This window comes from Thioalkalivibrio sp. ALR17-21, assembly GCF_000420185.1.
Lineage (GTDB): Bacteria > Pseudomonadota > Gammaproteobacteria > Ectothiorhodospirales > Ectothiorhodospiraceae > Thioalkalivibrio > Thioalkalivibrio halophilus.
The window spans coordinates 166,857-211,061 of sequence record NZ_ATUL01000001.1 but is presented as its reverse complement, the minus strand read 5'-3'; the positions used below and the strand labels follow the sequence as shown (position 1 = coordinate 211,061).

The following is a 44,205-nucleotide window of genomic DNA, read 5'->3' as shown; positions in this document are numbered from 1 at the left end:
GAGCCAGAGCCAGAGCCAGAGCCAGAGCCAGAGCCAGAGCCAGAGCCGGAGCCAGAGCCAGAGCCGGAGCCAGAGCCAGAGCCGGAGCCCGAGCCCGAGTCCGAGCCCGAGTCCGAGTCCGAGTCCGAGTCGGTACCCGGCGCCGCAGCGCCCCCGCCGGCGGAAGACGAGATTGATCCGGAGTTCGGCGAGGTCTTCATCGAGGAGGCCCATGACATTCTCGAGCAGGCGTTCCATACCCTGGCGGCCTGGCGCGAGGCCGGCGGCCGGCCCGGACCGGACCAGGAAGCCTTCCAGCGCGAGGTGCACACCCTGAAGGGAAGCGCCCGGATGGCGGGCTTCACGGTGGTGGGCGCGATTGCCCACGCTCTGGAAACCACCCTGGGGATCGAGACCGAAGCGGGCCAGGACCCCCGTCCGTCGTTCTTCGACGCGGCGGAGAAGGCCCTGGTGGAAGTTCAGGGTCTGGTCGAACGCGGCGTCGGACCGTGGCAGACGGATGAAAACGAAAGCCGGGAACTGGCGGTCCTGAGGCGCTGGACGCTGGAAGAAGAAGCCGATGGTGACGGCGCGGAGCAGACCGGGGAGGAGACCGCCGAAGGCGAGCCGAGCGAGGCGCCGGCGGACGGGGAGGCCGCAACCCGGGCCGCAGATGCCGAAACGGGTAGCCGCAAGCTGCAGGACCAGGTGCGGATGGACGCGGAGGTCCTCGACAGCCTGGTGAACAATGCCGGCGAACTGGCGACGTTCCATCGGCGTTTCGAGCAAACGGTCGGACGGGTCGAGAATCAGATCGAGGAACTGGACCGGACCATCACGCGGGTGCGCGAACAGCTGCGCAAGCTCGAGATCGAAACCGAGGCGCAGGTGCTGTTCCGGGTGGAACAGGAAACCGGCGAGGAGCAGGTGGATTTCGATCCGCTGGAGATGGATCGCTACTCCGGGATTCAGCAACTTTCGCGCGCGCTGGCGGAGAGTGTGAGCGACCTCGACAGCCTGAAGCAGGAGGTGGACGACGAGCTCCGGACCGCCGGCGGCGTGCTGGTGCAGGAAAAACGCGTGGGTACCGAGCTGCAGGACCAGTTGATGCGGCAGCGCATGGTCCGGTTCGCGCGCATGGCGCCACGCCTGCGGCGCGTGGTGCGCGCGGCGGCCGACGACCTGCAGCGCGAGGTCCGGGTGGATTTCGTCGGCCAGGATTCCGAGCTCGACCGTGCCCTGCTGGAGCGCCTGGTGGCCCCGCTGGAACACTTGCTGCGCAATGCGGTGGCGCACGGCATCGAAACGCCCGACGAACGGGAAGAACGTGGAAAGCCGCGGGAAGGCCACATCACGGTAAGCCTGGAGCAGGCCGGCAGCGAGATCCGGATGGAGGTTGCCGATGATGGTGGCGGCATCGATGCCGAGGTCGTGCGGGCCAAGGCCATCGACCGCGGAGTCATCACGCCGGAGGCGGAACTGAGCGACAATCAGGCCCTGCAGCTGATCCTGCAATCCGGATTCTCGACCGCGGCCTCGGTGAACCATGTGGCCGGGCGCGGTGTGGGCATGGATGTGGTCAACGCGGAGGTCAAGCAGCTCGGCGGAACGCTGGACATCGATTCCATCCCGGGTTCCGGATCGCGGTTTACTTTGCGGCTCCCGTTCACGCTGGCGATCAGCCAGTCGTTATTGGTGCAGGTTGGGGAGGAGACCTTTGCGGTTCCGATGGCCTCGGTCGAGGGCGTGGTGCGCGCGCGGCGCGAGGAGATCGACGACTCCGGCGCGGCACCGACCTACAGCTATGTGGGCCAGGAATACGCCCTGCATTCACTGGGCGAGATCCTTTGCATCGAGACCCAGGCCGGGGTTCACCCGTTGCCGGAGGAGCCTTTCCCGCTGCTGCTGGTACGTGCGGACGAGCAGAAGGTCGCGCTGCGCGTGGATGGCCTGGCGGGCAGCCAGGAGGTGGTGGTCAAGTCGGTCGGTCCGGTGCTGAGCCGGATCCCCGGTGTGGCCGGGGCCACGCTGCAGGGTGACGGCTCGGTGATGCTGATCCTGGATCTGAGCATGCTTATGCGGTTCGCAACCGTGGCGACCGCCGCCGAGGCCGAGGCCGTCGAGCCCGAAAGCGCCGCGACACGCATCATGGTGGTCGACGACTCGATCACCATTCGCAAGGTGACCGCGCGTCTGTTGACCCGCAGGGGCTACGAGGTAGTGACCGCGCGCGACGGCCTCGATGCGGTGACGCTCCTGGACGAGCGCCGGCCGCATCTGATCCTGCTGGACGTGGAGATGCCGCGGATGGACGGTTTCGAGTTCGCCGCTCATGTGCGCGAACATCCCGAGTTCCGCGACGTACCGATCATCATGATCACCTCGCGCAGCGGATCGAAGCACCGCGAGCGGGCCATGCGCCTGGGCGTGAACGGCTATCTCGGGAAGCCTTACCTCGAAAACGACCTGCTCAGCGAGATCGAGCATCAGCTGGAAGGGGCCCCGGCATGACCCGGGTCACCGGTCGCGGAGGAGAACGATGAGCGAAAGCGAAGATCGCGTCGAGGCGGTGATCGTCCAGCTGGAAGCAGGCTCGATCCTGCTGCCGCGCAGTGCGCTCCTGGAGGTCACCACGCGACCCGGTTCCAGCCTTGAGGAAGACGAGGTGTCGGCCGAACTGCCGTGGCTGGCGGCGCCCCTGACCTGGAAGGAGCTGCAGATCCCGGTGATCAACGTCAACCACCTGCTGGATCCGGCGCGTGACACCGGCGAGGATCATCGCCGGTTCACCCGTCTTCTCGTCCTGCAGGGCGCGGACGAGCCGGAGTCGCTCCCGTACTACGCGCTGGAGGTCAGGGGGACACCGCACCCGGTGCGTGTCACGCCGCAGAACATCTTCGCTCTGGAAGGGGTGGAGACCACACCCTGGTCGTGGCGGGTCAAGGCATCGGGCGTGACCACGCACCTGTTGCGGCTGGATACGATCGAAGCCCGTCTGCGGGAGCTGCCGCAAGGTGGCGCGCGAGAGCGGGCGGCCGGTTCAGCGACTACAGCGGATACGCCTGCGGGCTGAAGGGCCGCGCCAACCGTCCGCGTCAGCCGGCTCGAGATCGCCGAAGCGCCACTGAACCAGGGTCAGCATCGCCATGGCCGCGGTTTCGGTCCGCAGGGTGCGCGGCCCGGTGCGGACCGGAAGGAACCCCCTGTCCCGCGCGAGGGCGCGCTCCGCATCCGTCAGCCCCCCTTCCGGACCCACCAGGAGGCTGGCGCTGTCGGGCCCGGAGGCGTCGTTTGATGCAACGGCCCGGGAGAGCGGCACCCCGGCCTCATCGGCCAGCAGGGCAAGGTCGCCACCCCCGGATTCCGGGGCCTCGCCGGGCCGTATCTCGTCGGGCTTGCAGAGCGCTTCCAGCACCGGCAGTTCGTTCCGTCCGCACTGCTCCGCAGCCGCCGCAATGACGCCCTGCCAGTGACTCTGGCGCCGGTCCAGGCCCTTGTGACCACCAGCCGAACGGCTGCGCTCGCACAGAACCGGCCGGATACGCGAAACGCCCAGTTCCACGGCCTTCTGCAGCGCAAGATCCATGTGATCGCCACGCGCGATGCCCTGGAGAAGGGTGATCGGGAAGCGCGGGGTGGTCGGTTCGGCGGCGCGTTCCCCCAGATGAAAAACGCCCGCCCGGCGACCGGCGGTCTCCAGGCGGGCGTCGAATTCATTGCCGCGGCCGTCAAACAGACGGCACGCGGCGCCGTCCTTCAGCCGGAGAACCCGGGTGGCGTAATGCAGTCGATCCTCCGGGGCCGGCAAACGCAGCCCCGCCGCCAGATCGGCGTTCTCGATCAGCAGACGGGGGCAGCGCATGGTCAGCGACGGCTGTCGAGGTCCAGGTCCTTCCAGATCTGTTCGGTCGGGCCGGCCTGGTTCATCGAATAGAAGTGGATGCCGGGGGCGCCCTTTTCCAGCAGATCGTCGGTCAGGCGGGTGGCCTGCTCGATGCCGAACTTGCGGATCGAGTCCTTGTCGTCGCCATACGCCTCCATCCGCTTGCGGATGTAGCGCGGGATTTCGGCACCGCACATCTCGGAGAAGCGCACGATCTGGGTGTAGTTGGTGATCGGCATGATTCCCGGAATGATCGGGATGGTGATCCCCATCGCTTGCACCCGTTCCATGAACGCGACATAGGCGTCCACGTTGTAGAAATACTGGGTGATGGCGGTGTCGGCGCCGGCATCCACCTTGGTCTTGAAGTTGTCCAGATCCTTCTCGGCGCTGGGGGCCTGCGGATGGAACTCCGGATAGGCCGCCACCTCGATCTTGAACTGGTTACCGAATTCGGCACGCACGAACTCCACCAGCTCCGATGCGTAGCGGAAATCGCCACCGGAATGCCTGGTACCGGACGGCAGGTCGCCACGCAGGGCCACGATGCGGTCCACACCAATGTCCCGATAGGCGTTCAGCAGGTCGCGCAGTTCGTCCTTGGTGGACGAAATGCAGGAGACGTGCGGGGCCGCCGGGATGCCGTCGTTGTTGATGATGTCCTTGACCGTCTCGAGAGTGCGGTCGCGGGTCGAACCGCCGGCGCCGAAGGTCACCGAGTAGAACTCGGGCTTGAGGGCGCCCAGACGTTTGCGGGCCTTGGCCAGACGTTCGGCGCCGGCCTCGTCCTTGGGCGGGAAGAATTCAACGCTGAAGACGCGTTCCTGATTGCTCATTGCTTGTCCTCCAGACAAAAAGAAGGCGGACCGCACGAGTATGCGGCCCGCCCGGGCTGTCACACAGTCAGTTGACTAATGTGAGGCTGGCCGATCAGTAGCGGTAGTGTTCCGGCTTGAACGGACCATCCACCGACATGCCCAGGTACTTGGCCTGGTCGTCGGTCAGGCGCGTCAGGTTCGCGCCCAGCTTCTTCAGGTGCAGGTTCGCGACCTTCTCGTCCAGATGCTTCGGCAGGATGTAGACCTGCTTGTCGTACTCCGAGCCCTTGTTCCAGAGCTCGATCTGCGCCAGCGTCTGGTTGGTGAACGAGTTGGACATCACGAAGGACGGGTGGCCCGTGCCGCAGCCCAGGTTCACCAGACGGCCTTCGGCCAGCATCAGGATGCGGTTGCCGTTCGGCAGGATGATGTGGTCAACCTGCGGCTTGATGTTGTCCCACTCGTACTTGCGCATCGAGGCGACGTCGATCTCGGAGTCGAAGTGGCCGATGTTGCAGACGATGGCCTGATCCTTCATCCGGGTCATGTGATCTTCGGTGATCACGTCCTTGTTGCCCGTGGCGGTGATGAAGATGTCGGCCTTGTCGGCGGCTTCGTCCATGGTCACGACGCGGAAGCCTTCCATCGCGGCCTGCAGGGCGCAGATCGGGTCGATTTCGGTGACCCACACGGTGGAGCCGAGACCACGCAGCGACTGGGCGGCACCCTTGCCGACGTCACCGTAGCCGGCGACCACGGAGATCTTGCCCGCGATCATCACGTCGGTGGCGCGCTTGATGGAGTCCACGGTGGACTCGCGGCAGCCGTACAGGTTGTCGAACTTGGACTTGGTGACCGAGTCGTTGACGTTGATGGCGGGGAAGGCCAGCTCGCCGGTCTTCGCCATCTGGTACAGACGGTGCACGCCGGTGGTGGTCTCTTCGGTCACGCCGTGGATCTTGGACAGCATGTCCGAGTACCAGGTGGGCTGCTCGGCCAGGCGTTCCTTGATCTTGGCGAACAGGGCCACTTCCTCTTCGTGCTCGGGGTTTTCCAGCACGGAGGGGTCTTTCTCGGCCTTGGCGCCGATGTGCAGCAGCAGGGTCGCGTCGCCACCGTCGTCCAGGATCATGTTGGCACCGCCGTCGAATTCGAAGATGCGGTGGCAGTAGTCCCAGTACTCTTCCAGGGTCTCACCCTTCACGGCGAAGACCGGCGTGCCGTTGTCGGCGATGGCCGCGGCAGCGTGGTCCTGCGTGGAGTAGATGTTGCAGGAGGCCCAGCGGACCTCGGCACCCAGCGCTTCCAGGGTCTGGATCAGCACGGCGGTCTGGATGGTCATGTGCAGGGAGCCGGCGATCTTGGCGCCCTTCAGCGGCTGGGAGGCCGCGTACTCTTCGCGAGTCTGGATCAGACCGGGCATTTCGGTCTCGGCGATCGCGATTTCCTTGCGGCCGAACTCGGCCTGGTTGATGTCCTTGACGACGTAATCGCCGGTTTTCTTGGCATCCATCACAGCATTCATGGTGTTACTTCTCCGTTGGTCTGGATGAGCGCCGTGTACTTCAGGGAACATCCGGCTGAGCCTGACGGTGGAACCGCTGCAGCGCTCCTCAGCCGGATGGGTGTTTCGCTTACGTAATATGGACTCTCTTAGAGTCCGGCGGCCTTCTTGAGTTCCTCGGCCTTGTCGGTGCGCTCCCAGGGGAGGTCGACGTCTTCGCGGCCGAAGTGCCCGTAGGCGGCGGTCGCCTTGTAGATCGGACGCAGCAGATCCATCATCTGGACCAGGCCCCACGGACGCAGGTCGAAGATGTCACGGACCAGCGTCTCGATGCGACGGTCGTCGATCTTGCCGGTGCCGAAGGTGTCGATGGTGATCGAGGTCGGGTCGGCCACGCCGATGGCGTAGGAGACCTGGATCTCGCACTTGTCGGCCAGGCCGGCGGCGACGACGTTCTTGGCCACGTAGCGGCCGGCGTAAGCAGCGGAGCGGTCCACCTTGGACGGGTCCTTGCCGGAGAACGCACCGCCACCGTGGCGGGCCATGCCGCCGTAGGTGTCGACGATGATCTTGCGACCGGTCAGACCGGCGTCGCCCACCGGGCCGCCGATTTCGAACTTGCCGGTCGGGTTGATGTGGATCTGGTCATCGGAGACCTGGCTGAGCCACTCGGCCGGCAGGACCTTCTTGAAGATCTCTTCATAGATGGCTTCCTGCAGGTCCTTCTGGGAGATCTCCGGGCTGTGCTGGGTGGACAGCACGACCGCGTCCAGGCCGGCCGGCTTGCCGTCTTCATAGCGCAGGGAGACCTGGCTCTTGGCGTCCGGGCGCAGCCACGGCAGTTTGCCGCTCTTCATCAGCTCGGACTGGATGCGCACCATCTTGTGGGCGTAGAAGATCGGGGCGGGCATCAGGGTATCGGTTTCGCGCGCGGCGTAGCCGAACATCAGGCCCTGGTCACCGGCGCCCTGGGTGGCGCGGTCGGAGACGTCGCGGTCCACGCCCATGGCGATGTCCTGGGACTGCTCGCCCAGCACGTTCAGCACGGCGCAGGTGTTGCCGTCGAAGCCCTTGTGGGAATCGTCGTAGCCGATCTCGCAGACGGTCTCGCGCACCAGGCGCTCGTAATCGATCTGCGCGCCGGTGGTGATCTCGCCCAGCAGCATCACCATGCCGGTCTTGGTGGCGGTTTCACACGCGATGCGGGCGTGCGGATCCTGCTCGATGATGGCGTCGACGATGGTGTCGGAGACCAGGTCGGCCATCTTGTCGGGGTGACCCGCAGAGACCGATTCCGAGGTGAAGATGTAGTTGGACATTAAGCGTTCCTTTTCTGTCGTTTCGATTTAGTTTTGCGCAAAACGACCGCTAGTGTAACGCGACTCGCCGGGAATTTCTAAGCCCCCCCGGGTGAAGCCTTCGTGAAGGCCTCCCGCCCCATGCCGTGTGACGGCCGCCGAAGCGCGCGAGGGCGCGACTTGCCCCGCTGCTTGAAAGTGGCCAAAATGCTCCGCCGTTGCTGGGGTTGTGCGGCCTCGTCCGTCCCATGTCCGGTCCGCCCGGCGCGCCTTGATGCTGCAGCGCCGGAGCCGTCAGACCGGCTCCCGCCCCGGCCAGAATCTTTCATCACTTGAGCAGGAGACCCGCATGCCCACCCGTAGAGAGCTTGCCAATGCCATCCGCGCCCTTTCCATGGACGCGGTCCAGAAGGCCAATTCCGGTCACCCGGGGGCCCCGATGGGGATGGCGGACATCGCCGAGGTGCTGTGGAACGACTACATGCAGCACAACCCGGCGAACCCGGACTGGGCCGACCGCGACCGTTTCGTGATGTCCAACGGGCACGGCTCGATGCTGGTGTACTCGCTGCTGCATCTGACCGGCTACGACCTGCCGATGGACGAGCTCAAGCAGTTCCGTCAGCTGCATTCGCAGACCCCCGGCCATCCGGAGTACGGCTACACCGCCGGGGTCGAGACCACCACCGGCCCGCTGGGCCAGGGTGTCTCCAATGCCGTGGGTATGGCGCTGGCCGAGAAGATGATGGCCGCGCATTTCAACCAGCCCGGGCACGAGATTGTCGACCACAATACCTATGTGTTCCTCGGTGACGGCTGCCTGATGGAAGGCGTCTCGCACGAGGCCTGCGCGCTGGCCGGCACCCTGGGCCTGGGCAAGCTGGTCGCGTTCTGGGATGACAACGGCATCTCCATCGACGGCGAGGTCGAGGGCTGGTTCACTGACGACACGCCGGGCCGCTTCGAGGCCTACGGCTGGCACGTGGTGCGCGATGTGGACGGCCATGATGCCGATGCGGTCAAGGCCGCGATCGAACAGGGTCGCAAGGAAACCGGCAAGCCCACCCTGATCTGCTGCCGCACCGTGATCGGCTTCGGCTCGCCGAACAAGTGCGGCAAGGAAGAGTGCCACGGCGCCGCGCTGGGCGACGACGAAGTCGCGCTGACCCGCAAGGAACTGGGCTGGGAACACGGCCCGTTCGAGATCCCGGACGACATCTACGCCGGCTGGAACGCGAAGGACAAGGGTGCCAGGGCCGAAGCCGAATGGAACGAGCGTTTCGCCGCCTACAAGCAGGCGCATCCGGAGCTGGCGGCCGAGTTCGAGCGTCGCATGGCCGGTGATCTGCCCGCCGACTGGAGCGAGAAGGCCAATGCCTTCATCAAGCAGACCGTAGAGAAGGCCGAGAAGGTCGCCTCGCGCAAGGCGTCGCAGGCCACCATCGGTGGCTACGCCCCGGCCCTGCCGGAACTGCTGGGCGGCTCCGCCGACCTGGCCGGCTCCAACCTGACCATGTACAGCGGCTCGAAGGGCGTCAGCAAGGAAGACGCCGCGGGCAACTACGTGTACTACGGCGTGCGCGAGTTCGGCATGGCCGCGATCATGAACGGGATCGCGCTGCACGGCGGGTTCATCCCGTACGGCGGGACCTTCCTGATCTTCTCGGACTATGCGCGTAACGGCATCCGCATGTCCGCGCTGATGAAGCAGCGCGTGATGTACGTGCTGACGCATGATTCCATCGGCCTTGGCGAGGACGGCCCGACCCACCAGCCGATCGAGCAGACCCCGAGCCTGCGCCTGATCCCCAACCTGAACGTGTGGCGCCCCTGTGACGCGGTCGAGACGGCTGTCGCCTGGAAGGCCGGCATCGAGCGCACCGACGGCCCGTCCGCGTTCATCCTGTCGCGCCAGGGCCTGCCGCACATGGAGCGCGACGGCGAACAGCTCGCCAACATCGCGCGCGGTGGCTACGTGCTGAAGGACTGCGACGGCACCCCGGATCTGATCTTCATCGCGACCGGTTCCGAGGTCGAGCTGGCCGTGCAGGCGGCCGAGACGCTGGCCGGCGAGGGCAAGAAGGCGCGCGTCGTGTCCATGCCCTGCGTGGAACTGTTCGAACAGCAGGATCCGGCCTACCGCGAATCCGTGCTGCCGTCCGCCGTGCGCAAGCGCGTGGCCGTGGAGGCCGGCGCCACCGCGGGCTGGTACAAGTTCACCGGCATGGACGGCGCGGTGTTCGGCATGGACTGCTTCGGCGAATCCGCCCCGGGCGGTGCGCTGTTCGATTACTTCGGCTTCAAGCCGGAGAATGTCGCGCAGATCGCCCGCGACGTGCTGAACGGCTGAGCCCCGACGATTTTCAATAAGAGCTGAAAGAGGAGACTCCCATGGCTATCAAGGTTGGTATCAACGGTTTCGGCCGCATCGGGCGCATGGCCTTCCGCGCCATCGCCCAGGACTTCCCCAACCTGCAGGTGGTCGGCATCAATGACCTGCTGGATCCGGAATACCTGGCCTACATGCTGCGCTACGATTCGGTCCACGGCCGCTTCGAAGGCGACATCAGCGTCGAGGGCAATGACCTGGTCGTGAACGGCAACCGCATCCGCCTGACCGCGGAGAAGGATCCGTCCGCCCTGAAGTGGGGCGACATCGGCGCCGACGTGGTGATCGAGTCCACCGGCCTGTTCCTGACCGCCGACACCGCGCAGAAGCACCTGGACGCCGGGGCGAAGAAGGTCGTGATGTCCGCCCCGTCCAAGGACGACACCCCGATGTTCGTCTACGGCGTCAACCACGGCGACTACAGCGGCCAGAACATGGTTTCCGCCGCTTCCTGCACCACCAACGCCCTGGCGCCGGTGGCCAAGGTCCTGCACGACAACTGGGGCATCAAGCGCGGCCTGATGACCACCGTGCACGCCGCCACCGCCACGCAGAAGACCGTCGACGGCCCGTCCATGAAGGACTGGCGCGGCGGCCGCGGCATCCTGGAGAACATCATCCCGTCCTCCACCGGTGCCGCCAAGGCCGTGGGCAAGGTTCTGACCGAGCTGAACGGCAAGCTGACCGGCATGGCCTTCCGCGTGCCGACCTCCGACGTCTCGGTGGTGGACCTGACCGCCGAGCTCAACGGCGAAGCCGACTACAAGGCCGTCTGCGAGGCCATGAAGAAGGCCTCCGAGGGCGAGCTGAAGGGCGTGCTGGGCTACACCGAAGACCTGGTGGTCTCCACCGACTTCCGCGGCTACACCGCCCCGTCGGTGTTCGATGCCGGCGCCGGCATCCAGCTGGACCCGACGTTCGTGAAGGTCGTGGCCTGGTACGACAACGAGTACGGCTACACCTGCAACATGCTCCGCATGGTGGAGCACGTCGCCAGGTAAGACCTGAGGGGAGTCCGCCGGGGCGCGCGCCGCTCCCGGCGGCATCCCGCCAGAGTCTTGGGCGCAGCCTCCCCGCCAGGGGGGCTGCACCGAAGACTTTATTCGTTCCAACCTTTTCCGCGAGGTATTCCATGTCCGTCACCAAGATGACCGATCTCGATCTGCAGGGTCGCCGCGTGCTCGTGCGCCAGGACCTGAACGTCCCCGTCAAGGACGGCAAGGTCACGTCCGATGCGCGTATCCGCGCGAGTCTCGAGACCGTGCAGAAGGCCCTGGAAGGCGGCGCCGGCGTGATGCTGATGTCGCACCTGGGCCGGCCCACCGAGGGCGAATTCTCCGAGGAGGATTCCCTGGCCCCGGTCGCCGAGCACATGGGGCAGCTTCTCGGCCGCGAAGTGCGTCTGGTGCGGGATTATCTCGACGGGGTGGAGATCCAGCCCGGCGAGGTGGTGATGCTGGAAAACGTCCGTTTCAACAAGGGCGAAAAGAAGGATGACGAGGCGCTGGCGAAGAAGTACGCCGCACTGTGCGACGTCTACGTGATGGACGCCTTCGGTACTGCTCACCGCGCCCAGGCCTCCACCCACGGGGCCGGCAAGTTCGCGCCGCAGGCCTGCGCCGGTCCGCTGCTGGCCCGCGAACTGGAAGCCCTGAGCAAGGCGCTGGACAACCCGAAGCGCCCGCTCGTCGCAATCGTCGGCGGGTCCAAGGTCTCGACCAAGCTGACCGTGCTGGAATCCCTGTCCAAGGTCGTGGACCAGCTGATCGTGGGTGGCGGCATCGCCAACACCTTCATCGCGGCCCAGGGCCATGATGTCGGCAACTCGCTGTACGAGGCCGATCTGGTCGACGAATCGAAGCGGCTGATGGAAGCCGCGCGCGCCAAGGGCGGCGAGATCCCGGTGCCGACCGACGTCACCGTGGGCAAGGAGTTTTCCGACAGCACGCCGGCGGAGACCAAAGCGGTGGACGCGATCGGCGCCGACGACATGATCTTCGATGTGGGTCCGGACACCGCCTCCACCTACGCACAAGCCCTGCGTAATGCCGGCACCATCGTGTGGAACGGCCCGGTGGGCGTGTTCGAGTTCGATCAGTTCGCCGCGGGCACCCGGGCCCTGGGCGAGGCGATCGCGGAAAGCGATGCGTTCTCCATTGCCGGCGGCGGCGACACACTGGCGGCAATCGACAAATACGATCTCTCCGAGCGCATCAGCTACATCTCCACCGGCGGCGGTGCCTTCCTCGAGTTCCTGGAAGGCAAGACGCTGCCGGCCGTGGCGATGCTCGAGGAGCGGGCGAAGGGCTGAACGGCCTTGAATGCTACGTCATCCAACATCGGAGAGCCCCGCGTGAGACGCACCAAGATCGTAGCCACCCTTGGCCCCGCGACCGACAGCGACGAAGCCATGAATGCCATCATCCAGGCCGGCGTCGATGTCGTGCGCGTCAACTTCTCGCACGGGGATCCGGATGACCACCGTGCCCGCGTGCAGCGACTGCGCGCGGCCGCCGAGCGTGCCCATCGCGTGGTCGGCGTCCTGGGCGATCTTCAGGGGCCCAAGATCCGCATCGAGCGCTTCGCCAATGGCAAGGTGCACCTGGAAGAAGGCGCACCGTTCGCGCTGGACGCGGGTCTGGGCCGCGACGACGGTGACGACACCCAGGTCGGCCTGACCTACACCGACCTGCCGAAGGACGTGCGCCCGGATGACATCCTGCTGCTGGATGATGGTCGTATCGTGCTCAAGGTGACCGCGGTCGCGGCCAGCCGGGTCGAAACCGAAGTCGTGGTCGGCGGCGAGCTGTCCAACAATAAAGGCATCAATCGCCAGGGGGGAGGCCTGTCCGCCCCGGCGATCACCGACAAGGACCGCGAGGACATCCGCCTGGCGGCCGAGCTGGAGGTGGACTACCTGGCTGTGTCCTTTCCGCGCTCGGCGCAGGACATCCACCTTGCCCGCGGCCTGTTGAAGGAGGCCGGCTGGGAGGCGGGGATCTGCGCCAAGATCGAGCGTTCCGAGGCCCTGGACGTGATCGACGAAATCATCTCGGCAACCGAGGTGATCATGATCGCGCGCGGGGATCTCGGCGTGGAGATCGGCGATGCCGAATTGCCCGGGGTGCAGAAGACCCTGATCTCGCGGGCGCGCGCCCTCAACCGTCTGGTCATCACCGCGACCCAGATGATGGAGACCATGATCCAGAATCCGATCCCCACGCGGGCGGAGGTCTTCGACGTGGCCAACGCGGTGCTGGACGGGACCGACGCGGTGATGCTGTCGGGCGAGACCGCCACCGGACGCTATCCCGGACGGGTGGTCTCCAGCATGGACCGGATCTGCGAAGCCGCCGAGCGCCAGCGTGCCGCGCGGCAGTCCGACCACCGAATGGACTCCACCTTCGGGCGCGTCGACGAGGCGATCGCGATGGCCACCATGTATACCGCCAACCACCTGGACGTGCAGGCAATCGCGGCCCTCACGGAGTCCGGCGCCACCGCGCTGTGGATGTCGCGGATCAGTTCCGGGATCCCGATCTACGCGCTGACCCGGCGCATGGACACCAGCCGGCGCATGAGCCTGTACCGCGGTGTTTACCCGGTGTATGTCGACTCGCTACCCGAGAGCCATGAGAGCCTGAACCGCGAAGCGGTCAACTTGCTCAAGGCCGAGGGGGTCGTGCAGGATGGCCAGCTGGTCATAATCACCAAGGGCGACCTGCAGGGTGCCCATGGCGGCACCAACGCAATGAAAATCGTCCGGGCCGGCGAAGTCGCCTGACGGCGGCTGTCACCCGGACGTCCAGTTCCCAACCTGAAGTGCGAATCCCGTAAGGAGGAACCATGGCACTGATCTCGCTTCGCCAGCTGCTGGACCATGCCGCCGAGCATGGCTACGGCATGCCGGCCTACAACGCCAACAACATGGAACAGATCCATTCGATCATGGAGGCCGCGAAGGAAGTGGACTCCCCCGTGATCATTCAGGCGTCCGCCGGTGCGCGGAAGTACGCCGGGGAGCCCTTCCTGCGCCGCATGATCGAAGCGGCCGCCGAGCAGTATCCGGACATCCCGATCGCGCTGCACCAGGACCACGGCTCCGAGCCGGCGGTGTGCCTGCGTTCCATCCAGTCGGGCTTCACCTCGGTGATGATGGACGGCTCCCTGATGCCCGACATGAAGACCCCGTCGACCTACGACTACAACGTCGACGTGACCGCCAAGGTCGCCGAGATGGCCCATTCCGGCGGTGTGTCCGTGGAAGGCGAGCTGGGCTGCCTGGGCTCCCTGGAAACCGGCCAGGCCGGGGAGGAAGACGGTTCCGGCGCCGAAGGCACGCTGTCCCACGACCAGCTGCTGACCGACCCGGACGAGGCCGCGGACTTCGTCAAGAAGACCAAGTGCGACGCCCTGGCCATCGCCATTGGCACCTCGCACGGTGCCTACAAGTTCACCCGTCCGCCGACCGGTGACATCCTGGCGATCGAGCGCGTCAAGGAGATCCACGCCCGGATCCCGGACACCCACCTGGTGATGCACGGCTCCTCCTCGGTACCCGAGGAATGGCTGAAGATCATCAACCAGTACGGCGGTGACATGGGCGAGACCTATGGTGTCCCGGTCAAGGAGATCCAGGAAGGCATCAAGCACGGCGTGCGCAAGGTCAACATCGACACCGACCTGCGCATGGCCTCCACCGGCGCGGTGCGCAAGTTCCTGGCCGAGAACCCGAAGGAATTCGACCCGCGCAAGTTCCTGAAGGCCTCGACCGCCGGCATGAAGGACGTCTGCAAGCAGCGCTTCGAAGCCTTCGGTTGCGCCGGGATGGCGTCCAAGATCAAGCCGATGTCGCTGGACGACATGGTCGCCCGCTACAACAACGGCGATCTGGATCCGAAGATCAACTGATCTCGCGATCCGCGCACGGATGCACGAAAAAGGGGGCTTCGGCCCCCTTTTTTTTGTGCGATCATTGCCACCCTGTTCCGAACAACGGCCCCTCCCCGGAGGTCCCGATGCGTCATTTCGCAGTCCTGCTCCTCGCCCTTGCCCTGATCCTTTCCCTGGCGCCGCCGGCCAGCGCCAATCCGTTCGCGCGCGACGTCGATCCGCAGGACATTGTCGACCGCGCCAAGGACACCCTCACCCGCATGGCCGGGCACCCCGACTACCCCGCGCTGCGTGCCGACCTGCGGGAAGCGCATGCGGTGGTGATCTTCCCGCGCGTGATCCGTGGGGGGTTCTTCATTGGCGGATCCGGCGGGCTGGGCGTGGCCCTGGCCTGGGACGAAGACGAGGGCGACTACAGTCCAGTGGGTTTCTATTCCCTGGGATCCGTCAGCTTCGGCGTACAGCTCGGCGGGGACGCCGCCGAGGTGGTGATGGTCGCACGGCGGCCCGATGCCCGCGATTCGCTGTTCGCCTCGTCCATGCGCCTGGGAGGTGATGCCGAAGTCGCCGCGGGCCCGGTGGGCGCCGGGCGCAGCGCTTCCGTCAATGCGGATTTCATTTCTTACGCGCGGGCGCGCGGGGCGTATCTGGGCATGAGTTTCGAAGGCTCGCGCCTGACCGTCCGCGAAGACTTCAACGAGGCCTACTACCGCGAGGATCTGCGTCCGGTGCACATCCTCGAGAGCCGTCGCGTGGATCACCCCGGCACCCAGGCCTTGCGGGATGCCCTGCTCGAGTTCCGCCGCGACGAAGCCGACGAGGCCCCGGCGCGGGGCGGTGAGGATCAGCGGCCGGAGGCCGATCCGGCCGAAGGCGGGATCATGCCCGATGCGATGGAGGTGGAGACCCTCTGACCGGCCCGGTCCGAGGTAATCCCCTCGGCCAGTTCGATCACCGGCGCGTGCGTGCGCCGTTGCAGGGCGGATGCGTTGTCCAGTCGTGGATCGGTGTCGGGCTGGCGCCGGTTGAGCACGATCCCCGCCAGTGCGAGCCCGCGCCGCTCCAGGGCCTCCAGTGTCAGCAGGCAGGTGTTCAGCGTCCCCAGGCGATCTTCCGCCACCAGCAGTACGGGCAGGCCGAGCGCCGCGGCCAGGTCGGCGTTCAGCGCGTCCTCGGCCAGCGGCGAATAGAAGCCGCCGGCGCCTTCCACCAGCAGCGGCCCTTGCGCTCCTTTTCGTTGTGCCTCGCAGGCGTCGACCAGGTCCGCGAGGTACAGCGGGTGGCCGGTGTTGCGCGCCGCCTGGTCCGGGGCGAGGGCATCGGGGAATCGCCAGGGGGTCACCCGTGCCACTGCCGCCGGGGGCAGCCCCGCGGCTGCAGTGAGGGCCACGCCATCAGCGGGATACAGGCCGTCCGGCCCTGTCTCGCAGCCGGATTCCGCCGGCTTGCACGGGACGGGCCTCAGCCCCGCCGCGCACCAGGCCCGCAGCAGCGCGCAGCCAACGAAGGTCTTGCCCACGCCGGTGTCGGTGGCGCTGACGAACAGGCCCGCGGGATTCATGGCCGGTCGAGCGGCGACCCGGTCAGGCGTTCCAGCGCCTCGCGATAGCGCGCCGCCGTCTGCTCGGCGATCTCCGCGGGCAGCGCCGGCCCCGGGGCCGTCTTGTCCCAGTCCAGCGTTTCGAGATAGTCGCGCACGTACTGCTTGTCGAACGACGCGGGGCTGCGGCCCGGCGTATATTCGTCCGCCGGCCAGAAGCGCGAGGAGTCGGGTGTCAGGACCTCGTCGATCAGATGCAGGCGGCCTTCGCGGTCGAGCCCGAATTCGAATTTGGTGTCGGCGATGATGATTCCGCGCGCGGCGGCGTGCTCGCGCGCCAGGTTGTAGATCGCGATGCTGGCGTCACGCACCTCGCGCGCGCGCTCCTCGCCAATGGCAGCGGCGACATGGTCGAAGTCGACGTTCTCGTCATGATCCCCGACCGCCGCCTTGGTGCTGGGCGTGAACAATGGCTCCGGCAGTGCCGCGGCCAGTTCCAGCCCCGGTGGCAGCGGGAGACCGCAGACCGCACCCGTCGTCTGATAGTCCTTCCAGCCGGAGCCAATCAGGTAGCCGCGTACCACCGCTTCCACCGGCAGCGCCTCCAGTCGCCGGACCACCAGGCTGCGCCCCTCGAGCGGCGCGCGCACCGCGGGGTCCGGCACTACCTCGGCCAGCGGTATATCGGTCAGCTGATTGGGGATGCCCAGCTCGCGTTCGATGCGCTGCATCCAGTACACGGTGATCGCGGTCAGCACCCGTCCCTTGTCCGGCACCGGGGTAGGCAGGATCACGTCGAATGCCGACAGCCGGTCGGTGGTCACCATCAGCCAGTGGTCGTCGTCCACCCGGTACAGGTCGCGCACTTTGCCGCGGTGGACGCAGTCCAGGTCGGGGATGTCACTTTCGAGCAGGGTATCGTTCATCCGCGTATTGTAGCGGCTGTGCCGATACAGGGAACGTGCCGTCGAAGACCGCCGGCCGGCTTGTCGCCGCACGGCGCTCCCGCTATGGTTGCGCGGATGAATATCACCGACACCGCAACACCGCCGCGCGTGGGCGTGGTCATGGGGAGCACCTCGGACTGGGGCACCATGGAGCGCGCGGCCGAACTGCTGGCGCGCCTGGAGATCCCCCACGAGACCCGCGTGGTGTCCGCGCATCGCACGCCGGACCTGCTGTTCGAGTACGCCGAACAGGCGCGTGAGCGGGGTCTGTCCGCGATCATCGCCGGGGCCGGCGGCGCCGCGCATCTGCCGGGCATGCTGGCCGCGAAGACGCCGGTGCCGGTGCTCGGCGTGCCCGTGGCCTCGCGTCACCTGCAGGGCGAGGACTCGCTGCTGTCCATCGTGCAGATGCCGCGCGGGATCCCGGTGGCCACCTTCGCCATCGGCGAATCGGGGGCCGCCAATGCCGCGCTGTTCGCGGCCGCGATGCTGGCCACCGGCGACTCTGATCTCGCGGCCCGGCTGGATGCCTTCCGCGCCGAACAGCGCGACGCCGTCCTCGGCCAGACCCTGCCGCCGGACCCGGCGTGAACCGGTCATGATTGCTCCGCCCGCCACCCTCGGTCTGCTGGGCGGCGGCCAACTGGGCCGCTATTTCGTGCTGGCCGCGCGCCGTTCGGGCTATGCCGTGATGGTGATGGATCCGGACCCGCGCAGCCCGGCCGGAGCGGTCGCGGATTGGCACCGCGTCGCCGCATTCGACGATCACGCAGCGCTGGATCAGCTGGCCGATGCCTGCGCGGTGGTCACCGCCGAGTTCGAGAACATTCCCGCCGAATCGCTGGAACGGGTCGCGGCGCGTGGCTGCCTGCGGCCGGGGGTGCGGGCGCTGACGATTGCCCAGGATCGCCTGGAGGAGAAGCGCTTTCTGGGCGAGGCGGGCATCGCGGTTGCGCCATGGCAGCCGGTGTCTGCCGGCGCGGATCCGCAGGTGGCGATCGCCGATAATGCGGCGCCGCGCTTTCCCGCGGTGCTCAAGACCACCCGTCTGGGCTACGACGGCAAGGGGCAGGTCCGCCTCGACCGCGCGGATGCGCTGGCCGCGGCCCATGCCGGGCTGGGCGGGGTGGACTGCGTGCTGGAGGAACAGGTGGATCTGGCGCGCGAGGTTTCGGTGATCGTGGCGCGCGCGCCGGACGGGCGCAGCGAGGTGTTCCCGGTGGCCGAGAACCATCATCGCCACGGCATCCTGCATCTGACCCGCGTCCCCGCACGGCTGCCTGCCGATCTGGCGAAGCAGGCGGAAGACCTGGCGCGACGCGTGGCGTCGCATCTGGATTATTGCGGGGTGCTGGCGGTGGAGTTCTTCGTGACCGCCGGCGGCGAGCTGCTGGTCAACGAGATCGCCCCGCGGCCCCACAATTCCGGCCATTACACCCTGGATGCCTGCAGCGTGTCACAGTTCGAACAGCAGCTGCGCGCGGTCTGTGGCCTGGCGCTGGCTCCGGCCCGGGCGACGGCCCCGGTGGCCATGGTCAACCTGCTGGGCGACCTGTGGCCGGCGGCCACCGCGCCGGACTGGACCGGCGTGCTCGGCGAGCCGCGGGCCCGGCTGCATCTGTACGGCAAGGCCGAGGCCCGTCCGGGGCGCAAGATGGGGCATGTAAACGTGGTCGGCCTGCCGGACGAGGACGACGCCGACGCAGTGGCCGACGTCGCCGAATCCCTGTGGCGGGGCCTCGCCGGAGAACCATCGCAATGAGCCGGAACCATTTTCCCGATGCCGCCGCGCGGCGCGCGCGTCAGGCCGAACTGAAACAGGACCTCGAGATCGAGGAGACCCTGGAAGGCGTGCCGCTCCGCCTGCGGACCACCTGGGGCCTGTTCTCGCCGCGGCGGATCGACGACGGGACCCGGCTGTTGCTGCGGCACGCCGAGATCGGATCCGGTGATCGCTGCCTCGATCTCGGCTGCGGCTACGGCCCGATCGGCCTGGTGATGGCGCACAAGGCCGCGCCCGGGGCCTGCACCCTGGTGGACACCAACTTCATGGCGGTGGAATACGCCCGCGCGAATGCCGAGCGTAACGGGCTGGCCAACGTCGAATGCCTGCTGAGCAACGGCTTCTCGCATATCCGCGACCGTCGCTTCGATGTCGTCGCCTCCAATCTCCCGGCCAAGGTCGGGCGCGAGCTGCTCTATACCTGGCTGCTGGATGCGCACGAGCAGATGAACCCCGGAGGGCGGTTGTATGTCGTGACCATTACCGGGCTGCGACGCTTCATCGAAAAGGGGTTTCGCGAGGTGTTCGGCAACTACGACAAGCTCAAGCAGGGGCGCGACTACACCGTCGCCCTGGCGCGCCGCGAGGAGGACTGACCCGTGGCCGAGGGTGCGGCCGATCTGCCCGTCGCGCTCCAGGTGCTGGTGGCCCTCCTGACCGGGGCGGGGCTGGTCTTGATGCTGCGTCGCATGCCCTGGGAGGCCTTTTTCTTTCCCGGACGTGCGCAGCTGTTCGTCGGCGCATTCATCGCGCTGCTGGTGATCTGGACCCTGCGCGCGCAGACCGTGGACGGTCTGGCCCTCCACCTGATGGGCATGACCGCGGTGACCCTGGTGTTCGGCTGGCAGCTGGCGATCCTGCTGGCGTTTCTGGTGGTGGGCGTGCTCGGACTGTTCGGCGTGCTGCCGATGTCGACCGTGCCCCTGACCGTGCTGCTGGCCGGCATTCTGCCGGTGGCGGTGACCTGGGGGCTGCTGCGCCTGACCGAAACCCGCCTGCCGCCGCACATGTTCATCTATCTCTACGGGGTGGCCTTCCTCGGAGGGGCGCTGTCGGCGGTGGTCGCGGTGCTGGGTACCGCGGCAGTGTACGGCCTGTTCACCGAACTGGCCTGGCACGAGGTCTATCGCGACTACGTGCGCTATCTCCCCCTGCTGATCCTGCCCGAGTCGGTGGTCAATGGCATCGTGGTCACGGCCCTGGTGGTCCTGCGCCCGGGCTGGCTGGCCACCTGGTCGGACGAGCGCTATCTCCACGGACGCTGACCTGCCCCGATCAAATCAGCATTTGTTTAATGAACCGTTCAGGAAGTGCCTGCTAATGTTCCTTCCACGCAGCGGCTGAGACCCTGTGCACAAAACCCGAAGGATCCAGCAGGAGACAACAACAATGAAGAATGTATTCGCGCTGATGACCGGGGCCGGTCTGGCCCTCGCCTTTACCCTCCCGGCGCAGGCGGCCGACATCAAGGCCGGGCAGTCCATGTACCAGGCCGTGTGTGCCAGCTGCCACCAGGCCGACGGACGTGGTCAGGCGATCTTCCCGGCCCTGAAGGGCCAGGACGCCGCCTACGTGACGGACAAGCTCGAACGCTACCGCGCCGGCGAACAAGTGGGAGACAATACCGCACTGATGCGCCCCCACGCGCAGTCGCTGAGCGACGAGGACATCGCCAACGTGGCGGCCTTTATCGACACCGAGTTCGCCGAGTAAGGCACGCGTTACCTTCCCGGGGCGGTTCCCGCCGGCCCCGCGGCGCGGTCCCGGTTTTTTTGCCCGGGGCCGCGCCTTCGGGTAAAGTTTTGCGGTTCAGAAGAACCGGCCCGTGTCCGGTTTCCTTCCCGATGCAACTTTCACGAGGCACCGCATGGCACAACCCGACCTGATTGCTCCGTCCATCCTGTCCGCCGATTTCGCCCGGCTGGGCGAGGAAGTCGAGAACGTCCTCAACTCGGGCGCCGACATCGTCCACTTCGACGTGATGGACAACCATTATGTCCCCAACCTGACCATCGGCCCGCTGGTCTGCGAAGCCCTGCGCAAGCACGGCATCCAGGCGCCGATCGACGTGCACCTGATGGTCAAGCCGGTGGATCGCATCATCCCGGATTTCGCCCAGGCCGGTGCCAGCTACATCACCTTCCATCCGGAGGCCTCCGACCACATCGACCGCACCCTGCAGCTGATCAAGAGCGAGGGCTGCAAGGCCGGGCTGGTGTTCAATCCGGCGACCCCGCTGTCGCATCTGGATTACGTGATGGACAAGGTCGACATGATCCTGCTGATGTCGGTGAACCCCGGTTTCGGCGGGCAGAAGTTCATCCCCGGCACGCTGGACAAGCTGCGCGAGGCGCGCCAGCGCATCGACGCCTCCGGCCGTGACATCCGCCTGGAGATCGACGGCGGCGTGAAGGCCGACAACATCCGCGAGGTGAAGGCGGCCGGCGCGGACACCTTCGTCGCCGGCTCGGCGATCTTCGGCGCGGGCGAGGATTCTGATCCCAACCGCTACGACAGCATCCTCAAGAAGATGCGTGACGAACTGGCCGGCGCCTGAGGGTCCCGTGAGCCTGAAGCGCCCCGCCATGATCCTGATCGACCTGGACGGCACGCTGATCGACAGCGTGCCCGATCTGGCCTGGAGCGTGGACGCGATGATGCGCGAGCTCGGCCTGCCCGAGCGCGGCGAGGCCGCGGTGCGCAACTGGGTGGGCAACGGCGTCGAACGGCTGGTGCAGCGTGCGCTGGTCAACGATCTCGACGGCGAGCCCGACCCGGAACTGTACCAGCGGGCCCTGCCGGTGTTCATGCGGATCTACCAGGAGAACACCGCCGGGCGCAGCCCGCTGTATCCCGGCGTGCGCGAGGGCCTGGACCGGTTGAAGGCCGAGGGTTACCGTCTGGGCTGCGTGACCAACAAGGCGGGCTGCTTCACCCGCCCGTTGCTGGCGGAGAAGGGCATCTTCGACGACTTCGAGATCGTGGTCGCCGGTGACGACCTGGAGAAGAAAAAACCGGACCCGGAGCCCCTGTGGCATGCCGCACGCGAGCTGGGAGTGAAGCCGGAGGATTCTCTGATGGTCGGGGATTCGAAGAGCGACGTGAAGGCGGCGCGCGCGGCGGGTTTCCAGATCGTCTGCATGACCTACGGCTACAATCACGGGGACGACATCCGCGACCAGAATCCGGACGCGGTGCTGGACCGTCTGGACGAGCTCCCTGCGCGATTGCCAGCACGGGCGGCATGAGGCCGGTCATGGACGCCTGCTTCCCCGCAACCGGACGATGGCGCGACGGCCTCTGAACCGCCGTCCTTCATCCGACCCGTTGCCAGGAAATGTCCGCCATGACGCCCGAACAGTTCGACGAGCTGGCCCGCGAAGGCCACAACCGCATCCCGCTGGTGCGCGAGGTCCTGGCCGACCTCGAGACCCCGCTGTCGATCTTCCTCAAGCTGGCCAACCGGCCGTATTCGTATCTGTTCGAATCGGTGCAGGGCGGCGAGCGCTGGGGGCGCTATTCGTTCGTGGGCCTGCCGGCCCGCACCCTGGTGCGGGTGCACGGCCACGAGATCACGGTGGAGACCGACGGCGAGGTGGTCGAACGCGAGACCGTGGCCGACCCGCTGGCCTGGATCGAGGCCTATCAGGCGCGTTTCCGTGTCGTTGATTTGCCAGGCCTGCCGCGCTTCACCGGCGGGCTGGTCGGCTACTTCGGTTTCGAGACCGTCCGCCTGATCGAGCCGCGCCTGGACGGCCCGGACAAGCCCGACGAACTGGGCCTGCCGGACATCCTGCTGCTGGTCTCCGAGGAAGTCGTGGTCTACGACAACCTGTCCAGTCGCGCGTATCTGGTCGTGCACGCCGATGCGTCCCGGCCGGACGGGCAGGTGGTGGCGTCCGAGCGCCTGGACGAACTCGAGACCCGTCTGGGCGAGCCGCTGGTTCCGCCGGACGATCCGCCGCATCCGCACGCGGTGCCGGAATACGTTCCCGGCTGGTCGGCCGAGGGCTTCCAGGCGGCGGTGGAGAAGGCGCAGCAGTACATCCTCGACGGCGACGTGATGCAGGTGGTGCTGGCGCAGCGCATGAGCGTGCCGTTTTCCGCGCCGCCGCTGGATCTCTACCGCGCCCTGCGCGAACTGAACCCGTCGCCCTACATGTATTACCTGGACCTGGGCGATCACCACGTGGTCGGCGCGTCGCCGGAGATCCTGGTGCGCCTGGAGGACGAACGCGTGACCGTGCGCCCGATCGCCGGGACCCGGCCGCGCGGGCGCGATCCGGACGAGGACCGCGCGCTGGAGGCCGAACTGCTGGCCGATCCCAAGGAGCGCGCGGAACATCTGATGCTGATCGACCTGGGGCGCAACGACGCCGGCCGGGTCAGCCGTGTGGGCTCGGTCCGGGTCACCGAGACCATGGCGGTGGAGCGCTACTCGCACGTGATGCACATTGTCTCGAACGTGGAGGGTGAGCTGGCGCCCGGGCTGTCGGCGATGGACGTGCTGCGGGCGACCTTCCCCGCCGGCACGGTCAGCGGCGCGCCCAAGATCCGCGCGCTGGAGATCATCGACGAGCTGGAGCCGGTCAAGCGCGGGCCGTACTCCGGTGCGGTGGGGTATCTCTCCTGGTCCGGCAACATGGACACCGCGATCGCCATCCGCACGGCGGTGCTGCACGAAGGCGAGCTGCACATCCAGGCGGGGGCCGGGGTGGTGCACGATTCGGTGCCCGAGAACGAGTGGCAGGAAACCCTGAACAAGGGCCGTGCCGTGGTGCGTGCGGCGGAAACCGCGCTGGGCGGGCTGGGACCGCGCCGCCACCGCCGCTGATTTCGCCGCCGGCGCGGGTGGCCCCCCCTGTTCCCCGGGTTTCCGGGCTTCGTTCCTCGCGCCGCGCTACGCTTGTCCGCAACCCGCCGTCCAGGCCATCCGGGAGCCCGACATGATCCTGATGCTCGACAACTATGATTCCTTCACCTACAACCTCGTGCAGTATCTGGGCGAGCTGGGAGCGGAGGTGGCCGTGCATCGCAACGACCGCATCACCCCGGAGGACATCGCCACGCTGGACCCCGCCGGGATCGTCATCTCGCCGGGCCCCTGCACGCCCAACGAGGCCGGGGTATCGCTGGCGGTGATCGAGCGCTTCGCCGGCGAGATCCCGATCCTCGGGGTCTGCCTCGGGCACCAGGCCATCGGTCAGGCCTTCGGCGGATCCGTGGTGCGCGCCCGCGAGATCATGCACGGGAAGACCTCGCCGGTGCACCATACCGGTCAGGGCGTGTTCACCGGGCTGGAGAATCCGCTGGAGGCCACCCGCTATCATTCGCTGGTGGTGGATGCCGGCTCGGTGCCCGACTGCCTCGAGGTCACCGCGTGGACGGAACACGCCGACGGCTCGCGCGACGAGATCATGGGACTGCGTCACCGTGAACTGGACGTGGAAGGCGTGCAGTTCCACCCGGAGTCGATCCTGACCCGTCAGGGCCACGAGCTGCTGGACAACTTCCTGCGCCGCCTGCCACAGCCGGCGTGAACCCAGGGAAACGCTGATCCATGTGCGCGTTCGCGCTCAAGACGCTTTTGCGTGCGAACCAGGCGCGACGATTGTCGTGCAGTCATTGAGTGATCGCCGACTCCGGCTGCGCTATGCGCTGCTGGTGGCGCCGCTGGTGATGCTGGCGCCGTTCTCGCTGGATACCTATCTGCCGTCGTTTCCGGCGATGGCGGAATCCCTGGCGGTGGACTCCGCGGCCATGCAGGCTACCCTGTCCGCCTATCTGGTGGCGTTTGCCCTGTCCACGCTGGTCACCGGTCCGCTGTCGGACGCCTTCGGGCGCCGCCCGGTGGTGCTGTGGGCGCTGTTCGCCTATCTGCTGATCTCCGCCTTGCTGGTGGTGGCCACCGCGTACTGGCAGGTGGTGACCCTGCGCATCCTGCAGGGCCTGGCTGCGGCCACCGGGGTGGTGGTCGGACGGGCGCTGGTGCGCGACCGTTTCGACCCCACCGATGCGCGCCGGGTCTTTGCCCTGGTGACCATGGTGTTCTCCATCGGGCCGGCCGCCGCACCCATCATCGGGGGCTGGCTGCAGGCCGGTTTTGGCTGGCGCTCGGTGTTTGCCTTTCTCGCGCTGTATGGCGGCGTGCTGTTGCTGGCGGCGCGGGCGTTCCTGCCGGAGACGCTGCCCCCGGTCGGGCGGGTGCGCAGCCGGCCGCCGGCGATCGTGCAGGGCTATCTGCGGACCCTGCGCAACCCGCGATTCCTGCGGCCGGTGGGGGTGCACGCGGCGATGTTCGGGGCGATGTTCATCTTCATCGCGGCCTCGCCCACGCTGATCTACGAGCATCTGGGCGGGGACGAACGCGATTTCTGGTGGCTGTTCCTGCCGCTGGTGGCCGGGCTCCTGCTGGGGGCGTTCGTGGCCGGGCGCACGGCCGCGCGCCTGACGCCGCAGGCCGCCGTGAGCATCGGCCTGGGCCTGAGCGGAACGGCCCTGGTGCTGATCGGGGGCGGTGCCTGGCTGGACGGACCGGTGGTGTCGATCACCGGGCCGTTCGCGCTGTACAGTTTTGCCCTGGCCACGGCCATGCCGTCGCTGACCCTGCTGGCGCTGGACTGCTATCCCGGGGCACGCGGCATGGCCTCGGCCATGCAGGCCTTCGTGCAGCTGGGGATCAGTGCATTGCTGACGCTGTTCCTGGTCGATCATCTGGATGATGATCCGCGCCACCTGGTGGCGGGGGCCCTGGTGGTGTGGTCGGTCGGGGCGCTGATCTGGTGGCTGGGCGGCGGTCCGCGCGACGTGCCGCGCGCCCCCGCGGGCGGCAGGCCTGCGTAACGGCGCGTGTTTCCCTACACTGATGCCCCGTTGACCCCCGACCGACTCCGGGCCACCGCTGCCCGCCATCCGGGAGAACCAGAGTGACACTGCCACAAGCCATTGCCCGACTGATTGAACGCCAGGATCTGGACGCCGACGAGATGACCGCCGTGATGCACGCGGTGATGGGCGGCGAGGCCACCGATGCCCAGATCGGCGCCCTGCTGGTCGCCCTGCGCATGAAGGGCGAGACCATCGACGAGATCCGCGCCGCCGCCGGGGTGATGCGGGAACTGGCGACGCGGGTGGACGTCCCGCGCGAGGGGCTGGTGGATACCTGCGGGACCGGGGGCGATGCCTCCGGGACCTTCAACATCTCCACCGCCTCGGCACTGGTGGCCGCGGCCGCCGGGGTGCGGGTGGCCAAGCACGGCAACCGTTCGGTGTCCTCGCGTTCGGGCTCCGCCGATGTGCTGGAAACCCTGGGCGTAAACCTGGAGCTGGGCCCCGACGCGGTGGCCACCTGCATCCGGGAGGTCGGGGTCGGCTTCCTGTTCGCCCCGGCCCATCACGGGGCGATGCGCCATGCGATCGGGCCGCGCAGGGAGCTCGGCGTGCGCACGCTGTTCAACGTGCTGGGGCCGCTGACCAATCCGGCCGGTGCGCCCAACCAGGTGCTGGGGGTGTTCTCCGCGGACTGGCTGCGGCCGCTGGCGGAGGCCCTGAAGGGCCTGGGTTCCGAACACGTGATGGTTGTGAATGCCGAGGACGGGCTGGACGAGATCAGTATTGGCGCGCCAACTCGGGTGGCGGAGCTGCGCGACGGCGAGATTACGGAATATACCCTGCGGCCGGAGGATGTCGGCCTGACTACGGCCGCCCTGGACACCGTGCGGGTGGAGGACGTGGATGCCTCGGCGGCCATGCTGCGCGACGTACTGGCGGGTACGCCGGGCCCCGCGCGCGACATCGTCCTGCTCAACGCCGGTGCGGCGATCTTTGTGGGCGGCGGCGCGTCCAGCCTGGAGGCGGGCGTGCGCCGTGCCGCCGAGGTGATCGACAGCGGCGCCGTCCGCCAACGACTGGAACAGCTGCAGGCCGTCTCCACGCGGCTGGCACAAAAGGAGAGTTGAAACATGAGTGACGACACCCCCGATATCCTCGAGCGGATCCTCGAACGCAAGCGTGAGGAACTGATCGAGCGCTCCGATGTGCAGCCCTTGCGCGAACTGCGTGGCTGGCTGACGTCGGCGGAGGAGCCGCGCGGTTTTCGCGCCGCGCTGCAGGCGGACATCGACGCCGGGCGCGCCGCGGTGATCGCCGAGATCAAGAAGGCCAGCCCCAGCAAGGGGCAGATCAGCCCGAACTTCAACCCGGATGCCTTTGCCCGCTCGTATGCCGAGCACGGGGCCACCTGCCTGTCGGTGCTGACGGACGTGAGCTTCTTCAAGGGCCGCGACGGTGACCTGCGTGCGGCGCACGTGGCCTGCGAGCTGCCGATTCTGCGCAAGGATTTCGTGATCGACCTGTACCAGGTCTACGAGGCGCGCGTGCTGGGGGCCGATGCGGTGCTGCTGATTGCGGCGGTGCTGGATGACACCAACCTGGGCGAACTGATCTTTCTCACCCGCGAGCTGGGCATGGATCCGCTGGTGGAGGTGCACGACGCCGAGGAGCTGGAGCGCGCGGTGCGCCTGGGCGCGGACCTGATCGGCATCAACAACCGCGACCTGCGCAGTTTCGAGACGCGTCTGGAGACCACCCTGGAGCTGCTCGACCGGGTGCCGGAGGACGTGCTGCTGGTGACCGAGAGCGGTATCCACAGCGTCGAGGACGTGCAGCGGATGCGCGATGCGGGCGTGAATGCGTTCCTCGTGGGCGAGGCCTTCATGCGCGAGGAGGATCCGGGCGCGGCCCTCGGGCGGCTGTTCCGCGGCGAGGGCTGAGCCGGGGCCGCGGGATCAGCGCGTGCCGTAGACCACGATGGTCTTGCCGTGCGCGCTGATCAGGCCGCGTTCTTCCAGTTCCTTGAGCGCGCGGCCGGCCATCTCGCGCGAGCAGCCAACGATGCGCGCCAGTTCCTGGCGGGTGATGCGCAGCTGCATGCCGTCGGGGTGGGTCATCGCGTCGGGCTGCTGAGCGAGGTCGAGCAGGGTGTGCGCGATGCGGCCGGTGACATCGACGAAGGCGAGGTCCATGACCTTGCGCGAGGTCTGGCGCAGCCGGGCCGCGATCTGTCGGGTCAGCAGCATCAGGATCTCGGGGTCGCGCATCGCCAGCTCGCGGAAGCGGGTGTAGGGGATCTCCGCGGTGTCGGTGTCCTCGCGGGTGACGACCGTGGCGCTGCGCGGATCATCCTCGAACAGCCCGAGCTCGCCGAAGAATTCGCCCCGGTTGAGATAGGCCAGCACCAGTTCGTGGCCGTTGTTCTCGCCCAGGACAGAGACCGAGCCGCCGAGTACGTAGTACAGCGTGTCCGGTACCGTGCCCGCCTGGATTACGGTGGTCCGGCGCGGATAGTGGCGGCGCTGGCAGTGTTCCAGCAGGCGTTCCATCGCCGGAGAATGGTTGGGCATGGCTGTTTGGGCTGGGGAAGGCTTGCTCATGATTACCGGTTCGATCGGGAGAACACGTTAAAGTGTAGTCCACGAGAGTGTAATGCACCCGGCGGGTGGTTCGGTGACGATTCTGCTTCGACGGGTTCACAAAAACATCGGGCAGGACGGGACATGCAAGTACGAGTGAAATGGCTGGACGGCGTGGCTTTCGTCGGCGAGACGGACAGCGGCCACGCGGTGGTGATGGACGGCGCGCCGGACGCCGGCGGACGCAACCTGGGGGCGCGTCCGATGGAGATGCTGCTGCTGGGGCTGGGCGGCTGCACCAGTTTCGACGTGGTGGCGATGCTGAAGAAGTCGCGGCAGGATGTGCTCGACTGTCAGGTGGACATCGACGGCACCCGCGCCGACGAGGTGCCGAAGGTCTTCACCGACATCCATGTGCATTTCCGGGTGTACGGGAACGATCTGTCGCAAAAGCACGTCGCACGGGCGGTGCAACTCTCCGCCGAGAAATACTGTTCGGCGTCGATGATGCTGGGGGCGTCGGCCCGCGTGACCCATGATTTCGAGATCGTGGAAGGGCCGGCTCCGCGCTGAGCCGCTGGCGGGTGCAAGCCGTTGACTCGCCGCGTGATGTCTCTACAATTCGCCGCTCCTTACGGCCCGGGCAAGAGGGTACGCCATGTCGCGTCACAAGAAGCAGATCAAGCTCCACGGCTTCAACAACCTGACCAAGAGCCTGAGCTTCAATATCTATGACATCTGCTATGCGTCGGGCGATCGTCATCGCGACGAGTACATCGCCTACATCGACGAGGCCTACAACGCCCAGCGTCTGACGCAGATCCTGACGGACGTGGCGCACCTGATCGGTGCCAACATCCTCGACATCTCGCGCCAGGACTACGACCCGCAGGGCGCGTCGGTGACCATGCTGATCTCCGAGGAGCCGGTGGCCACCGAGCAGATCGGCTACACCGAGGGCCCGGGACCGCTGCCGGAAACCGTGGTCGGGCATCTCGACAAGAGCCACATCACCGTGCACACCTATCCGGAGGCGCATCCGGAGGGCGGGATCGCGACCTTTCGCGCGGATATCGACGTGTCCACCTGCGGGCGCATTTCACCGCTGCGCGCGCTGAACTACCTGATCCACAGCTTCGAGTCGGACATCGTGATCATGGACTACCGGGTGCGCGGCTTTACCCGGGACGTGCGCGGCAAGAAGCACTTCATCGATCACAAGATCAACTCCATCCAGGACTTCCTGTCGCGCGACACCAAGGACAAGTACCAGATGGTGGACGTGAACGTGTACCAGGAGTATCTGTTCCACACCAAGATGGTGCTGAAGGATTTCGACCTCGACAACTACCTGTTCGGCCTGGGCAAGGACGACTACTCGGCGAAGGAAGCCAAGCGCATCGCCAAGCTGCTCAAGCACGAGATGATGGAGATCTTCTACGGCAAGAACATGAGCCGCGGGAGCTGACGCGCCGCGCGGGATGCCCGGCCCGGGGAAACCGGGCTCAGAGCCGGTAGGCGGTGTGCGTCATGATCTTCGAGGTCAGCGGCATCAGCACGCTGCGCACCGGCCACGGCAGGGTCCGACCCCCCATCGCCATGGCCTTTGCCCCGTGTTCCACCTCTTCCTGCTTCATCTGTTCGAGGATGCGCGCCGACACGGTGTCGGACGGCGGCAGGCGGTCCAGGTGGCGGTCCAGGTGCTGCTCCACCTGGCGCTCGGTCTCGTCGACAAAGCCCAGGCTGTAACGGTCCCCGGCCAGCCCGGCCAGCGCACCCACGCCCAGCGAGCTGACGTACCACAAGGGCGTCAGCAGGCTGGTGTGCATGCCCATCTCGTGGACCCGCCGGGCGCACCAGTGCAGGTGGTCGCCTTCCTCGCGTGCCGCCTGGTCCAGCTGCGCGCGAATCGCCGGGGTGCGGGCGGTGAGCATCTGTCCCTGATACAGGCCCTGGGCGGCCACCTCGCCGGCATGGTTGACCCGCATCAGCCGCCCGGTTTCCTGACGGTCGTGGTCGTCCAGCATCGGACCGGGTTCGTCACCACCGGGCGACGGGCGGCCGGTGGAGCGGGCATGCCCGGAGACGACCTTGACGAGGGCGTCGGCCTGGGTGATCAGATGATCCAGCGGGGAGAGTCGGCGCATGGCGGGCGCTCGGGTATGGGCCTTGTCTCAGGTTACCGCGAGGCGCCCCGCAAGGAAACGGGCCGGGGAGACAAGCGGCGGGTCTTCAGGCGATTGCGGCTGCAGGGCGCGCAGATGCACCCGGCAACCCACGTTGCCGGAGACGATGCAGTCAGGAGCCTCCGTACCCAGGGCCTGCAGGGTCTGCTGTCCCAGGGCATCGGCCTGCTCCGGCCAGGCGAGCATCGCGGTGCCACCGGCGCCGCAGCAGTTGGGGAGGGACGGGGTCCCGGCGAGGGTCACGCCGGGCAGGCCGCGCAGCAGCGTCGGCAGGATCTCGCCCTCGCGGGTGACGTTCCGCTGGGTGCAGGGGCGATGCAGGGCGACGCGCACCGGGTCCTCGCGCCAGCCGTCACGGGGCGGCCCGTGTTCCTCCAGGTGTCGGGCGACGAAACGCGTGAGGCTGGTCGCGCGGGCGCCGGGGAAGCTGTCGGCGGCCTCGCGCAGGGTCGCCTCGCAGCCGCTGTCGAGGACGATCACCGGCGGGCCATCCTCGGCCGCACCGAAGGCTTCCCGATTGTGCCGCTCCAGTTCCGTGGCCGCCGCGGGGCGTCCGGCGTGTCGGTCCAGGGCGCCGCAGCAGGTCGGGGAGGAGGGGATGCCCACCTTCAGACCCAGCGCATGCAGGACGGTCAGGGCCGCTTCCAGGTCGGGCCCGGTGAAGAAGGCGTCCATGCAGCCGGTGAACAGCAGCACGTCGACCGCGTCGGGCGGGCCGTCGGCGCGCAGCCGGGGAGGCGGGGCGAGGCTGGGGCGCGCATGTTCCAGGGCCCGGCGCACGGTGGCGTCCAGTCCCGGGAGCCCGGCGCGCGGCAGGCGTGCGGCGGCCCGGGCCCCGAGGCCGGCGAGTCGCCGCAGCCGGGGCGATCCCAGCAGGCGGTCGTGCAGCATGCGAGGCATGGGCAGCGGGGCGCCCTCCGGCTCGTCCGATTCCTGAAGGAGGATTTCGCGGCTGCGATCCATCAGGGCACCGAAGGGGACTCCGGCCGGGCACACGGCCTCGCAGGAGCGGCAGCCGAGACAGCCTTCCAGATGGCTGCGCAGGCGGGGGGACTGGGGATCGAGCTCGCCGCGGGCCAGGCCCTGCATCAGGGTCAGGCGACCTCGCGGGGAGTCGCCTTCCTGCCGGTGCAGCCCGTAGGTGGGGCAGTGGGGCAGGCACAGACCGCAGTGCACGCACTGATCCACCGCCGAAAGCCCCGTGTACTTCGAGGGTTGGTCGGAGCCCCCCAGCGGCTTTGCTAGGGTCCCGGGCCCGTCTGCTGACCCGGAGGGTCCCATGTTGTCGCGTGTACCGCGTTCTGCCGCCGTACTGTTGTCTTCCGTCATGCTTGTCAGCATACCAGTCTCGCAGGCTCAGGCCTGGGATGCGGAGGGATGGGAAACCACTCTGGAGGCCGGAGCCTCGCTGACGACCGGGAATACCGAGTCGGCCACCGCCAGCGGTCGGATCCGCGCCGAGCATACCGCCGAGTTGTGGCGCAACCGGCTGCGTGGCGACGCGCTGTTCACCGAGGAAGACCGCGAGACCACGGGGCAGCGTTATATCGCGGGGTACCAGCTTGACCGGCGTCTGGCGGAACACGATTACGTGTTCGGCGCGCTGCGTTACGAACGCGACCGTTTCAGCAGCTACGACTATCAGGCCTCGCAGACCGTGGGTTACGGCCGGCGTCTGGTGGATCGCGAGCGCCTGCGACTGGATGGCGAGATCGGCGCCGGCGCCCGTCAGGCACGCCTGGCCGAATCCGGCGAGTCCGACACCGACGCGGTCGGCCGGCTCGGGGGCAACCTGCGCTGGGACATCAGCGAGAGCGCACGTCTGACCGACGAGCTGCTGATCATCAGCGGTCGGGACAACACCGAGGTCGAGAACATCCTCGCCCTGACCGCCGACATGACCGACCGCATGGCTTTGCGGACCAGCTTCACCGTCAAGCACAACACCGATGTCGAGCCCGGCAAGAAAAACACCGATACCATCAGTGAGGTCAGCCTGGTCTGGCGTTTTCGCTGAACCGGCCGGACACAGTATGATGAAGCGGATTTGATCCGGGAGCATCGCATGGGCTATTACCAGCGGCATATCTTCTTCTGTACCAATTGCCGGGAAGACGGCAACTGCTGCGAGGATCACGGGGCGACCGAGATGCGCTCGTATGCCAAGAACCGGGCCAAGGAGATGGGCATCCACGGCAAAGGGCAGGTACGGGTGAACACCGCCGGCTGCCTGGACCGCTGCAACGAAGGCCCGGTGGCGGTGGTGTATCCCGAAGGCGTCTGGTACACCTACCAGGACGAGCGCGACATCGACGAGATCCTGGACGAACACCTGGCGAACGGACGGATCGTCGAACGCCTGCAGATCTGACACGGCGGATACCCGGCGGGGCCTTGACTTCACCATCCCGGCCCGGGAGAATTCGCAACCCGCGTGGCTACGTAGCTCAGCTGGTTAGAGCACATCACTCATAATGATGGGGTCCCCTGTTCGAATCAGGGCGTAGCCACCAACCAGATTCAAGGGGCTGCTTCGGCAGCCCTTTTTCGTTTGGGCTCCCACCGTGCCCAGTTGTGCCCACGCCGTACTCATCTGGTGCCCGGGCATGTTTGCCTGGCATTTCCTGTAGCTCCGAACTGCTGCCAGGCCATTGCGCGCGGTCGCTCCGGGGCAACTCCTTCGAACTCCCTCTCTCGCCAGGAGCGGCTCCGCGCCCTGGCGCCGTGATTGTTTCAGTCCATGTCCGGGTGGGCTTTTGCAGCCATATTAATCAGAACCTTAATCGGTTAAGATCTTCTCAATAATCCTTTCATTTGGGTGGATTCCGATGAGGAGCAAGCGGGAAGCAGCGCACCAGCGGCTCGGCCCGGTGCTTGCCAGGTTCGCGCCGGCGCGTGCGGGCGATCTTGCCCGCGAACTGGGGTTGTCGGTCCCCACCCTGCACCGCCTGCTGCAGGAGACGGCCGAGCCCGTGCTTGCGGCCGGGCGGGCCCGGCGCACTCGCTACGCCCTGCGCCGAGCGCTGCGAGGTGACCTCGCGCCCCTCCCCATCCGTACGATTGATGAATCCGGCCGGCCGCACGAACTCACGGAACTCTCGCCCGTTCAGCCGCAGGGCTGCCATGCCGATTTCGGTGGCTCGGACTGGCCTCTGGAGGAGAGCGACCATACCCGCGATGGTTGGTGGGACGGGTTGCCATACCCTTTGTATGACATGCGCCCTCAGGGCTATCTCGGGCGCCAGCTGGCGCATCGCTTCCAGGATGCCCTGGGGGTCTCGTCCAGCCCGGATACCTGGAGTGACGACGATATCCTGTGGGTTCTGAGTCGTGTGGGGTCGGACCTCCCGGGTAATCTGATCGTCGGGGACGCCGCGTTCCATGAGTGGCAAAAGGCTCGCCTGGATCCGCCCGCAGTCCTCGGGGCGGACGATATCGAACGGATGTATGTGAAGGCGGCGGAGGAGGCCATCTCGCTGGGCCTCGCGGGCTCCAGCGCCGCGGGTGAGTTCCCGAAATTCACCGCTCTCCGGGAATTGCAGGACAGCTGTAGCCCGCATGTCATCGTGAAATTCTCCGGTGCGGATGATTCCGTGACCGTGCAGCGCTGGTCGGATCTGTTGGTGGCGGAACATCTGGCGCTGGAGGCGATCGCGGCACTCCCCGGCGTGCAGGGCCCGCCCAGCCGAATCCTCCAGCATCAGGGCCGCACGTTCCTGGAAGTCGAACGCTTCGATCGCCATGGCCTGTTCGGCCGCAGCCCGGTGGTGACGCTGGAGACCGTGAACGCGGCCTTGCTCGGCCATGCGCCATCGGCATGGGACACCCTTGCCCCGGGGCTCGCCGACAAGCGTCTGCTGACGCCGGAGGCGGTTGCAGCCATCCGTCACATCACCTGGTTCGGTCGACTGATCGCCAATAGCGACATGCATCCGGGCAACCTCGCCTTTCGCCCGGCTCAGGGACGCCTCGTCCTGTGCCCGGTGTACGACATGCTGCCGATGGCGTACGCGCCGCTCCCGGGTGGCGAGCTTCCCCGAATGACGTTTGATCCCGCCATGCCATTGCCCCGCGAACATGGCGTCTGGGGGGCCGCCTGTCGCGCTGCTATCGGGTACTGGCAAACCGTGGCGGAGGATACCCGCATCAGCTCCACGTTTCGCAGGATCGCGTCCGAAAACGCCACTGAGATTCAAAGACGCCTGGCCCTCGTCGCGCCCTGATTGTCCGTCCGGTTGCCCGTCGGGCTGTACGGAGTGGATGCCGGGACAAGTATTCACGCTCTGGCCGGGTCGTACCTTCGGTCTCCGGTGGCGTGTATTGCCGCGATTCCGGGGGATGGCTACACTTGGCGCGCTGTTTCCACTACCCGCGCAGGCCCGAACCATGAAACGTTACGGTATTCGCATTCGCATGCCCGAGGACGCGACCTTCCGCATGCCGCATCTGCTGGGTCCCGACTGGGAGGCCTGTCGCTGGTACGAGACCGAAGAGGCCCGCGAAAAGGCCTTTGCCGAGACCACCGCCGATCTGTCGAACTACCGCAAGGGTGACCGCCCCGCTCAGATCGTCGAGCGCATCGAGCGCGACGCCTGATTCCCGTCTCCCGCCTCAGCCGACGTTTCCGGTGAGTGTCCCCATGTCCATGGGTTCCATCAGGTAGCAAAGGCAGTCCTGGGTGATGACCCGGCTGTCGAGGGTCAGCATCGACGGCATCGCGTCGCGCCGCAGGCGGATCTCCTCCCCGCGGGTCTCCAGATAGGTTCCGGTGACCTCCGCTCCGTCCTCCGCGGTGACCACCAGCGGGTCGTCCACCTCCGGCTGTCGCCGAACCAGGCAGGAACCGGCCGGCAGCATCTGGAAGTTGAGCCGGTCCAGGTCGGGTTCCAGGCGGACGTCCGCATCCGTTCCGGTGCTCGCCCGCATCCCCGGACGCAGCCGCACCCGCGCCACGGTGTGGTAGATGTCGATCGCGTCGCGCTCCGGCGGGTGGTCGGGGAAGGCGCTGAGGTGCAGCACCGCATCCACCATCTCGAAGGCGTGCTGTACCCCGGCGGCATCGTCCGGGTGCCCGCATTCCAGGGTGACCGAGGGCGCCAGTTCGGCCAGGGCCATGGAGGCGACGCCACGCGGGCGGGTGAAATAGACCACCGTACGTCCGAACAGGGCGGCCAGCTGCATGAACGCCGGGTCGAGGCGGTTGATGCAGGCGTAATGCGGGTTGCGTCCGGTGTTGTTGTGCAGGTCGATGGCCGCGAACAGCCCGCGCTCGCGCAGCCGGGCCACCAGTGCGGCGAAGCTCTCCGCCTCGGGCGATCCCGGCTGTTCGGTGCCCGGCCAGATCCGGTTGAAGTCGGGCTGCTGGTCGAGGTGGCGCTGGTTCAGCGCGGCGGCCTGCGGGTTGCCGATCACCAGGGTCAGCGCGCGCGGCAGCTCGCGATGGGTGTAGTGGCGCAGCAGCTGCTGGATGGCATGCAGGCCGACCGGTTCGTTGCCGTGCAGCAGGAGCACCACGGCCACCGCGGGCTCGCGGCGCCCGCCGAGGTGGATCAGGGCCGGTTCCGGCACGACCTCGCTCAGGGTGCGTGGCGTGGCGTCGAGAAAGCCGTCGGGCAGCTCGAAATATTCGCGGATCGCGGGTCGGTCTTGCGGCATGATTCGGTATCTCGGGTTACAGGCCCCAGGTATGTACCGGGGCGCCGGTGTTCTGCCAGCCGCGATAGGCGCGCACGAGTCCCGCCCAGTCGCGTCCGTGTCGCGCGACCCAGCGGCGCTGCCAGACGCTTCCGGTCTGGCCGCTGTCCACGCGCGCGGCGATGATGCCCAGCAGCGCGTCGCGCTCGCCGGGGTCGATCTCCAGGTTCTCCAGGCCCTCGGCGGCCCGCGGCAGCAGCTGGTGCCGGATCAGGCGCGGGGCCGGGAGCGGGTCCGCGTGGCCCCAGCGCAGTCGCGCGTGCAGGCCTTCGCGGGCGGCATGATAGAAGTTGTCGCGGGCTTCGGCGAACGGGGTGTGGGCGGTGCCGTCCCCGGGGGCATCGCGCAGCCATTCGATCAACCCCAGCGCGAAGGCGGCGTTGGCCAGCATGTCGATCAGCGACGGGCCGGCGGGCAGGCAGCGAAACTCCACGCGCAGGTGATGCCGGCCCCCGGCGTCGGTGCCGACGATCGGCCGGTTCCAGCGCCAGATGGTGCCGTTGTGCAGCGCGAGATGGGCCAGATCCTCCGGCGGATGCTGCAGGTCGACCGGCAACATCACCGGGAAATGGTCCCGGTTCTCGCGGAAGAGCTCACCCACCGACTGGTGCAGATAACCGCTGCCGAAGGTGACCCGGCGGATCGGCCCCCGGGCCGAGTCGGCGAAGCCGCCGCTTTCCACCGCCTGCTCGAACAGCGGGATGCGGCTCTCTTCCCACAGCTCGTGCCCGAACAGATAGGGCGAGTTGCCGGCCGCCGCGAGTACCGGGGCGCTGGCGACCATGGCCGCGTTCAGGCTGCGATGCGCCTCACCCGGTGCGCAGCCGATATGCACCTGGAACGACGTGGCGAGGGCCTCCAGCATCACGTCGTCGTGGTCGTGCAGCAGGTGTTCGCGGCCGCGGATGTCGACGTGCAGCGGCCGCCGCGCCCGGTTCTCCAGTACCGCCTCGTTCAGCGCGCGAAAGCGCGCCTGGGGTGACATGCGGTGCTGGCCCAGCTCCTCCGGGGGCAGGGTGGCGAGGCTGCCGGCCATCAGGATCCCGCCATTGAAGCGCGCGGCCGCGCGATCCGCCCGTTTCACGGTGTCCCGCAGCTCCTGCAGGATCGCGGTGAAGCAGCCCGGGCCCGCGGTGAACACGCTGGTGTTCAGTTCCACGTTGAAGCGGGCCAGCTCGCGCGACACCAGCGGGCTGTCCATCGCCTCCAGGAAGGCATCGTTCTCCGCCAGCGTCCGGCCCTCGGCGTCGCACAGCCAGGCCTCGATTTCGAAGCCCAGGGTGGTCGGACCCCGCGGAGTATCCCGGTGGCTGTCCAGCCAGGTCAGCAGCAGATCGGTCTCGTGGGCCAGGGCCCGGCGGAACCGTTCACGGTCCTCCGGGGTGAAGTACTCCGAGCCGATCTCCTCGCCCATGGATCAGTCCTCGTCCGTGTCCGCGTCGTCCGGGGCGTCTTCGTAAAGCGACTCGAGGAGGTCCCCCCAGAGCTGCTCGTGGTGTTCGATGAACGCCAGCAGCGCCTTGCGGAAAGCCAGGTAGTCGGCCTCGAAGCGCTCGAAGTCCTCGCCGCCATTGAGCAGTTTGGCGGCGCGGTCGGTCTGGTTGAGGCTGTCGCGCAGGTTGAGGCTGGCGGCCATCGCCCCTTTTACCCGTTCGCGTTCGTGCGGGATCCAGGCGCGATCGGACAGCAGGGAGCGCAGGTTTTCGCCCAGCTCCAGCAGGCGCTTGCGCAGGCGTGGCACCGCGCCGATGGTGCCGGTCTTGAGGTCGGCCCACACCGCGTCGGTCATCAGTTGCGCCCAGCGCTCGCGCAGGTCCGTTGTGGTGTCCGGGTCAAAGGCGAACGAGGCCTCGAGCTGTTGCGGATCGAAGGGCATTGCGTATCCTTGGCCAGAGAAGTGTGTCGCGTGCGCGCGGCAACCCGGTCCGGAACCGGGAATAGCGTCCCCGGGGACCGCGTCCTACAGGGTACAAGAACAAGCAGGGCCGCACAGACGGCCTGCAGGATGTGAGGAGACAGAACAATGGCGACCTGGTTCGCGCAAAGGCGGCTGCGCCAGCAGGTTTGCGACCTGCGGCCGCAGATGTACCGCATGGCCTATGCCTGGTGTCACGACGCCGCGCTGGCCGACGATCTGGTGCAGGAGGCCATGATGAAGGCCCTCACCCGGCTGAAGTCGTTGCAGGACGAGAATGCCCTGAAGTCCTGGGTGTTCCGCATCATGACCAACTGCTACCGCGACTGGGGGCGGCGGCAGAAAGACACGGTGGATGTCGACAACATGGAGCTGGCCTGCGAGGACTGCCCGGAGCAGCAGACCGAGCGCAACCGCCGGGTGGCGGACGTGCACCAGGCGATGGCCCGGCTCAGCAGCGATCACCGGCAGGTGGTGTCGCTGGTCGACCTGGAGGGCTTTGCCTATGCCGAGGTCTCCGAAGTGCTGGACGTCCCGATCGGCACCGTGATGAGCCGCCTCAGCCGCGCCCGGGCACAACTGAAAAAGCAGCTGCTGGAACAGCAGCAGGCCCCGCAGGACGCTGCGGCGACGGAATCTGCCGCGGAATCCGCTGAAGAGGGGCCGCAACTCAGGGTAGTAAGGAGCCAGAATGGCTGAAGACCGACTCAAGGCGCAGGACCGTCCGAGCGAAGAGATTCTCAACGCCTTCGTCGATGGCGAATTCTCTCCGGAGGACCGGCTGCAGACCCTGCAGGCGATCGCCTCCAGCGAGCACCTGAGCCGTGAGGTCTGTGACATGCACCAGCTCAAGGAGCTGGTGGCGATGGCGTACGAGGACGTGGAACCGCCGGCCCGGGATCACCGTGGCGGGGCGGATGACCACGGCGGTGCCGGCGGCCGCTCCGGTGGTGCGGGATTGCTCCGCTCGCCGATGGGTGGTCCCCGGCGTACTGGCTGGTTCTCATCGGTGGCCGCCGGTGTCGTGGCCCTGGTGCTGGGCTCGGTGGCCGGTTACGAGGTGACCCGGGACGCCGGCTGGTTCGTGGACGGGGCCGGGACCGGCTCCGCAGCCCATGCGACGGCGTCCGAAGGCCAGGGGGTGCCCGAGCTCGACGACACCGTCAGTGCCCTGTTCACGGAGATGGCGGAAGCCGAATCCGCGGGCGGAGCCGCCGCACCGCAGCCGGTCCATGCAGCCAGCGAGACCGATCAGATCCTTCTGCATGTCAATGACGCCGACCGGGTCGCGATGGAGGAGCTGCTGGACGACATCGAGGCGATGTTCAATGAGGCCGCGCGCGATGGCCGGCAGCTGAACGTCCAGGTCGTGGTGCACAACAAGGCCATCAACATGCTGCGCGCGGACCGGGCCCCGTTCCCGGAGCGGGTCGACAGTCTGAGCCGGGAACACCCCGGACTGCGGTTTACGGCCTGCAACGAGACCCTCGGCCGCCTGGCGCGGGAAGAGGGGCTGCAGGATATCGATATCCTGCCACAGGCCGAGCGCATTGATTCGGGTGTGGCCGAAGCTGCCCGTCGTCAGGCGGAAGGCTGGATCTACATCAAGGTCTGATCCGGGGCGGGAGCGTCGAGTGCCCTCCTCTCGGACGCTTCCGCTGCTCCGCTGGGCCGGCCTGTGCCTGCTGCTGGCGGCCCTGCAGCCGGTCGCGGTCGCGGGGGAGGGTGGCGCGGCACCCGACGCCGGCCCCTCCGTCACCCGGATCGTCTACCACCTGGATTCCGGCGACCGCGAGCATTTCTCCAACGTCCTGCGCTATCTCAAGGAGCACCTGGGCGACCCGGGCCACGGGCCGGCCGACGTCCGCATCGTGCTGCATGGCGAGGGGGTGCGCCTGTTGGAATCGGCCTCCATGGACACCGCCACCGCCATTCGCATCGACACCCTGCGGCTGCAGGGCTTCGAGTTTCTGGTCAGCCGGCGATCCATGGAGGCCCGTGGCCTGGAGCGCGCCGATCTCCACGACGTGATCCGCGACGAGATGGTGACCAGCGGGATCACCGAGCTGTATCGCCTGCAGCGCAAGGGGTTTACCTACATCAAGCCCTGATCCGTGGTCGCGAGATCGCGATCCAGCGCCGCCAGCCGCTGCGGCGTGCCGATGTCCCGCCAGTGGCCGAGGTAGTGTTCGCCGCTCACCCGGCCCTGCGCGATCGCCTCGCGTAGCACCGGCCCCAGCGGGCGGCGGCCCGGCTCCAGCGACGCGAACAGGGCCGGGTGATACCAGCCGATGCCACTGAAGGTCAGGCGTTCCGGGCCGGTGTCGGTGGTGACGCGGCCGTCGGCGCCCAGGGCGAAGTCCCCGTCCGGATGCTGCGGCGGGTTGTCCACCAGCACCAGATGGGCCAGTGGGGCATCGTGTTCTTCGATGGCCCCCGGCAGCCGCGAGGGGGGTACGAGCGGGTGGTCGCACCAGATGTCGCCGTTGATCACCAGGAAGGCTTCGGGGCCCAGCAGGGGCAGGGCCTGGCGGATGCCGCCGGCGGTTTCCAGGGCGCCGGCGGGTTCCGGCGAATAGCGGATCTTCAGCCCGAAGGCCGAGCCGTCGCCCAGCCGCCGGGGGATCTGCTCACCCAGGTGGGCGGTGTTGATGATGACCTCGCCAAACCCCGCGCGGGCCAGGCGTTCCAGGGTCCAGACGATCAGGGGTTTGCCGCCGGCCTCCAGCAGGGGCTTGGGGCGTTCGTCGGTCAGCGGGCGCATGCGTTCGCCGCGCCCGGCGGCGAGGATCATGGCCCGTTTCACGCGCGTGCCTCCGGCGCGGGTCCGGGAGTCGCGGGATCGCCGGGGAGATGCCGCCGAAACCACTGCGCCACGGGCTGCAGGTCCGGGTGCGCCAGTCCGCGCCGCACCAGCGTCTGCAGGCGCGGTTCGTGGCGGCGGTAGTCGGGCTTGCCGTCACGCCGGTGCAGCCGGGTGAAGATGCCGAGGATCTTGATCGCGCGCTGGACCCCGAGCACCCGGTAATGCACGCGAAAGGCCTCATCGGGCCACCCGGTGGCCTGCAGGTAGCGCGCGAGGGCCTCCCGCGCGACTGCGGGTGAAACGTCGCGTCGCGCATCCTCCAGCAGCGATACCACGTCGTAGGCCGGGCTCCCGAGCACCGCGTCCTGGAAGTCCAGCAGCGCGCAGCCCGTACCTTCCGGCGGGATCATCAGGTTGTCCACGTGAAAGTCGCGCAGCACCAGCGTGGGCTCCAGGTACGGCAGGGCGTCCAGGGTCTGCGTCCAGGCCGTTTCCCAGGCGCCGCGGGCGGCCTCCGCCGGTGGATGGCCCTGTTGTTCCGGGACATACCAGTCGATGAACAGGCGCGCCTCGTCCAGCAGGCGCGGGGTGTCGTAGGCGGGCAGCGCGGGTGTGGCCTCCGCAGGCCGCTGTGGCCAGGCCCGGTGCAGGTCGGCCAGCCGGTCGATGGCCCGCTGATACAGGGCCTTCTCGTCCTCGCCCTCGGCCAGTGCCCGGGTGAACGTGCGGTCGCCGAGGTCCTCCAGCACCAGGAAACCCGCGTCCGGGTCCTCGTCATGGATGCGTGGCGGACGCTGGCCGAGGGCCTCCAGCAGACGGGCGATGCGCAGGAACGGGGCCACCGGTTCGCGTTCCGGCGGGGCATCCATGATGACCACCGGCTCACCGTCGCGTCGCGCGCGGAAATAGCGGCGGAAGCTGGCATCCGCGCGCAGCAGTTGCAGCCCCTCGAAGTACCCGGGTCGCTGCGCCAGCCAGGCCTGCAGGGCGGCGGCGCGGGTATCCTCCGGCACCGACGATGCGCTCATGCGGCCCTCACGCGGGCGGCGCAGGCAGCCGCTCGACCCGCGTGTCCAGGCGGCCGTCGGGATAGAGTTCGAGCACGCGGTAACCCGGGCGCCCGGTGTCCGGGTCATCGTCGAGCTGATATTCCGTGGCCCCGGGGCGGAACTGCACGCAGGTGGCGGGGCAGCCGAGCAGGCGTACGTCGCCATGAAAGGTGTCGACCACCTGGTGCGCGTGGCCGAACACGCAGGCCCGCACCTGCGGATGGTGGTCGAGCACGGCGAACAGCGCGTCGGCATTGGTCAGGCCCATGCCGTCCATCCACGGGCTGCCCACCGGTACCACCGGATGATGTACGGCGATCAGGGCCGGGCGTTCCGGGTGCGCGGTGAGGGCCCCCTCGAGGCGTTGCAGTTCGGCGTCGGACAGATGGCCGGCCGGCCCTCCGGGCTGCGAGGAGTCCAGGGCGATCAGCTGCCAGCTGCCCAGGCGTTCGCTGCGATGGACCGCATGGCCGGCCGACTCCAGGGTCACCGCCAGTTCGCGTGCGTCGTCGTGATTGCCGGCCAGCGCGCTGGTGGGCCAGGGTCCCGTTTCGTCCAGCAGTGCCTTCAGGCGCCCATAGGTCTCCGGCGACGGGTTCTCGGCGAGGTCGCCGGTCAGCAGCAGGCGGTCGGGCAGGCCTTCCCGCGCTCGCGCGGTTTCCAGGACGTGGCGCAATGCGAGGTCGCTGTCCGGGTAGCCCGCGCGCACCGGGCCCGGTTCGGTCCCCAGGTGACTGTCGGTTACCTGGATCAGGCGCAGCGGTTCGTGCATGTTCGATCCCCGTGGTCTGGCGGTCTGTACTGAGTCCGGCACATGTGTTCTAGTGCAGGTTTACCCGTTGTGGCGGGCCCGTGGCTCGGGCCACGATCCGGAGGTGCAACATGGTGGATCCCGACTATCGTCCCTCCGAGGACGAACCCTACATGAATCCGCGCCAGCTGGACTATTTCCGGCGCAAACTCGAGGCGTGGCGGGCCGAGCTGATCGCCGAGTCGGAAGAGACCCTGGAACATCTGCGCACCGAGAACTGGCAGGAGCCGGATCCCTCCGATCGCGCCACCCACGAGGCCGACGCCGGTGTGGAGCTGCGCACCCGCGACCGCGAGCGCAAGCTGCTGACCAAGATCGACGAGGCGCTGGCGCGCATCGAGCGCGGCGAATACGGCTACTGCGAGGAGACCGGTGAGCCGATCGGGCTCGAGCGCCTCGAGATCCGTCCCATCGCCACCCTCAGCGTGGCCGCGCAGGAGGCCCACGAACGCGACGAGGCCCGCGGCCGCTGAGCCCGGCGCTGCCCCGGGTCAGCCCTCCAGCTCGCGCGTGAAGACCCGCGAGTTGCGCGCCTGATTGTAGCGCTGGCGGCGCTCCGGCGGGAGGTCGTCGACGCTGCCGGGGGTGTAGCCGCGTTCCTGGAACCATTGCGCGGTGCGGGTGGTGAGGACGAACACCCGGCGGACCCCCTGCTCGCGCGCCAGCGCCTCCAGCGCGGTCAGCAGCCGGTCGCCCCGGCCGTGGCCGCGGTATTCGGCGTGCAGCGCCAGGCAGGCGATCTCCGCGGCGTGGTCGCCGAACGGGTACAGCGCCGCGGTGCCGATGATCAGCCCGTCGACCTCCAGTACCCGGAAGCGCTCGATCTCCAGCTCCAGGTGTTCGCGGGCGCGGTGCACCAGCACACCCTCGGCCTCCAGTGGCTCCAGCAGCGCATGGATGCCGCCGACATCGTCCAGGGTCGCGGGGCGCAGGCGCTCCAGCGGCTCGCGCGAGACCAGGGTGCCGATGCCCTGGCGGGTGAACAGTTCCGTCAGCAGCCCGCCGTCATCGCGGCGGTCGACCAGGTGCACGCGCAGGTCGCGTGCATGGCAGGCATCCACCGCGCTGCGCAGGTGGCTGGCGAGCTCCTGCGGCAGGTCGTCGCGCTCGGCGAGGATGCGCTCCGCGGCGGGCACGGTCAGCTGATCCAGCACGTCGTCCTGCGGCCCGCGCAGCACGCCGGCCTCGGTCAGGAAGATCAGTTTGTCCGCGTCCAGGGCGATCGCTACGCGGGTCGCGACCTCCTCGCCGGACAGGTTGAAGACCTCGCCGGTGGGTGAATACCCCAGCGGCGAGACCA

Annotated in this window: 46 protein-coding genes, 1 tRNA gene and 1 riboswitch (1 of these 48 cut by a window edge); of the genes, 31 read left to right on the top strand and 16 right to left on the bottom strand. The window is 67.8% G+C overall.

From position 1 onward, the window contains the following. Together G020_RS0101070 and G020_RS0101065 are read left to right on the top strand one after the other, a co-directional pair. On the top strand, positions 1-2,490 hold a 2,490-nt coding region (locus G020_RS0101070; protein ID WP_029681163.1), incomplete at its 5' end, for a response regulator. A 28-nt stretch (positions 2,491-2,518) separates the two neighbouring features. Then, positions 2,519-3,052 (top strand): hypothetical protein, encoded by a 534-nt coding sequence (locus G020_RS0101065; protein WP_024328307.1) that lies wholly within the window; start codon positions 2,519-2,521, stop codon positions 3,050-3,052. Here the strand turns inward: G020_RS0101065 and G020_RS0101060 are convergent. The 4 genes from G020_RS0101060 to metK form a co-directional block, all read right to left on the bottom strand. Then, the gene (locus G020_RS0101060) at positions 3,020-3,841 is read right to left on the bottom strand and encodes a 16S rRNA (uracil(1498)-N(3))-methyltransferase (protein ID WP_024328306.1); all 822 of its coding nucleotides are present in this window, start codon (positions 3,839-3,841) and stop codon (positions 3,020-3,022) included. The genes G020_RS0101065 and G020_RS0101060 overlap by 33 nt on opposite strands. Positions 3,842-3,843: 2 nt before the next feature. Then, entirely contained in the window at positions 3,844-4,698 is an 855-nt protein-coding gene (gene metF, locus G020_RS0101055; RefSeq protein ID WP_024328305.1) for a methylenetetrahydrofolate reductase [NAD(P)H], read from the bottom strand. 94 nt (positions 4,699-4,792) lie between these two features. Next, a complete protein-coding gene (ahcY, locus tag G020_RS0101050) occupies positions 4,793-6,205 on the bottom strand; it encodes an adenosylhomocysteinase (protein WP_024328304.1) in 1,413 nt (470 codons plus the stop codon). A 19-nt stretch (positions 6,206-6,224) separates the two neighbouring features. Beyond that, positions 6,225-6,301: riboswitch (S-adenosyl-L-homocysteine riboswitch) on the bottom strand. 32 nt (positions 6,302-6,333) lie between these two features. Then, positions 6,334-7,503, bottom strand: coding sequence for a methionine adenosyltransferase (gene metK, locus G020_RS0101045; RefSeq protein ID WP_018947551.1), 1,170 nt, complete (start codon positions 7,501-7,503; stop codon positions 6,334-6,336). A gap of 328 nt (positions 7,504-7,831) precedes the next feature. On the opposite strand from metK, the gene tkt reads away from it, so the two are divergent. The 6 genes from tkt (at position 7,832) to G020_RS0101015 (ending at position 15,678) form a co-directional block, all read left to right on the top strand. Beyond that, positions 7,832-9,832, top strand: a complete 2,001-nt coding sequence (gene tkt, locus G020_RS0101040) for a transketolase (protein ID WP_024328303.1) — start codon at positions 7,832-7,834, stop codon at positions 9,830-9,832. Between the two features lie 41 nt (positions 9,833-9,873). Beyond that, complete coding sequence (gene gap / locus G020_RS0101035; protein WP_018947549.1) at positions 9,874-10,872, top strand: type I glyceraldehyde-3-phosphate dehydrogenase; 999 nt, start codon at positions 9,874-9,876, stop codon at positions 10,870-10,872. Between the two features lie 131 nt (positions 10,873-11,003). Continuing rightward, positions 11,004-12,182, top strand: a complete 1,179-nt coding sequence (locus G020_RS0101030; protein WP_024328302.1) for a phosphoglycerate kinase — start codon at positions 11,004-11,006, stop codon at positions 12,180-12,182. A gap of 42 nt (positions 12,183-12,224) precedes the next feature. After that, positions 12,225-13,655 (top strand): pyruvate kinase, encoded by a 1,431-nt coding sequence (pyk, locus tag G020_RS0101025; protein WP_024328301.1) that lies wholly within the window; start codon positions 12,225-12,227, stop codon positions 13,653-13,655. 62 nt (positions 13,656-13,717) lie between these two features. Then, positions 13,718-14,782, top strand: a complete 1,065-nt coding sequence (gene fba / locus G020_RS0101020) for a class II fructose-bisphosphate aldolase (RefSeq protein ID WP_018947546.1) — start codon at positions 13,718-13,720, stop codon at positions 14,780-14,782. Positions 14,783-14,889: 107 nt separating this feature from the next. Beyond that, the gene (locus G020_RS0101015) at positions 14,890-15,678 is read left to right on the top strand and encodes a lipid-binding SYLF domain-containing protein (protein ID WP_024328300.1); all 789 of its coding nucleotides are present in this window, start codon (positions 14,890-14,892) and stop codon (positions 15,676-15,678) included. Here G020_RS0101015 and bioD read toward each other — a convergent pair. Continuing rightward, on the bottom strand, positions 15,609-16,325 hold the full coding sequence (gene bioD / locus G020_RS0101010; protein ID WP_024328299.1) for a dethiobiotin synthase: 717 nt from the start codon (positions 16,323-16,325) through the stop codon (positions 15,609-15,611). The two genes, G020_RS0101015 and bioD, sit on opposite strands and share 70 nt — an antisense overlap. After that, positions 16,322-17,230, bottom strand: coding sequence for a phosphoribosylaminoimidazolesuccinocarboxamide synthase (locus G020_RS0101005; protein ID WP_024328298.1), 909 nt, complete (start codon positions 17,228-17,230; stop codon positions 16,322-16,324). Before G020_RS0101005 ends, bioD begins: the two co-directional genes overlap by 4 nt. 96 nt (positions 17,231-17,326) lie before the next feature. Between G020_RS0101005 and purE the strand changes: the two genes are divergently transcribed. The 12 genes from purE (at position 17,327) to trpC (ending at position 27,805) form a co-directional block, all read left to right on the top strand. Next, entirely contained in the window at positions 17,327-17,842 is a 516-nt protein-coding gene (gene purE, locus G020_RS0101000; protein ID WP_024328297.1) for a 5-(carboxyamino)imidazole ribonucleotide mutase, read from the top strand. Between the two features lie 7 nt (positions 17,843-17,849). Then, complete coding sequence (locus G020_RS0100995) at positions 17,850-19,013, top strand: 5-(carboxyamino)imidazole ribonucleotide synthase (RefSeq protein ID WP_024328296.1); 1,164 nt, start codon at positions 17,850-17,852, stop codon at positions 19,011-19,013. Next, complete coding sequence (locus tag G020_RS0100990; RefSeq protein ID WP_024328295.1) at positions 19,010-19,630, top strand: class I SAM-dependent methyltransferase; 621 nt, start codon at positions 19,010-19,012, stop codon at positions 19,628-19,630. Before G020_RS0100995 ends, G020_RS0100990 begins: the two co-directional genes overlap by 4 nt. Before the next feature lie 3 nt (positions 19,631-19,633). Next, positions 19,634-20,299: an energy-coupling factor ABC transporter permease gene (locus tag G020_RS0100985; RefSeq protein ID WP_024328294.1), complete on the top strand. Its 666-nt coding sequence runs from the start codon at positions 19,634-19,636 to the stop codon at positions 20,297-20,299. 124 nt (positions 20,300-20,423) lie between these two features. Beyond that, a complete protein-coding gene (locus G020_RS0100980; protein ID WP_024328293.1) occupies positions 20,424-20,747 on the top strand; it encodes a c-type cytochrome in 324 nt (107 codons plus the stop codon). A 154-nt stretch (positions 20,748-20,901) separates the two neighbouring features. Beyond that, entirely contained in the window at positions 20,902-21,591 is a 690-nt protein-coding gene (gene rpe, locus G020_RS0100975) for a ribulose-phosphate 3-epimerase (RefSeq protein WP_018947537.1), read from the top strand. Positions 21,592-21,598: 7 nt separating this feature from the next. Further along, positions 21,599-22,282, top strand: coding sequence for a phosphoglycolate phosphatase (locus tag G020_RS0100970; protein WP_024328292.1), 684 nt, complete (start codon positions 21,599-21,601; stop codon positions 22,280-22,282). A 98-nt stretch (positions 22,283-22,380) separates the two neighbouring features. Then, positions 22,381-23,868 (top strand): anthranilate synthase component I, encoded by a 1,488-nt coding sequence (gene trpE / locus G020_RS0100965; RefSeq protein ID WP_024328291.1) that lies wholly within the window; start codon positions 22,381-22,383, stop codon positions 23,866-23,868. Positions 23,869-23,980: 112 nt separating this feature from the next. Next, positions 23,981-24,574 (top strand): aminodeoxychorismate/anthranilate synthase component II, encoded by a 594-nt coding sequence (locus G020_RS0100960; protein ID WP_024328290.1) that lies wholly within the window; start codon positions 23,981-23,983, stop codon positions 24,572-24,574. Positions 24,575-24,596: 22 nt separating this feature from the next. Then, positions 24,597-25,877, top strand: coding sequence for a multidrug effflux MFS transporter (locus G020_RS0100955; RefSeq protein WP_196800291.1), 1,281 nt, complete (start codon positions 24,597-24,599; stop codon positions 25,875-25,877). An 83-nt stretch (positions 25,878-25,960) separates the two neighbouring features. Beyond that, the gene (gene trpD / locus G020_RS0100950; RefSeq protein WP_024328288.1) at positions 25,961-26,992 is read left to right on the top strand and encodes an anthranilate phosphoribosyltransferase; all 1,032 of its coding nucleotides are present in this window, start codon (positions 25,961-25,963) and stop codon (positions 26,990-26,992) included. A 3-nt stretch (positions 26,993-26,995) separates the two neighbouring features. Beyond that, the gene (gene trpC / locus G020_RS0100945; protein WP_024328287.1) at positions 26,996-27,805 is read left to right on the top strand and encodes an indole-3-glycerol phosphate synthase TrpC; all 810 of its coding nucleotides are present in this window, start codon (positions 26,996-26,998) and stop codon (positions 27,803-27,805) included. A gap of 15 nt (positions 27,806-27,820) precedes the next feature. On the opposite strand, the gene crp is transcribed toward trpC, so the two are convergent. After that, positions 27,821-28,435 (bottom strand): cAMP-activated global transcriptional regulator CRP, encoded by a 615-nt coding sequence (crp, locus tag G020_RS0100940; protein ID WP_156002632.1) that lies wholly within the window; start codon positions 28,433-28,435, stop codon positions 27,821-27,823. Positions 28,436-28,588: 153 nt separating this feature from the next. Here crp and G020_RS0100935 point away from each other — a divergent pair, with 153 nt between their 5' ends. Next, on the top strand, positions 28,589-29,017 hold the full coding sequence (locus tag G020_RS0100935; RefSeq protein WP_018869718.1) for an OsmC family protein: 429 nt from the start codon (positions 28,589-28,591) through the stop codon (positions 29,015-29,017). An 85-nt stretch (positions 29,018-29,102) separates the two neighbouring features. Then, entirely contained in the window at positions 29,103-29,912 is an 810-nt protein-coding gene (gene speD / locus G020_RS0100930) for an adenosylmethionine decarboxylase (protein WP_018869719.1), read from the top strand. A 37-nt stretch (positions 29,913-29,949) separates the two neighbouring features. On the opposite strand, the gene coq7 is transcribed toward speD, so the two are convergent. Next, positions 29,950-30,591: a 2-polyprenyl-3-methyl-6-methoxy-1,4-benzoquinone monooxygenase gene (gene coq7 / locus G020_RS0100925; RefSeq protein ID WP_019022708.1), complete on the bottom strand. Its 642-nt coding sequence runs from the start codon at positions 30,589-30,591 to the stop codon at positions 29,950-29,952. Between the two features lie 27 nt (positions 30,592-30,618). After that, a complete protein-coding gene (locus G020_RS0100920; protein WP_081647370.1) occupies positions 30,619-31,806 on the bottom strand; it encodes a (Fe-S)-binding protein in 1,188 nt (395 codons plus the stop codon). 103 nt (positions 31,807-31,909) lie between these two features. Here G020_RS0100920 and G020_RS0100915 point away from each other — a divergent pair, with 103 nt between their 5' ends. From G020_RS0100915 to G020_RS0100895, 5 genes are all read left to right on the top strand, one after another. After that, on the top strand, positions 31,910-32,647 hold the full coding sequence (locus G020_RS0100915; protein ID WP_019590967.1) for a YdiY family protein: 738 nt from the start codon (positions 31,910-31,912) through the stop codon (positions 32,645-32,647). A gap of 48 nt (positions 32,648-32,695) precedes the next feature. Then, entirely contained in the window at positions 32,696-33,001 is a 306-nt protein-coding gene (locus G020_RS0100910) for a ferredoxin (protein ID WP_019589052.1), read from the top strand. Positions 33,002-33,066: 65 nt separating this feature from the next. Continuing rightward, positions 33,067-33,143: transfer RNA gene (locus tag G020_RS0100905), tRNA-Met, on the top strand. A gap of 315 nt (positions 33,144-33,458) precedes the next feature. After that, entirely contained in the window at positions 33,459-34,853 is a 1,395-nt protein-coding gene (gene yjjJ / locus G020_RS14585) for a type II toxin-antitoxin system HipA family toxin YjjJ (RefSeq protein ID WP_019590968.1), read from the top strand. A gap of 163 nt (positions 34,854-35,016) precedes the next feature. Next, positions 35,017-35,226, top strand: coding sequence for a hypothetical protein (locus tag G020_RS0100895; protein ID WP_024328285.1), 210 nt, complete (start codon positions 35,017-35,019; stop codon positions 35,224-35,226). 15 nt (positions 35,227-35,241) lie between these two features. Here the strand turns inward: G020_RS0100895 and G020_RS0100890 are convergent, their stop codons facing one another. The 3 genes from G020_RS0100890 to G020_RS0100880 are packed head-to-tail and all read right to left on the bottom strand — an operon-like array spanning position 35,242 to position 38,200. Continuing rightward, positions 35,242-36,285: a M14 family metallopeptidase gene (locus G020_RS0100890; RefSeq protein ID WP_019022711.1), complete on the bottom strand. Its 1,044-nt coding sequence runs from the start codon at positions 36,283-36,285 to the stop codon at positions 35,242-35,244. 16 nt (positions 36,286-36,301) lie between these two features. Beyond that, positions 36,302-37,738 (bottom strand): hypothetical protein, encoded by a 1,437-nt coding sequence (locus G020_RS0100885; protein WP_019590969.1) that lies wholly within the window; start codon positions 37,736-37,738, stop codon positions 36,302-36,304. Positions 37,739-37,741: 3 nt separating this feature from the next. Beyond that, complete coding sequence (locus tag G020_RS0100880; protein ID WP_018869728.1) at positions 37,742-38,200, bottom strand: hypothetical protein; 459 nt, start codon at positions 38,198-38,200, stop codon at positions 37,742-37,744. Between the two features lie 147 nt (positions 38,201-38,347). On the opposite strand from G020_RS0100880, the gene G020_RS0100875 reads away from it, so the two are divergent. Genes G020_RS0100875 through G020_RS0100865 form a run of 3 tightly spaced genes read left to right on the top strand, consistent with a single transcriptional unit; the run spans position 38,348 to position 40,350 of the window. Further along, positions 38,348-38,938, top strand: a complete 591-nt coding sequence (locus G020_RS0100875) for an RNA polymerase sigma factor (protein ID WP_019590970.1) — start codon at positions 38,348-38,350, stop codon at positions 38,936-38,938. Beyond that, the gene (locus tag G020_RS0100870) at positions 38,931-39,854 is read left to right on the top strand and encodes a hypothetical protein (RefSeq protein ID WP_019590971.1); all 924 of its coding nucleotides are present in this window, start codon (positions 38,931-38,933) and stop codon (positions 39,852-39,854) included. The genes G020_RS0100875 and G020_RS0100870 overlap by 8 nt, the downstream gene beginning before the upstream one ends. A 19-nt stretch (positions 39,855-39,873) precedes the next feature. Beyond that, positions 39,874-40,350, top strand: coding sequence for a DsrE family protein (locus G020_RS0100865; RefSeq protein ID WP_019022714.1), 477 nt, complete (start codon positions 39,874-39,876; stop codon positions 40,348-40,350). On the opposite strand, the gene murU is transcribed toward G020_RS0100865, so the two are convergent. Genes murU through G020_RS0100850 form a run of 3 tightly spaced genes read right to left on the bottom strand, consistent with a single transcriptional unit; the run spans position 40,335 to position 42,866 of the window. Beyond that, positions 40,335-41,033 (bottom strand): N-acetylmuramate alpha-1-phosphate uridylyltransferase MurU, encoded by a 699-nt coding sequence (gene murU / locus G020_RS0100860; protein WP_029681160.1) that lies wholly within the window; start codon positions 41,031-41,033, stop codon positions 40,335-40,337. The genes G020_RS0100865 and murU overlap by 16 nt on opposite strands. Positions 41,034-41,041: 8 nt before the next feature. Beyond that, positions 41,042-42,073: an aminoglycoside phosphotransferase family protein gene (locus tag G020_RS0100855; protein WP_019590973.1), complete on the bottom strand. Its 1,032-nt coding sequence runs from the start codon at positions 42,071-42,073 to the stop codon at positions 41,042-41,044. 7 nt (positions 42,074-42,080) lie between these two features. Continuing rightward, positions 42,081-42,866 carry a metallophosphoesterase gene (locus G020_RS0100850; RefSeq protein ID WP_019589058.1) on the bottom strand — a complete coding sequence of 262 codons (786 nt, stop codon included), beginning with the start codon at positions 42,864-42,866 and terminating at the stop codon, positions 42,081-42,083. A 110-nt stretch (positions 42,867-42,976) separates the two neighbouring features. Here G020_RS0100850 and dksA point away from each other — a divergent pair, with 110 nt between their 5' ends. Next, on the top strand, positions 42,977-43,378 hold the full coding sequence (gene dksA, locus G020_RS0100845; protein WP_018869735.1) for an RNA polymerase-binding protein DksA: 402 nt from the start codon (positions 42,977-42,979) through the stop codon (positions 43,376-43,378). 18 nt (positions 43,379-43,396) lie between these two features. On the opposite strand, the gene argA is transcribed toward dksA, so the two are convergent. Continuing rightward, positions 43,397-44,205, bottom strand: the 3' portion of a protein-coding gene (gene argA, locus G020_RS0100840; RefSeq protein WP_081647367.1) for an amino-acid N-acetyltransferase. The gene runs 550 nt beyond the window's last position; the window shows 809 of its 1,359 coding nt (coding positions 551-1,359); the start codon falls outside the window, past its right edge — the gene reads right to left on this strand; the stop codon is at positions 43,397-43,399.

Coding starts and splice junctions, on each gene's coding strand:
- G020_RS0100855 (WP_019590973.1), bottom strand. CDS start 42,073: ATGAGCGCATCGTCGGTGCCGGAGGATACCCGCGCCGCCGCCCTGCAG.
- G020_RS0100915 (WP_019590967.1), top strand. CDS start 31,910: ATGTTGTCGCGTGTACCGCGTTCTGCCGCCGTACTGTTGTCTTCCGTC.
- G020_RS0100885 (WP_019590969.1), bottom strand. CDS start 37,738: ATGGGCGAGGAGATCGGCTCGGAGTACTTCACCCCGGAGGACCGTGAA.
- G020_RS0100880 (WP_018869728.1), bottom strand. CDS start 38,200: ATGCCCTTCGATCCGCAACAGCTCGAGGCCTCGTTCGCCTTTGACCCG.
- purE (WP_024328297.1), top strand. CDS start 17,327: ATGAATATCACCGACACCGCAACACCGCCGCGCGTGGGCGTGGTCATG.
- speD (WP_018869719.1), top strand. CDS start 29,103: ATGTCGCGTCACAAGAAGCAGATCAAGCTCCACGGCTTCAACAACCTG.
- G020_RS0101015 (WP_024328300.1), top strand. CDS start 14,890: ATGCGTCATTTCGCAGTCCTGCTCCTCGCCCTTGCCCTGATCCTTTCC.
- G020_RS0100870 (WP_019590971.1), top strand. CDS start 38,931: ATGGCTGAAGACCGACTCAAGGCGCAGGACCGTCCGAGCGAAGAGATT.
- G020_RS0100995 (WP_024328296.1), top strand. CDS start 17,850: ATGATTGCTCCGCCCGCCACCCTCGGTCTGCTGGGCGGCGGCCAACTG.
- G020_RS0100990 (WP_024328295.1), top strand. CDS start 19,010: ATGAGCCGGAACCATTTTCCCGATGCCGCCGCGCGGCGCGCGCGTCAG.
- trpC (WP_024328287.1), top strand. CDS start 26,996: ATGAGTGACGACACCCCCGATATCCTCGAGCGGATCCTCGAACGCAAG.
- ahcY (WP_024328304.1), bottom strand. CDS start 6,205: ATGAATGCTGTGATGGATGCCAAGAAAACCGGCGATTACGTCGTCAAG.
- trpE (WP_024328291.1), top strand. CDS start 22,381: ATGACGCCCGAACAGTTCGACGAGCTGGCCCGCGAAGGCCACAACCGC.
- crp (WP_156002632.1), bottom strand. CDS start 28,435: ATGCCCAACCATTCTCCGGCGATGGAACGCCTGCTGGAACACTGCCAG.
- G020_RS0100895 (WP_024328285.1), top strand. CDS start 35,017: ATGAAACGTTACGGTATTCGCATTCGCATGCCCGAGGACGCGACCTTC.
- gap (WP_018947549.1), top strand. CDS start 9,874: ATGGCTATCAAGGTTGGTATCAACGGTTTCGGCCGCATCGGGCGCATG.
- G020_RS0100875 (WP_019590970.1), top strand. CDS start 38,348: ATGGCGACCTGGTTCGCGCAAAGGCGGCTGCGCCAGCAGGTTTGCGAC.
- G020_RS0100910 (WP_019589052.1), top strand. CDS start 32,696: ATGGGCTATTACCAGCGGCATATCTTCTTCTGTACCAATTGCCGGGAA.
- rpe (WP_018947537.1), top strand. CDS start 20,902: ATGGCACAACCCGACCTGATTGCTCCGTCCATCCTGTCCGCCGATTTC.
- fba (WP_018947546.1), top strand. CDS start 13,718: ATGGCACTGATCTCGCTTCGCCAGCTGCTGGACCATGCCGCCGAGCAT.
- yjjJ (WP_019590968.1), top strand. CDS start 33,459: ATGAGGAGCAAGCGGGAAGCAGCGCACCAGCGGCTCGGCCCGGTGCTT.
- G020_RS0101065 (WP_024328307.1), top strand. CDS start 2,519: ATGAGCGAAAGCGAAGATCGCGTCGAGGCGGTGATCGTCCAGCTGGAA.
- dksA (WP_018869735.1), top strand. CDS start 42,977: ATGGTGGATCCCGACTATCGTCCCTCCGAGGACGAACCCTACATGAAT.
- G020_RS0100935 (WP_018869718.1), top strand. CDS start 28,589: ATGCAAGTACGAGTGAAATGGCTGGACGGCGTGGCTTTCGTCGGCGAG.
- coq7 (WP_019022708.1), bottom strand. CDS start 30,591: ATGCGCCGACTCTCCCCGCTGGATCATCTGATCACCCAGGCCGACGCC.
- G020_RS0101030 (WP_024328302.1), top strand. CDS start 11,004: ATGTCCGTCACCAAGATGACCGATCTCGATCTGCAGGGTCGCCGCGTG.
- G020_RS0101060 (WP_024328306.1), bottom strand. CDS start 3,841: ATGCGCTGCCCCCGTCTGCTGATCGAGAACGCCGATCTGGCGGCGGGG.
- murU (WP_029681160.1), bottom strand. CDS start 41,033: ATGATCCTCGCCGCCGGGCGCGGCGAACGCATGCGCCCGCTGACCGAC.
- tkt (WP_024328303.1), top strand. CDS start 7,832: ATGCCCACCCGTAGAGAGCTTGCCAATGCCATCCGCGCCCTTTCCATG.
- G020_RS0100890 (WP_019022711.1), bottom strand. CDS start 36,285: ATGCCGCAAGACCGACCCGCGATCCGCGAATATTTCGAGCTGCCCGAC.
- G020_RS0100960 (WP_024328290.1), top strand. CDS start 23,981: ATGATCCTGATGCTCGACAACTATGATTCCTTCACCTACAACCTCGTG.
- G020_RS0101005 (WP_024328298.1), bottom strand. CDS start 17,230: ATGAACGATACCCTGCTCGAAAGTGACATCCCCGACCTGGACTGCGTC.
- G020_RS0100850 (WP_019589058.1), bottom strand. CDS start 42,866: ATGCACGAACCGCTGCGCCTGATCCAGGTAACCGACAGTCACCTGGGG.
- metF (WP_024328305.1), bottom strand. CDS start 4,698: ATGAGCAATCAGGAACGCGTCTTCAGCGTTGAATTCTTCCCGCCCAAG.
- G020_RS0100980 (WP_024328293.1), top strand. CDS start 20,424: ATGAAGAATGTATTCGCGCTGATGACCGGGGCCGGTCTGGCCCTCGCC.
- metK (WP_018947551.1), bottom strand. CDS start 7,503: ATGTCCAACTACATCTTCACCTCGGAATCGGTCTCTGCGGGTCACCCC.
- bioD (WP_024328299.1), bottom strand. CDS start 16,325: ATGAATCCCGCGGGCCTGTTCGTCAGCGCCACCGACACCGGCGTGGGC.